The sequence below is a fragment of the Marinococcus tarijensis genome (assembly GCF_054971385.1).
On the sequence record NZ_JBQOJA010000022.1, the window covers coordinates 1 to 51371 of the forward strand.

50 protein-coding genes, 5 tRNA genes, 1 other RNA gene and 1 other annotated feature are annotated in these 51371 nt (G+C 47.4%); of the genes, 30 read left to right on the forward strand and 26 right to left on the reverse strand.

Annotated features, from left to right (window positions below; genetic code table 11):
- Window positions 1–2: 2 nt before the first annotated feature.
- The 15 genes from ACTTK7_RS12280 to ACTTK7_RS12350 form a co-directional block, all read right to left on the reverse strand.
- Window positions 3–75, reverse strand: a tRNA-Phe gene (locus ACTTK7_RS12280).
- Between the two features lie 172 nt (window positions 76–247).
- A tRNA-Asp gene (locus ACTTK7_RS12285) sits at window positions 248–323 on the reverse strand.
- A gap of 184 nt (window positions 324–507) precedes the next feature.
- Window positions 508–582: transfer RNA gene (locus ACTTK7_RS12290), tRNA-Glu, on the reverse strand.
- Between the two features lie 5 nt (window positions 583–587).
- Window positions 588–663, reverse strand: a tRNA-Lys gene (locus ACTTK7_RS12295).
- A 142-nt stretch (window positions 664–805) separates the two neighbouring features.
- Complete coding sequence (locus ACTTK7_RS12300) at window positions 806–2098, reverse strand: adenylosuccinate synthase (RefSeq protein ID WP_462868412.1); 1293 nt, start codon at window positions 2096–2098, stop codon at window positions 806–808.
- Between the two features lie 220 nt (window positions 2099–2318).
- The gene (gene dnaB / locus ACTTK7_RS12305) at window positions 2319–3683 is read right to left on the reverse strand and encodes a replicative DNA helicase (RefSeq protein WP_091615230.1); all 1365 of its coding nucleotides are present in this window, start codon (window positions 3681–3683) and stop codon (window positions 2319–2321) included.
- Window positions 3684–3778: 95 nt separating this feature from the next.
- Window positions 3779–4222: a 50S ribosomal protein L9 gene (gene rplI, locus ACTTK7_RS12310; protein ID WP_462868375.1), complete on the reverse strand. Its 444-nt coding sequence runs from the start codon at window positions 4220–4222 to the stop codon at window positions 3779–3781.
- Window positions 4219–6189 carry a DHH family phosphoesterase gene (locus ACTTK7_RS12315; RefSeq protein WP_462868376.1) on the reverse strand — a complete coding sequence of 657 codons (1971 nt, stop codon included), beginning with the start codon at window positions 6187–6189 and terminating at the stop codon, window positions 4219–4221. Before ACTTK7_RS12315 ends, rplI begins: the two co-directional genes overlap by 4 nt.
- Window positions 6190–6201: 12 nt before the next feature.
- Window positions 6202–7140: a YybS family protein gene (locus ACTTK7_RS12320; RefSeq protein ID WP_462868377.1), complete on the reverse strand. Its 939-nt coding sequence runs from the start codon at window positions 7138–7140 to the stop codon at window positions 6202–6204.
- 250 nt (window positions 7141–7390) lie between these two features.
- Complete coding sequence (locus tag ACTTK7_RS12325) at window positions 7391–7528, reverse strand: hypothetical protein (RefSeq protein ID WP_462868378.1); 138 nt, start codon at window positions 7526–7528, stop codon at window positions 7391–7393.
- Window positions 7529–7680: 152 nt separating this feature from the next.
- Window positions 7681–7917, reverse strand: coding sequence for a 30S ribosomal protein S18 (gene rpsR, locus ACTTK7_RS12330; RefSeq protein WP_022792963.1), 237 nt, complete (start codon window positions 7915–7917; stop codon window positions 7681–7683).
- Between the two features lie 44 nt (window positions 7918–7961).
- Window positions 7962–8450: a single-stranded DNA-binding protein gene (gene ssb / locus ACTTK7_RS12335; RefSeq protein WP_022792962.1), complete on the reverse strand. Its 489-nt coding sequence runs from the start codon at window positions 8448–8450 to the stop codon at window positions 7962–7964.
- 27 nt (window positions 8451–8477) lie between these two features.
- Window positions 8478–8765, reverse strand: a complete 288-nt coding sequence (gene rpsF, locus ACTTK7_RS12340) for a 30S ribosomal protein S6 (protein ID WP_022792961.1) — start codon at window positions 8763–8765, stop codon at window positions 8478–8480.
- A gap of 138 nt (window positions 8766–8903) precedes the next feature.
- The gene (gene ychF / locus ACTTK7_RS12345; protein WP_462868379.1) at window positions 8904–10004 is read right to left on the reverse strand and encodes a redox-regulated ATPase YchF; all 1101 of its coding nucleotides are present in this window, start codon (window positions 10002–10004) and stop codon (window positions 8904–8906) included.
- 154 nt (window positions 10005–10158) lie between these two features.
- Window positions 10159–10347: a DUF951 domain-containing protein gene (locus ACTTK7_RS12350; protein WP_462868380.1), complete on the reverse strand. Its 189-nt coding sequence runs from the start codon at window positions 10345–10347 to the stop codon at window positions 10159–10161.
- Between the two features lie 207 nt (window positions 10348–10554).
- On the opposite strand from ACTTK7_RS12350, the gene yyaC reads away from it, so the two are divergent.
- Window positions 10555–11277 carry a spore protease YyaC gene (gene yyaC / locus ACTTK7_RS12355; RefSeq protein WP_462868381.1) on the forward strand — a complete coding sequence of 241 codons (723 nt, stop codon included), beginning with the start codon at window positions 10555–10557 and terminating at the stop codon, window positions 11275–11277.
- Here the strand turns inward: yyaC and ACTTK7_RS12360 are convergent.
- Complete coding sequence (locus tag ACTTK7_RS12360) at window positions 11215–11925, reverse strand: DUF554 domain-containing protein (RefSeq protein ID WP_462868382.1); 711 nt, start codon at window positions 11923–11925, stop codon at window positions 11215–11217. The genes yyaC and ACTTK7_RS12360 overlap by 63 nt on opposite strands.
- Before the next feature lie 316 nt (window positions 11926–12241).
- Between ACTTK7_RS12360 and ACTTK7_RS12365 the strand changes: the two genes are divergently transcribed.
- On the forward strand, window positions 12242–12700 hold the full coding sequence (locus ACTTK7_RS12365) for a GNAT family N-acetyltransferase (protein ID WP_462868383.1): 459 nt from the start codon (window positions 12242–12244) through the stop codon (window positions 12698–12700).
- A gap of 75 nt (window positions 12701–12775) precedes the next feature.
- On the opposite strand, the gene ACTTK7_RS12370 is transcribed toward ACTTK7_RS12365, so the two are convergent.
- The 9 genes from ACTTK7_RS12370 to rpmH form a co-directional block, all read right to left on the reverse strand.
- Window positions 12776–13624 carry a ParB/RepB/Spo0J family partition protein gene (locus ACTTK7_RS12370; RefSeq protein WP_462868384.1) on the reverse strand — a complete coding sequence of 283 codons (849 nt, stop codon included), beginning with the start codon at window positions 13622–13624 and terminating at the stop codon, window positions 12776–12778.
- Window positions 13605–14378: a ParA family protein gene (locus ACTTK7_RS12375; RefSeq protein WP_022792953.1), complete on the reverse strand. Its 774-nt coding sequence runs from the start codon at window positions 14376–14378 to the stop codon at window positions 13605–13607. Before ACTTK7_RS12375 ends, ACTTK7_RS12370 begins: the two co-directional genes overlap by 20 nt.
- 40 nt (window positions 14379–14418) lie before the next feature.
- Window positions 14419–15261: a nucleoid occlusion protein gene (noc, locus tag ACTTK7_RS12380; RefSeq protein WP_462868386.1), complete on the reverse strand. Its 843-nt coding sequence runs from the start codon at window positions 15259–15261 to the stop codon at window positions 14419–14421.
- Between the two features lie 117 nt (window positions 15262–15378).
- Window positions 15379–16092 (reverse strand): 16S rRNA (guanine(527)-N(7))-methyltransferase RsmG, encoded by a 714-nt coding sequence (gene rsmG / locus ACTTK7_RS12385; RefSeq protein WP_462868387.1) that lies wholly within the window; start codon window positions 16090–16092, stop codon window positions 15379–15381.
- Between the two features lie 127 nt (window positions 16093–16219).
- Window positions 16220–18100, reverse strand: a complete 1881-nt coding sequence (gene mnmG / locus ACTTK7_RS12390; protein ID WP_462868388.1) for a tRNA uridine-5-carboxymethylaminomethyl(34) synthesis enzyme MnmG — start codon at window positions 18098–18100, stop codon at window positions 16220–16222.
- Between the two features lie 46 nt (window positions 18101–18146).
- Window positions 18147–19523 carry a tRNA uridine-5-carboxymethylaminomethyl(34) synthesis GTPase MnmE gene (gene mnmE / locus ACTTK7_RS12395; protein ID WP_462868389.1) on the reverse strand — a complete coding sequence of 459 codons (1377 nt, stop codon included), beginning with the start codon at window positions 19521–19523 and terminating at the stop codon, window positions 18147–18149.
- A 217-nt stretch (window positions 19524–19740) separates the two neighbouring features.
- The gene (jag, locus tag ACTTK7_RS12400; protein WP_462868390.1) at window positions 19741–20379 is read right to left on the reverse strand and encodes an RNA-binding cell elongation regulator Jag/EloR; all 639 of its coding nucleotides are present in this window, start codon (window positions 20377–20379) and stop codon (window positions 19741–19743) included.
- A gap of 175 nt (window positions 20380–20554) precedes the next feature.
- Window positions 20555–20917, reverse strand: coding sequence for a ribonuclease P protein component (gene rnpA / locus ACTTK7_RS12405; protein WP_462868391.1), 363 nt, complete (start codon window positions 20915–20917; stop codon window positions 20555–20557).
- A gap of 98 nt (window positions 20918–21015) precedes the next feature.
- Entirely contained in the window at window positions 21016–21153 is a 138-nt protein-coding gene (gene rpmH / locus ACTTK7_RS12410; RefSeq protein WP_079474470.1) for a 50S ribosomal protein L34, read from the reverse strand.
- A 625-nt stretch (window positions 21154–21778) separates the two neighbouring features.
- On the opposite strand from rpmH, the gene dnaA reads away from it, so the two are divergent.
- The 14 genes from dnaA (at window position 21779) to ACTTK7_RS12480 (ending at window position 39143) form a co-directional block, all read left to right on the forward strand.
- Window positions 21779–23119, forward strand: a complete 1341-nt coding sequence (gene dnaA / locus ACTTK7_RS12415; protein ID WP_462868392.1) for a chromosomal replication initiator protein DnaA — start codon at window positions 21779–21781, stop codon at window positions 23117–23119.
- A gap of 146 nt (window positions 23120–23265) precedes the next feature.
- Entirely contained in the window at window positions 23266–24408 is a 1143-nt protein-coding gene (gene dnaN, locus ACTTK7_RS12420) for a DNA polymerase III subunit beta (RefSeq protein WP_462868393.1), read from the forward strand.
- 202 nt (window positions 24409–24610) lie between these two features.
- Window positions 24611–24835 carry a S4 domain-containing protein YaaA gene (gene yaaA / locus ACTTK7_RS12425; protein ID WP_022792944.1) on the forward strand — a complete coding sequence of 75 codons (225 nt, stop codon included), beginning with the start codon at window positions 24611–24613 and terminating at the stop codon, window positions 24833–24835.
- Window positions 24836–24845: 10 nt separating this feature from the next.
- Window positions 24846–25964, forward strand: coding sequence for a DNA replication/repair protein RecF (recF, locus tag ACTTK7_RS12430; RefSeq protein ID WP_462868394.1), 1119 nt, complete (start codon window positions 24846–24848; stop codon window positions 25962–25964).
- A gap of 13 nt (window positions 25965–25977) precedes the next feature.
- Entirely contained in the window at window positions 25978–26262 is a 285-nt protein-coding gene (gene remB / locus ACTTK7_RS12435) for an extracellular matrix regulator RemB (RefSeq protein ID WP_462868395.1), read from the forward strand.
- Between the two features lie 82 nt (window positions 26263–26344).
- A complete protein-coding gene (gyrB, locus tag ACTTK7_RS12440; RefSeq protein WP_462868413.1) occupies window positions 26345–28261 on the forward strand; it encodes a DNA topoisomerase (ATP-hydrolyzing) subunit B in 1917 nt (638 codons plus the stop codon).
- Between the two features lie 119 nt (window positions 28262–28380).
- Complete coding sequence (gene gyrA / locus ACTTK7_RS12445; RefSeq protein WP_462868396.1) at window positions 28381–30849, forward strand: DNA gyrase subunit A; 2469 nt, start codon at window positions 28381–28383, stop codon at window positions 30847–30849.
- A gap of 155 nt (window positions 30850–31004) precedes the next feature.
- Window positions 31005–32033: an HD-GYP domain-containing protein gene (locus tag ACTTK7_RS12450; RefSeq protein WP_462868397.1), complete on the forward strand. Its 1029-nt coding sequence runs from the start codon at window positions 31005–31007 to the stop codon at window positions 32031–32033.
- Window positions 32034–32226: 193 nt separating this feature from the next.
- Complete coding sequence (gene guaB, locus ACTTK7_RS12455) at window positions 32227–33684, forward strand: IMP dehydrogenase (RefSeq protein ID WP_462868398.1); 1458 nt, start codon at window positions 32227–32229, stop codon at window positions 33682–33684.
- A 177-nt stretch (window positions 33685–33861) separates the two neighbouring features.
- Window positions 33862–35136 carry a D-alanyl-D-alanine carboxypeptidase family protein gene (locus ACTTK7_RS12460; protein ID WP_462868399.1) on the forward strand — a complete coding sequence of 425 codons (1275 nt, stop codon included), beginning with the start codon at window positions 33862–33864 and terminating at the stop codon, window positions 35134–35136.
- 144 nt (window positions 35137–35280) lie between these two features.
- Window positions 35281–36165: a pyridoxal 5'-phosphate synthase lyase subunit PdxS gene (pdxS, locus tag ACTTK7_RS12465; protein ID WP_022792936.1), complete on the forward strand. Its 885-nt coding sequence runs from the start codon at window positions 35281–35283 to the stop codon at window positions 36163–36165.
- A gap of 24 nt (window positions 36166–36189) precedes the next feature.
- Entirely contained in the window at window positions 36190–36780 is a 591-nt protein-coding gene (gene pdxT / locus ACTTK7_RS12470; protein ID WP_462868400.1) for a pyridoxal 5'-phosphate synthase glutaminase subunit PdxT, read from the forward strand.
- Between the two features lie 2 nt (window positions 36781–36782).
- Window positions 36783–37002: a binding site (T-box leader), on the forward strand.
- Between the two features lie 62 nt (window positions 37003–37064).
- On the forward strand, window positions 37065–38345 hold the full coding sequence (serS, locus tag ACTTK7_RS12475; protein WP_462868401.1) for a serine--tRNA ligase: 1281 nt from the start codon (window positions 37065–37067) through the stop codon (window positions 38343–38345).
- 339 nt (window positions 38346–38684) lie between these two features.
- Window positions 38685–39143, forward strand: a complete 459-nt coding sequence (locus ACTTK7_RS12480; RefSeq protein WP_022792933.1) for an Lrp/AsnC family transcriptional regulator — start codon at window positions 38685–38687, stop codon at window positions 39141–39143.
- A gap of 53 nt (window positions 39144–39196) precedes the next feature.
- On the opposite strand, the gene ACTTK7_RS12485 is transcribed toward ACTTK7_RS12480, so the two are convergent.
- The gene (locus tag ACTTK7_RS12485; RefSeq protein ID WP_462868402.1) at window positions 39197–39568 is read right to left on the reverse strand and encodes a DUF3899 domain-containing protein; all 372 of its coding nucleotides are present in this window, start codon (window positions 39566–39568) and stop codon (window positions 39197–39199) included.
- Window positions 39569–39839: 271 nt separating this feature from the next.
- Here ACTTK7_RS12485 and ACTTK7_RS12490 point away from each other — a divergent pair, with 271 nt between their 5' ends.
- The 14 genes from ACTTK7_RS12490 to ACTTK7_RS12555 all read left to right on the forward strand — a co-directional run bounded on the left by ACTTK7_RS12490 (window position 39840) and on the right by ACTTK7_RS12555 (window position 51270).
- Entirely contained in the window at window positions 39840–41537 is a 1698-nt protein-coding gene (locus ACTTK7_RS12490) for a peptide ABC transporter substrate-binding protein (RefSeq protein ID WP_462868403.1), read from the forward strand.
- Window positions 41538–41677: 140 nt separating this feature from the next.
- On the forward strand, window positions 41678–42604 hold the full coding sequence (gene opp3b / locus ACTTK7_RS12495) for an oligopeptide ABC transporter permease (protein ID WP_462868404.1): 927 nt from the start codon (window positions 41678–41680) through the stop codon (window positions 42602–42604).
- Between the two features lie 5 nt (window positions 42605–42609).
- Window positions 42610–43767, forward strand: a complete 1158-nt coding sequence (opp3C, locus tag ACTTK7_RS12500) for an oligopeptide ABC transporter permease (RefSeq protein WP_462868405.1) — start codon at window positions 42610–42612, stop codon at window positions 43765–43767.
- Between the two features lie 18 nt (window positions 43768–43785).
- Window positions 43786–44838: an ABC transporter ATP-binding protein gene (locus ACTTK7_RS12505; protein ID WP_462868406.1), complete on the forward strand. Its 1053-nt coding sequence runs from the start codon at window positions 43786–43788 to the stop codon at window positions 44836–44838.
- 2 nt (window positions 44839–44840) lie between these two features.
- Window positions 44841–45773, forward strand: coding sequence for an ABC transporter ATP-binding protein (locus ACTTK7_RS12510; protein ID WP_462868408.1), 933 nt, complete (start codon window positions 44841–44843; stop codon window positions 45771–45773).
- A gap of 125 nt (window positions 45774–45898) precedes the next feature.
- Window positions 45899–45991, forward strand: a tRNA-Ser gene (locus ACTTK7_RS12515).
- A gap of 83 nt (window positions 45992–46074) precedes the next feature.
- Window positions 46075–46560, forward strand: coding sequence for a tRNA adenosine(34) deaminase TadA (gene tadA / locus ACTTK7_RS12520; RefSeq protein ID WP_462868409.1), 486 nt, complete (start codon window positions 46075–46077; stop codon window positions 46558–46560).
- A gap of 86 nt (window positions 46561–46646) precedes the next feature.
- Window positions 46647–46817 (forward strand): YycC family protein, encoded by a 171-nt coding sequence (locus tag ACTTK7_RS12525; protein ID WP_322525327.1) that lies wholly within the window; start codon window positions 46647–46649, stop codon window positions 46815–46817.
- 87 nt (window positions 46818–46904) lie between these two features.
- An RNA gene (gene ffs, locus ACTTK7_RS12530) (signal recognition particle sRNA large type) lies at window positions 46905–47170 on the forward strand.
- A 152-nt stretch (window positions 47171–47322) separates the two neighbouring features.
- Window positions 47323–49074 carry a DNA polymerase III subunit gamma/tau gene (dnaX, locus tag ACTTK7_RS12535; RefSeq protein WP_462868410.1) on the forward strand — a complete coding sequence of 584 codons (1752 nt, stop codon included), beginning with the start codon at window positions 47323–47325 and terminating at the stop codon, window positions 49072–49074.
- Window positions 49075–49092: 18 nt separating this feature from the next.
- Window positions 49093–49404 carry a YbaB/EbfC family nucleoid-associated protein gene (locus ACTTK7_RS12540; protein WP_022792923.1) on the forward strand — a complete coding sequence of 104 codons (312 nt, stop codon included), beginning with the start codon at window positions 49093–49095 and terminating at the stop codon, window positions 49402–49404.
- A gap of 11 nt (window positions 49405–49415) precedes the next feature.
- Entirely contained in the window at window positions 49416–50012 is a 597-nt protein-coding gene (recR, locus tag ACTTK7_RS12545; protein WP_022792922.1) for a recombination mediator RecR, read from the forward strand.
- Window positions 50013–50022: 10 nt separating this feature from the next.
- Window positions 50023–50253: a YaaL family protein gene (locus ACTTK7_RS12550; RefSeq protein ID WP_022792921.1), complete on the forward strand. Its 231-nt coding sequence runs from the start codon at window positions 50023–50025 to the stop codon at window positions 50251–50253.
- 174 nt (window positions 50254–50427) lie between these two features.
- Window positions 50428–51270 carry an aldo/keto reductase gene (locus tag ACTTK7_RS12555; RefSeq protein ID WP_462868411.1) on the forward strand — a complete coding sequence of 281 codons (843 nt, stop codon included), beginning with the start codon at window positions 50428–50430 and terminating at the stop codon, window positions 51268–51270.
- The last annotated feature ends 101 nt before the right edge of the window (window positions 51271–51371 follow it).

A 51371-nucleotide genomic window follows, 5' to 3' on the forward strand; every position in this document is an offset into this window, starting at 1 on the left:
GGTGGCTCGAGACGGAATCGAACCGCCGACACGAGGATTTTCAGTCCACTGCTCTACCGACTGAGCTATCGAGCCATGCTAAAAGGAATACTTTTGCTTAATTGATGCTCTTGCTTTTAGAGCCATTGTCCTTACCCTCATCCTTTGCTTATTCGATGAAGCAATTCGGGACGGACAACTCGCAGAAGCTTTGCTTGTTGCTCTACCGACTGAGCTGCCTGGCCATGAGTAAATCAGGAAAATAAAATGGCGGGCCTGACGGGATTTGAACCCGCGATCTCCTGCGTGACAGGCAGGCATGTTAACCACTACACCACAGGCCCTTTTTAAAAAGAATACACTGCGAATCTTATCGTCTGCTGCTTTCGTTCGCTGCAGTCACGTACGCTTTGTACGCTCCTTTGCTCTCTCCCTGGCATCCTCAACCTTCTGGTGTCTTCTTTCCAAAAATGAGTAAGGGGAATACACTGCGAATCAGTTCTGTTCATTTTCTGCTTGATAAGAAAATGGTGACCCGTACGGGATTCGAACCCGTGTTACCGCCGTGAAAGGGCGGTGTCTTAACCACTTGACCAACGGGCCTTTCATGGTGAGCCATGGAGGATTCGAACCTCCGACCCTCTGATTAAAAGTCAGATGCTCTACCAACTGAGCTAATGGCTCCTGATACGAAGAAATTGCCGTTGTGGATAACGACAACATGAGTAATATTATCACGTCACAGATGCAATTTCAACTAGTTTTATTTGAAAAAAATGATTAGTTGAAAAAAGCATCCGCCTTTATGGCAGATGCTTAGTGGTTTTTATTGGATCGCCCATACACCACGGACCATATTTGTCTGATTCCGGTCCGGCCCTACCGAGAAAATGCTGATAGGAATGTTGGTCAGCTGGGAGATACGTTCAATGTAATGGCGGGCGTTTACCGGGAGATCGCCGAGCGACGAAGCACCGGTGATGTCTTCTGTCCAGCCTGGCAGTTCTTCATAAATCGGCTCACACTCCGCGAGCACCTTCAGGCTTGCAGGAAATTCTTCCATAATCTCTCCGCGGTATCTGTAGGCCTTGCATATTTTTAGTGTTTCAATACCAGTCAGCACATCAATGGAATTTAAGGATAAATCGGTAATACCACTCACTCTGCGTGCATGACGCACAACGACGCTGTCAAACCAGCCCACACGGCGGGGCCGGCCGGTAGTGGTTCCGTACTCGTTTCCGACTTCACGAATCTGCTCCCCGGTTTCGTCAGACAGCTCTGTCGGGAACGGGCCGTCGCCCACACGGGTCGTATATGCTTTGGAAACGCCCACCACATGCTGAATTTTGGAAGGTCCTACCCCTGAACCGATGGTCACGCCGCCAGCGATAGGGTTTGAGGAAGTGACAAATGGATATGTGCCCTGATCGATATCAAGCATAACGCCCTGCGCTCCTTCAAACAGCACCCGGCGTCCTTTATCGATCGCTTCATTCAGCTCCACCGACGTATCACAGACGTACTTCGCAAAAAACTGGCCGTATTCGTAGTATTCATCCAGGATGTCTTCAAGCTCAAAACCTTCTGCGTCATACATTCTTTCGAGCAGGCGGTTCTTTTCTTTCAAATTCCGCGAAAGCTTCTCACGGAATTCGTCTTTATCCAGAAGATCCGCAATACGGATGCCAACACGTGCAGCTTTGTCCATATAAGCCGGGCCAATGCCTTTACGGGTTGTTCCAATTTTATTTGTACCTTTGCTGTCTTCCTCCACAGCGTCGAGACGCAGATGGTACGGAAGAATAACATGGGCACGGTTGCTGATACGAAGGTTGCTTGTATCCACCCCGCGCTCATGCAGATACTCCAGTTCTTCGACAAGCGCTTTTGGATCAATCACCATTCCGTTTCCGATGACACACGTTTTATTATCATAAAAAATTCCGGAGGGGATCAAATGCAGCTTGTATTTAGTCCCTCCAAAGACAATCGTATGACCTGCGTTATTTCCACCCTGGTAACGGGCCACAACCTCTGCGTTTTCTGATAAGTAATCTGTTATTTTTCCTTTTCCTTCGTCTCCCCACTGAGTTCCCACAATTACTATTGACGACACAGCGTCCACCTCCACAATCTCTCCTGCCGGCACCTTAGGCATATTTTTCTTGCTTATTCGATAACGTTTACTTGGCTTCATCTAAAATTTTCATGTACGAATTTTATTATGGAGAAAATCCCTTAGATAGTCTATCAACCACGGCACATAAAGTCAATAAAACACGAACATTAAAAGTTTTATACGCTTAATTTGTTCGCTTATACAAAAAGCCCGGAGCCTAAGCTCCGGGCGGAATTTGATTATCATCATGCCGCCGGTCCAGATTAACGAATTTATTATATTCCTTAATAAAAGCGAGCTCGGCCGTACCAACCGGGCCGTTACGCTGCTTGGCAATAATAATTTCAATGATATTCTGGTTTTCGGATTCCTGGTCATAGTAATCATCCCGGTATAAAAACGACACAATATCTGCATCCTGCTCAATACTGCCGGATTCCCTTAAATCAGACATCATCGGCCGTTTGTCCTGCCTGGACTCCACCCCGCGGGAAAGCTGGGAGAGCGCAATTACCGGGACATTAAGTTCACGGGCGAGGGCTTTTAAATTACGGGAGATTTCCGAAACTTCCTGCTGGCGGCTCTCCCCACCTCTGCTGCTTCCCTGGATCAGCTGCAGATAGTCGATTAAAATCATTCCAATACCCCGCTCCTGCTTCAGACGAAGGCATTTCGCGCGTATATCGTTCACCCGGATGCCCGGGGAATCATCAATAAAAATGCCGGCCGAAGACAAGCTTCCCATCGCCATCGTCAACTTTTCCCAGTCCTCCTCCTGCAGCGCACCAGTACGGAGACGGTTAGCATCAATGTTTCCTTCCGCACAGAGCATCCGCTGTACAAGCTGGGCAGCCCCCATCTCCAGGCTGAAGATTGCCACATTTTCCTCGGTTTTTGTCGCAATGTTCTGGGCAATGTTTAAGGCAAAGGCTGTTTTCCCCATCGAAGGCCTGGCAGCCACAATCACTAAATCACTGCGCTGAAATCCCGCAGTCATATGGTCAAGTTCGGCAAAGCCGCTCGCGATTCCGGTCACATCATTTTCCCGGTTCTGCAGCATTTCAATATTGTCATATGTTTCAATGAGTACATCTTTAATGGAAACGAAAGCAGACGAACGACGCTCCTGCGATACTTCCATTATGGTTTTTTCAGCTTCGTTAAGTACTTCTTCTACATCATGTTCCCCGCTGTAGCCTTCATTCACTATGTTAGTTGCTGCCCGTATCAGCCGCCGCAGCAGGGACTTACTGTATACGCCCTGACTGTAATAACCAACGTTGGCCGCTGTCGGTACAGCATTTGCCAGATCGGTAAGATAAGAAAGACCGCCGATTTCTTCTAGCACCTGTTTTGCCTGCAGTTCTGTGCTGACCGTAATAAGATCAACCGGCTCTCCCCGTTCAGACAGTTCAATCATCGTATTAAAAATACGCTGATGCGACTGACGATAGAAATCCTCCGGCATCAAATGCTCTGTGGCAGTAATGAGTGCTTCACCCTCTAAAAAGACAGCACCTAAAACAGCCTGTTCTGCTTCAATATTCTGCGGGGGGACCCGTTCTGTGAAAATATCATTCATTGCTTTCACCTCTATAGAACGTGTTGAAAAAAGAGCCTGGTTCTTACCCTCTGTTTATGACGGGGAAACAGGCTCTTTATTCATCCACGCAGCTGTTACTCTTCCGTCACGTGTACGTTTACGACAGCTGTGACTTCAGGATGAATCTTGATTGGTACTTTGGTGTAGCCAAGTGAACGAATTGGCTGGTCGATTTCTATTTTACGTTTATCCACTTTCATATTCATGCTTTTCAGCTTTTCAGCAATCTGTTTTGTGGAAACCGCTCCGAACAGACGGCCGCCTTCTCCTGCTTTGGCAGTAAGCTCTACGTCTGTTTTTTCAAGCTGCTCCTTAAACTCCTTCGCCTGCTCAAGCTCTTCCTGCTCACGTTCTTTTTGCTTTTTCTGCGTAGCTTCCAGATCCCGCAGATTGCCTTTGCTCGCTTCCACGGCAAGGTTTTTCTTTAGCAAATAGTTTCTGGCGTACCCTTCAGATACGTCTGCAACTTCACCTTTTTTTCCCTGGCCTTTTACGTCTTGTTTCAGTATGACTTTCATTCGGATGTGCCCCCTTGCAAATATTCATCAATGGCCTGCTTCAGGCGTTTTTCCGCTTCTTCAATCGTAGTATCGGTCAGCTGCGTTGCCGCGTTCGTTAAATGACCGCCTCCGCCTAAAGCTTCCATTATTAACTGCACGTTCACTTCGCCAAGCGAACGGGCGCTTATACTAATTTTATCATCCTGACGCTTAGATATCACAAACGAACCTTTGATGTCATTCATCGTAAGCAGCGTGTCCGCTGCCTGGGCGATTAAAATCTGCCCGTACATTTCGTCTTCCGCAGCAGCAGCAACAGCCATGCCATCACGGTATACTTCCGCCCGTTCAATAAGGTGGGACCGCTCCACGTACTGGTCGAGATCTTCTTTTAACAGCATCTGCACCATAGTCGTATCGGCCCCGTGCATTTTTAAGAATGAGGCTGCATCGAACGTTCTCGACCCCGTCCGGATGGCGAAGCTTTTCGTATCCACAATAATGCCTGCAAGCATGGCCGTTGCTTCGAGCACATCCATGCTGAGCTTTTTCGGCTGATACTCCAGAAGCTCCGTTACAAGCTCGGCGGTGGATGAAGCGTACGGCTCCATGTATACAAGCACCGGATCTTCAATGAACTCTTCTCCCCGGCGGTGATGATCAAGAACAATCGTACGGTTCACGCGGTCAATCAGCCGCGGCTCAATAACCATGGATGGTTTGTGTGTATCCACGACGACGAGCAGCGTATGCTTTGTCACTTCGTCCATGGCTTCTGAAGGTGTAATAAACTGAGACCACAGGTATTCATGGTTTTCGATTTCCTCCATCAGCTTTTTCACGTCCGGATTAATTTCATTCGGGTCCACGACAACATACGCGTCTGTATTGTTTACTTCAGCGATCTTAAGCACGCCAATCGCAGCACCAATAGCGTCCATATCCGGATTTTTATGACCCATCACAATGACCTGGTCGCTTTCGAGAACAAAATCCCGCAGGGCGTGGGAAATAACCCTGGCGCGCACCCGGGTACGCTTTTCAACAGCGTTGGACTTCCCGCCGTAAAAGCGTACTTTCCCGTTCGCATCCTTGATGGCTACCTGGTCTCCGCCGCGTCCGAGTGCGAGATCGAGACTGGACTGGGCGAGCGAACCAAGCTCCTGCAAAGACGGCTCCCCCGCTCCGATACCGATACTCAGGGTGATGGTCACCTTCTCTTTACTCGTAATATCACGTACGTAATCGAGCAGTTCAAATTTCGTCTGCTCAAGATGATCGAGGGCATCCTGATTCATGATAGCCATAAACCGGTCCACAGCGATGCTGCGCAGTAAAATGTCATGATCCCCCGCCCACTCATTCAAAGCGGTAGTCACATGACTCATCAGCCGGCTTCGCGTCTGATCATCCATGCCCTGGGTAACCTCGGTGAAATTATCTAAATAAATAAATGCAATGACAGATTTCTCTTTTTGGTACATTGCCTGAATATCTGTTGTTTCAGTCATATCAAAGAAATACAGCAGCCGCTCTTCGCTGTGAATATACACGGTATAATGACGATTTCTCATTGTTAAGTGTATTTCGCTTTCCCCCTGCTTAATAGCTGCAGCCAGACGTTCAGATACAGTACTGATCGGCTTTCCCATAAATTCCTTCGGCAAATAGGAACGGATGAAGGGGTTCGCCCACTGCACTTGATAATTTTTATCATACAAAAGGATGCCGATAGGCATTTCGGTAACCGCTTCCTCCCCCGCCTTGTTCACACGGTGGGTCAGCGTAGATATATACCGTTCAAGCTCTTTTTCAAATGAGCGCTCCGCCTGGATAACATAAATAGCCAAAGCTCCGAGCAGGACAAACCCTACAGCCCCTATTTCCCATTGAAACCAGGTGAGAAAGGCAAGTGCTATTCCGGCTAGTATGAACAATCCGACGATATGATAGCCGTACCACCGCCGTATTAAAAACTTCGGCATGTAACTCAACCCCTACTTCGTGTCGGTTTGAATGCGTTGCTTCAAATTTAGACCTAAATCTATTATACCTAAAATGCGGGCCAAAAATAATGCTATTGTTGATAATAATATACTCCCGACGATAATGAGAACCCCGTAGTATTTCGGATAGGATTTAGCATGCAGAAAATAAAAGATCACGGTAAAGCCCTGAATCGCCACAGCCAGTTCCAAAAGAGGAAAAAGATTCATAACAACAATATACATAGCCGTTCCTTCTTCAAGCCCAATCAAAATAAATATGGAACCGGTCAAATAATACCATATGAGAGACCTCGGAAAATTCCAGTTTCGAAAAGCCGGAAACTGCTGGTAATCCATCCGGACACGCTTTAAGATAACATGGGCGAACACCTGGGTTATAAATGAAAGAATAATGCCTGTACCAATAAGGAGCACCGGACCGATGTATTGAATCAGTGTGACCATCTCTGCTAAGGCATCCAGGTTCGAGGTATTCTGATCAATACTCTCCATCATGCTTCTCGCCTGGGAAATAGAGTCATTCAGTGTTTGCTGGATTAATTGGATCGGATCAATGTTAAACAGAAGAACCGAACTTAAATAAAATAAAACCAGGCCGATGATATAAGCCACGGTCCCTGCAGCAAAAACGGCAAAAGCCGGCTTCTTTTGATGAATAAGCGCACCTGCTGCAATGCCCCCAAGACCGAAAATCAAAGCAGTCGGAAAACCAATACCGCCCGTAAACAAAGTCGCAAGCAGTGCACAGACGATAAACATAAAAATGCCCGGCTTCCATCCGTTTCTTGCCACAAAAATAATAAACGGAAGCGGCATCGCTATCGTTAATATACCGCCCACGACCGGTACAAAAATCAACAGCAGCACCAGCACCAGGAAAATAGCACTAAAGACGGCTGCTTCTGCGACACTTCTAGCATTTTTCACTTCACGTTCACCTCATTTACAAAGGCAGTCAAATAAATGTACAGCAGCCGCCCGATCGCTTTCACTCCCACATTATCCCAGTGCTGCCTTTATTTCTTCGTATTCATGGAAATTCCATTCGTTCATTTTAGCTTATTCCCTTTCAAAAAGAAAGACGAACAGCCGAATAGTCAAAGGCTGTTCATATCTAAAAAACGCTGACTTCCGTCAGCGCCTTATTTCGTTTATTTATCTGCGGCAGAACTTCTGTTTATTCCTCATTTGGCAGCTTGAAAGAAGAATCATTTGGTATTTCCGCTTCTATGTTTTCATCTTTGGCCTGAGTATTATCCTGCTTCAATTCTTCAAGCTGTTTATTAATTTTCGTAATATAAGACTGAATGTCCATATGAAAACCTCCTTTCCGGTATATAAAACGCTTTAACAATTACTCCATTTATACCCCGGGGAGGGAGGGGACTAAACATCCAGCCAGTCTCCACACAATAAAACACCCTTTCCCGGGCATAAGACCTGGAAAAGGGTGTTTAAATGTTTCCCTTACTGCTCGCGCACAAAAGGAAGCAATGCTACGTGACGGGAACGCTTGATAGCGCGGGTCAGCTTACGCTGATATTTCGCGCTCGTACCAGTTACGCGGCGTGGAAGAATCTTCCCTCTTTCTGAAATAAACTTCTTCAAGAGTTCAGTATCTTTGTAATCGATATGAGTAATTTTGTTTACTGTGAAGTAACAAACTTTCCGTCTTTTTCCTCTACGACGTGCTGCTGCTGCCATTGTTTATCCTCCTTTATAAAAGATTGTTTATGCTCTCAGGGGTTTTAGAATGGCAAATCGTCATCTGAAATGTCGATTGGCTGCCCGTTATCCGAAAACGGATCATCGTTTAAATTAGACGAGTCGCGATTTTGCTGGCCTGAACCTGAGCTCTGGCTGTTCTGCTGCTGAGAATAGCCGCCTCCCTGCGAAGAACCTCCGCCTCCGGACGCTCCGCGCGGTTCAAGGAACTGCACGCTCTCCGCCTGAACTTCTACTACCGTTACACGACGGCCTTCCTGGTTTTCATAGCTCCGGCTCTGCATACGTCCATCCACACCGGCCAGGCTGCCTTTTTTCAAGTAATTGGCCACATTTTCTGCCTGCTTCCGCCAAATGACGCAGTTAAGAAAGTCTGCTTCGCGTTCGCCCTGCTGGTTGGTAAATGGACGATTTACCGCAATGCGAAAGTTAGCGACTGCTACGCCGTTCGGGGTATAACGCAGATCAGGGTCCGCGGTCAGCCGACCGACTAACACGACACGATTTATCATTTAAACCCCTCCTGATTGTTAATGAAATTAGTCGTCGTTACGAACAACTAAGTGGCGGATTACGTTATCATCGATTTTAACCAGACGGTCAAATTCGTTGGTAGCGTCCGCGGTGCCTTTAATGTAGGTTACAACGTAATACCCGTCACGAAAATCGTTGATTTCGTATGCGAGACGTTTTTTTCCTACTTCGTCTACTTTTTCAATTTCAGCGCCGTTATCCGTTAAGATTTTGTTGTACCGTTCGATTGTGTTTTTGACACCATCTTCGTCAACATTCGGGCTGATAATGTAAAGTACCTCATAATTCCGCATGCTGCGTCACCTCCTTTTGGTCTTCGGCTCTTCTCCGGTGGAAAAGAACAAGGAGCAAAAAACGCTTATCCGTTTTTAACTCGCAAGTTAAAATTATATCAGCTTGAACTGCATTTTACAATATTCCCGAAAGAAAAATTAAACGTTAAAGCGGAAGTGAACGACGTCGCCGTCCTTAACGATATATTCCTTGCCTTCCAGTCTTACCTTGCCTGCTTCTTTGGCGCTGTTCATCGCACCTGCCTGCATCAGGTCCTCGTATCCGACAACCTCGGCACGGATAAAGCCTTTTTCAAAATCACTGTGAATTACCCCGGCTGCCTGGGGAGCTTTTGTATTTTTGCGAATCGTCCAGGCCCTTACCTCCGGCTCGCCTGCGGTGAAATACGTCTGCAGGCCAAGCAGGGAATAAGCCTCCCGGATCAGCTGGTCAAGCCCTGGCTCTTCAATGCCGAGATCCTGAAGAAATTCATTTTTTTCTTCTCCTTCAAGCTCCGCGAGCTCTTCTTCAATTTTCCCCGAGATAACTACAACGCCCGCACCTTCAGCGGCTGCGAATTCTTTGACACGGGAGACGTGCTCATTGTCTTCTTCCTCCATTAAGTCGTCTTCGCTGACGTTGGCGACGTATAATACCGGCTTCATTGTGAGAAGCTGGAAGCCTTTGACGATTTTCAGCTCTTCCTCAGTCCATTCCAGGCTGCGCACGGGCTGCTCTTCTTTCAGTGCTTCGACAATCTTTTCGAGTACCGCATGCTCCTGCATTGCGTCTTTATCCTTGGACTTAGCAAGCTTTGCTACTTTATCGATCCGTTTTTCTGCCGTTTCAAGATCTGCAAGAATTAGTTCCAGGTTAATTACTTCGATGTCATGGATCGGATCTATTTTTCCGGAAACGTGAGTGACGTCATCGCTGTCAAAGCAGCGTACCACGTGGGAAATAGCGTCCACTTCACGGATATGCGAAAGAAATTTATTTCCCAGGCCTTCTCCTTTGCTCGCTCCTTCTACAATCCCGGCGATGTCTGTAAATTCAAATGCGGTAGGAATTGTTTTTTTCGGCTGAAACATAGTTGTTAACTGTTCGAGCCTGCTGTCCGGAACCTCCACAATACCTACGTTCGGGTCGATAGTGCAGAACGGATAGTTGGCAGACTCCGCCCCAGCCTGGGTGATCGCGTTGAACAATGTTGACTTCCCAACGTTTGGAAGTCCGACTATACCTGTAGTTAAAGCCATTTATTATTTCCTTCTTTCTTTCAATTAATATTTCTCTAAACATAACAAAGAGGACAACCGCGGCTGTCCTGAAAAGCAACTCTTTATCGTTAGTATATTGCTTTGAGTATAGTATAATTTCACCTTTGCGACAATAAGAGCGGCTTTAAGGGAATTATTCGAGCACCTTTTTCACCTTTTTACTGAACTCTTTTCTTGGAAGCATAACGCTGTGCCCGCATCCTTCGCATTTAATCCGGATATCGGCGCCCATCCGGATAATTTTCCAGCGATTTACACCACACGGGTGCTGTTTTTTCATTTCCACAATACTATTGATATCAAAAGGCTGCTTTTCCACCATGAGTACCGTTTTCTCCTTTCTTCTCATCTCATCTGAACGATTCGGTACTTTTTATCCTATCGTAATCCGTCAAAAACCTCAATTAAACTATCATCTTCCTGCCCGGGGCGGCTTTTGCTTAAATACGACAGTTATTTTTCCCCAAACGCGGGTATAGTAGGCTAATACAATTTTTTTAGAGAGAATTCTGGAAAGGAGTTATCTGCTATGGGGAAAAAAGCTGTTTCACGTGAAGCCTACCGTACTCACTGCCACGTCAGCATGGATGAGCACGGAAGTGCTGGAGAGCTGGCGGACTGCCTGACCGGTCACATCCGGGAGCGTGTCACAGATGAAGATCTTATCCTCGTCTGTATTGGTACGGACCGCTCTACCGGAGACTCTCTCGGACCTTTAACCGGAAGCAAGCTTCTTGAAAAAAACCCGGAAAACTTTTATATATATGGCACTCTCCAGCACCCGGTCCATGCTGTTAATTTGGAAGAGACGCTCTCCATTATTGAAGCAGAGCACCCGCATGCTTTTATAATCGCTGTGGACGCCTGTCTTGGCTATCTTCAAAATGTAGGAAAAGTTACTTTAAATGAAGGGGGAGTAACTCCGGGAGCTGCCATGAAAAAAAAGCTCCCAATGGTTGGAGATATGCATATTAACGGCATAGTAAACGTCAGCGGAATGGTGGAATATTTTGTCCTGCAGAATACCCGCCTGTACACTATCGACACGATGGCTTCTTTAATAGCAGAAAGCTTTCTTCTCATCGACCAGTCTATATCGAAGCAGCATGTTTTTCAGGAGGGAGAAGCCGTCACCCCTCCGGTAGCTTTTCATAGTGACGACGACCATGCCCGTTTTCTCCGGGAGGCTTCATCCGCCGAACAGACGAATGATAAATACAAAAAAAGCCACCATTGGTATCGCCGGAAGTAAATTTGCAACCCGTATCTCCAAAAGTCCGGCTAGCTTTAATCCAATAGCAATAATCATCACGCCGCCAGTAGCCGTCATTTCATTAATAAAAGTGTCCATGGCCTCCTGTGGCACCAGCCTGTCAATTTGGACTGCAAAAAGAGCAATGGATCCCTGGTAAACAACGACCGGAATAAACGAAAATAACACACCGATTCCCATCGTCGTTGTAAAAATGAGCGCCGAAAACCCGTCGAGCATCGATTTTGTAAATAAAACATCGTGCTCCTGGCGCAAGCCGCTGTCCATTGCTCCAAGGACTGCCATCGCTCCCACCACGTATACCAGTGTGGCCGTTACAAAACCTTTGGCTACTGTACTCTCTTTACCCCTGCTTCCCATTCGTTTTTCCACCCACTGGCCAATTGATTCCAGAGCGTCTTCAATCCGCAGACGCTCTCCTGCCCAGGCTCCAGTCACCAGACTGCCTACAACAATTAAAAATTGCTCTGTCTGCAGGCCCATCTGGATCCCGAGAAGGACAACCGCAAGCGCGAGCGCCTGCATAATAGTAGTTTTCATTCTTTCTGGTATGCGATGAAACAACAGCCCCATCAACGATCCAATAATAATAGTCATTCCGTTGACCAATGTTCCAGTCAGCACCATAATTGTCCGCTCCCTTTTTTCCGTTTGTTTCTTTATCTCTCTATGTATAACCTTTTAAAGATTTTGAGGATGTGCTGATAAACAGCTGCCAAAAGCGGCGGTTATTTTTTATCTCCATTGTTCTTTCGGTTATTACTTGTGTGCTTTTCCGCTTTATCCCTATTTAAATGATAATTTTTTGCTCTTTTGTAAAAGATAAGATTTAAATATTTTACTACAAAATGAACTGGAGCAGCCTGGTCCTAAACGGCAAAGGTTCCACAGCTGATGCCTTTTATCATTCATTCCGCTCCTCTCATTTTAAGGAGAGATTATGATGATTGTTCTCTTGCCTAATCATAAGTACGATACCGCTAAAAGTATACTTGCATTGCAGCAGCAGTCCTACCATACAGAAGCTGTGCTTATAGAAAATTTTGATATTCCTGCTCTTAATGAAACCGTAGAAGCTATCCGTTCGTCAAAGGAAACCTTTATCGGCTACTTCGTGGAAGGAGAGCTTTGCGCTTTTATTGCTTATGAATACCAGGAGAAAAAGCTGCAAATTACACGACTCGTCGTTCACCCGGATTTTTTCCGGCGGGGCTTTGCCTCTTACCTGCTGAAATATCTATTAAACCAACATCTTGATACTTTAATCTACGCCTGCACCAGTGAAAGAAACCAGCCGGCGATCGACCTTTACCGTTCGTTCGGGTTTGACATCTCCCGCACATTCAGCCTTTCTGACGGCCACCCAATGGTGGTGCTTGAGCGTCATTCCTCCTATGCCTGATATTTTCAACGGCTTCTATCATTGGGTGCGCACAAATTACAAAGGCTCCCGGCTGATGATCCGGAAGCCCCTGCTCTATTCTTTTTCTTCACTCAGAAGCTGAAGAATCCGATCCAAATCCTCATCTGAAAAGAATTCGATCTCAATCTTTCCTTTATTCTTTCCCTGCTGAATAGAAACAGAGGTACCAAAATAAGATTGAAGCTCCTCCGCTTTTTGTTCAAGGAAGGGAGAGGCCGGCTGTTTTTGCTTTGTTTCACGTGGAACACCCTCGTTCATCTGCTGAACAAGTGCTTCCGTCTGCCTGACATTAAGCGCCTGTTTAACAATCTGTTCACTTACCTTCACTGCCAGCTCTTTCTTTTTCAACCCAAGAAGCGTTCTGGCGTGCCCCATGGAAATCTCCTTGGCCTCAACGAGCTTTTGCACTTCTGCCGGAAGCTGCAGAAGCCGGATATAGTTGGCAATGTGCGGTCTGCTCTTTCCGAGCCGCCTGGACAGTTCATCCTGCGTAATACTGAGAGAATCCACCAGACGTTGATACGCCTGGGCTTCTTCTAATGGATTCAAATCTTCCCTCTGCAGATTTTCAATTAACGCGACTTCCATCATCCGCTCATCGCTTAGATCCTTTACGATCGCTGGAATTTCTTTTAAGCCTGCTGCCGAAGCAGCACGAAAACGCCGCTCTCCGGTAACAATATCGTACCCTTTAATACTTTTGCGGACGAGAATTGGCTGCAGAACCCCAAACTCTGCCACAGAGTGCTTCAGCTCTTCAATCGCTTCCTGTTCAAATTGTTTTCTCGGCTGATAAGGGTTGGGCCGTAATTCCTGCACTGGTACGGCCGTGATTTGATCTTCGTTTCCGCCTGTTTCTTCCGGGAAAAAAGCGTTCAATCCTCTACCTAGACCTTTGGCCACCAGCAACCACTTCCTTTGCTAATTCTAAATAGACCTCGGCACCCTTAGACTTTGCGTCATACATAATAATTGGAAGACCGTGGCTTGGAGCTTCCCCAAGACGTATATTCCGGGGAATAATCGTTTCGAATACTTTTTCCTGAAAATATTTTTTCACTTCTTCTATAACCTGAAATCCAAGATTAGTCCTTGCGTCGAGCATTGTAAGCAGGACCCCTTCAATTTCCAGGTCATGATTTAAGTGCTTTTGCACAAGCCGGACCGTATTGAGAAGCTGGCTCAGCCCTTCCAGAGCATAGTACTCACACTGCACAGGAATTAAAATCGAGTCCGAAGCGGAAAGCGCGTTGATCGTTAAAAGTCCAAGAGAGGGCGGGCAATCGATTATTATGTAGTCGTACTGCGCGGCCACATCCTCCAACGCATTTTTCAGCCTTATTTCCCGGGAAATGGTGGAGACCAGTTCAATTTCTGCCCCGGACAGCTGTATAGTGGCAGGTACTACGTCCAGTTGTTCCAAAGCTGTACCCCGGACAATATCACGAATGTCTGTGTCTTCAACGAGGACATTATACACGCATTTTTCAACGTCCCCTTTTTCAATGCCGGCTCCGCTGGTGGCGTTGCCCTGCGGGTCAATGTCTACGAGAAGCACCCGCTGTCCCACATGTGCCAGACAGGCACTAATGTTCACTGCTGTTGTTGTTTTCCCAACGCCGCCTTTCTGGTTGGCGATAGCAACAGTTTTTGCCATCGATACACCTACTTTCCCCATTCCTTGCTGTTCTTCTTGTTCACTGCTTCGACTTTGGTATTCGAATGGTTACCTGATAATAACCATCATGGTCTTCTTCATCCGTATCGATTGCCATGCCGCTTTTTGTCACCATGTCTATCGACTCCCGGATCGTATTTAAGGCAATACGGGTGTCCCTGGATACGTGTTTTTTCGGCTGCTTTGTTTTTTTCGGCTTTGGATCAAGTAACGCAGCAATCTTGTCTTCTGTCTGTTTTACGTTCCAGTCCTTTTCAATGACTTCATCAACGATACGATCCTGGTGCTCTGCCTCCGGCAGCTTTAGAAGCGCCCTGGCATGCCGTTCAGTAATTTCTTTTTCGGAGAGCTTCTCCTGAACATATTCAGACAGATGTAAAAGACGAAGCTTATTAGCAATGGTGGACTGACTTTTACCCAGCCGCTGCGCCAGACTCGCCTGGGTAAGCTGGTTCATTTCCAGCAGCCGGGCATATGCAGCTGCCTCTTCAAGCGCTGTTAATGCTTCCCGCTGCAGGTTTTCAATGAGCGCAATTGAAGCCGTCTGTGTGTCACTAAATTCCTTCACCAGTGCCGGTATCTCTTTCCATCCAAGCTTCTGCGAAGCGCGCCAGCGCCTTTCGCCAGCAATAATTTCATAGCCGCCGGACTGTTTTCTGACTGTTATTGGCTGTAGAAGGCCGTGCGTCTGCAGCGACTGGGCTAATTCTGAAAGCTTTTCATCTGAAAAGATTGTACGCGGCTGAAAAGGATTCGCCATGATTTGATGAATAGGAATCATTTTGACTTCGTGTTCATTAATGCCGCTTTTTTCAGCCTGGTTGTCCCCCAGGCCGAACCATTTCTGAATAGACTGTTTCATACCCGTACATCACCTCACTTAAAAACTGCGCCCCTTGATGCTTCACTCGTAGAGTTCGTACATTTGCTATTTTCATTCTATCACGTTTCTAAAGGTTGTCGAATGAGCCGTGAGTGATTATAAAGGATTTTTTGCCGGGGTTCCTGGTTTTCTCGGATACGCTTTTGGGGTTTTTTTCTTTTTTTCGAATGTTAAAAGCACCCGCTCGCTCTGTTCTTCCGGAAGCTTCATTTTCGTTGGGGCTTTTGCTTCTGCTTCTAATTTTACAAGGGCATTTTTGGCCTCATGCAGTTCCTCTTCGCCACTTGCACCCTTCCACGCAATAAAAACGCCCCCGGGCTTTACAAACGGCAGACAGAGCTCGAGCAGCACCGGAAGCTTGGCCACGGCACGGGCACTGGCTGCGTCAAACTGATCCCGGTACGCCTTTTGGCGCGCGAGCTGCTCGGCCCGGTCATGGATGAGAGTCACTCCTTCAAGCCCGAGTTCGCTGACAACCTCTTCTAAAAAACCGATGCGTTTTTTTAAAGAATCGACAATTGTTACCTGAAGCCCCGGAAAGCAAATCTTAAGAGGCAGACTCGGGAAGCCGGCTCCTGAACCGACATCGATCAGGCTTCCATCTGTCTTAAACGCCGCTAGGCAAGCTCCGGTAAGGGAATCATAAAAATGTTTTTCATATACCTCCTGTTCTTCAGTAATACCTGTCAGATTCATGCGCTCATTCCATTCGACAAGCAGCTGATAGTACTGCTCGAACTGCTTTTTCTGCTTAGCATTCAAAGAAATATGTATGGCTTCCAGCCACTCGGGAAAATTTTCTTTACTCATTCTTGTCCTTCCTGCCCTTCACTCGATAATACGATCATGCCCGTGCCCCTGGCGTCTGACCCCAGAGAGACGGCGCAGCTTGAAAAAAGCCCCTGCTTTCGGTAAGCAGGGGCTTTGTCACGCACTGTTACGTTGTTGCCATACGGCCCTGTTCAATATACACAAGCAGTATAGATATATCGGACGGGTTTACACCGGATACCCGGGACGCCTGGCCGACAGAAAGCGGACGTACTTCTGAAAGCTTTTGTCTCGCTTCAATTGCAATACCGGAAATGGAATGGTAATCGATGCTTTCCGGAATTTTCTTTTCTTCCATCTTCTTCATCCGCTCGACCTGTTCAAGCTGTTTGGATATATATCCTTCGTATTTCACCTGGATTTCCACCTGCTCAGCTGCATCCGGCGCAATAGACGACGGAGCGTCGGCAAATGGAGCAACATCAGCATAACCGATTTCCGGCCGCTTCATCAGATGAGCCGCCGAAGCCGCTTCCTTCATCGCTGTAGAACCGCGGGAAATGAGCATGTTATTGATTTCTTCATTCGGCTTCAGAGTAAAGCTTTCCAATCGTTTTTTCTCGGCCTCGATCGATTCTTTTTTATGCACGAATCGCTCGTAGCGGGCCTCCGGAACCAGTCCGATCTCATGGCCGATTTCGGTTAAACGCAGGTCGGCGTTATCATGACGGAGAAGCAGACGGTATTCCGCCCTCGACGTTAACAGCCGGTATGGTTCATTGGTGCCTTTAGTGACCAGATCGTCAATCAATACCCCGATATAAGCATCCGAGCGGTCGAGAATGACGCCTTCTTTGCCCTGTGCTTTGCAGGCTGCGTTAATTCCCGCCATAATTCCCTGGCCAGCGGCTTCTTCGTATCCGGACGTGCCGTTAATCTGGCCGGCCGTAAAGAGACCTTCCACGGTTTTTGTTTCAAGGGTCGGCCATAGCTGCGTCGGAACAATGGCATCGTATTCGATCGCATATCCCGGGCGCATCATTTTTACATTTTCAAGCCCCGGAATTGTTTTGAGTATGCCAAACTGGATGTCCTCCGGAAGACTGGTTGAGAGTCCCTGCACGTATACTTCATCTGTATTTCTGCCTTCAGGCTCGAGGAAAATCTGGTGCTTTGGCTTGTCGTTAAAACGCACAATTTTGTCTTCAATTGAAGGGCAGTATCTCGGCCCGGTTCCTTCTATCATACCGGAATACATCGGAGAGCGCTGCAGGTTGTTCGTGATCAGCTCATGCGTTTCTGCACCAGTATAGGTGAGCCAGCATGGCAGCTGATCGGTAATGAATTCCACCGTTTCGTAGGAAAAGGCCCGCGGCTGCTCATCACCGGGCTGGATCTCTGTTTTACTGTAATCGATGGAATTACTGTTTACCCTCGGCGGCGTACCGGTTTTGAACCGGACCATATCAAGACCGAGCGCTTTAATGCTGTCCGACAAATTGATGGAAGGCTGCATGTTGTTCGGCCCGCTTTCATACGCGAGTTCTCCGAGAATAATTTTGCCGCGCAGATAAGTGCCTGTGGTCACTACGACCGATGAAGCATAGTAGCTCGCGCCAGTGTTAGTGACTACGCCCTTGCATACGTCATCTTCAACGATCAATTCCTCCACCAGGCCCTGGCGGATCGTTAAATTTTCTGTATTTTCGAGGGTCCGCTTCATTTCCTGCTGATAAAGATATTTATCAGCCTGGGCGCGGAGTGCCTGTACAGCCGGTCCCTTTCCTGTATTAAGCATACGCATCTGGATATGCGTTTTATCGATATTTTTAGCCATTTCTCCGCCGAGCGCATCAATTTCGCGAACGACAATCCCTTTTGCCGGCCCTCCTACAGACGGGTTGCACGGCATAAATGCTACGGCATCCAGGTTCAGCGTCAGCATCAATGTGCTGGCTCCCATGCGTGCAGAAGCAAGCCCTGCTTCTACGCCCGCATGTCCGGCACCGATAACAATCGTGTCATAATTTCCTCCGTTGTAACTCATTACGGTTCCTCCTTCTAGTATTAGCCTCCGCCTGCAGCAGACGTATCTATTTTCCGAGACAAAACTGGGCAAACAGCTGATCAATTAATCCGTCGTGCACGTTTTCTCCGACAATTTCACCGAGCTGTTCCCAGGCCCGGGTAATATCAATTTGTACCATGTCTACCGGAACTCCCATTTCCACGGCTTCCAAAGCGTCATTCACCGAACGTTTTGCCTGGTTCAATAACCCAATATGGCGGGCATTGGACAAATAATTCATGTCTGCTGCCTCTACTCCTTCATCAAAAAAGAGATGGGCAATGGCTTCTTCAAGACTGTCGATGCCTTCATCATTCAGAAAAGAAGCGGCAATAATCGGCCGGCCGGATGTATACTCCCGAAGTTCTTCCTCGTCCACCTGCTTGGGAAGATCCGTTTTATTCATTATAACAATAACATTCATGCCCTGAACTGCCTGAAATAATGCTCGGTCTTCATCGGACAGCGGCTCTGCGCTGTTGATGACAAGAAGGATCAGCTCCGCTTCCTGGAGCACCTGGCGGGAGCGCTCTACGCCGATCTTTTCCACAATGTCCTCCGTTTCACGTATGCCGGCAGTATCAATTAAACGAAGAGGCACGCCCCGGACGTTTACATACTCCTCGAGCACGTCTCTTGTAGTGCCGGGCACTTCCGTTACAATCGCTTTATTTTCATGTACCAGATTATTCATCAGGGAGGATTTTCCTACGTTCGGCCGGCCGATAATCGCTGTGCCGAGCCCTTCCCGCATAATTTTTCCCTGTCTCGCCGTTACGAGCAGCTGGTCGATCTCTTCACCGACAAATGCTACATTTTCCTTTAAAACTTTCGTCGTTACGACATCAGCATCAAATTCAGGGTAATCAATATTCACTTCCACATTGGCCACTGTTTCGAGAAGCTTTTGGCGAAGCTTACGGATCCGTTCGGAAAGTCTTCCTTCCACCTGTTTTAAAGCACTCTGCATAGCCCGGTCAGTTTTAGCCCTGATCAGGTCCATGACACCTTCTGCCTGTGTCAGATCAATACGACCATTTAAAAATGCCCTTTTTGTAAACTCTCCAGGCTCCGCCAGCCGCGCTCCCTGACTTAATACGTTATCAAGCACACGATTAACCGAAACCAGCCCTCCATGGCAGTTAATTTCTACGATATCCTCTCGTGTAAATGTTTTCGGGGCCCTGAGCACAGAAATCATGGATTCTTCAATGACAGAGCCGTCCGCCGGATCGATAATATGCCCGTAATGGATCGTATGAGTTTCCACATTATGAAGAGATTTTCTGCCCTTATATATATGATCTGCAATAGCAAGCGCCTCGTCTCCGCTCAGGCGGACAATTGCAATAGCCCCTTCTCCGCTCGGAGTGGAAATCGCGGCAATTGTATCTGTTTCCATTCATCAACCCTCCCTGGGTTTTTCTTCATCTATTGGACACACGAAAAGGACGACACCTTTATTCGGCATCGTTTTCGTCATTTCCTTGTATGCTTCTAACTAAATAGAATATCATATGAAAGCAGTTCGCAAAAGGTTTTTATCCACATGTGGATAACCTGTGTACAGATGACCTCTGTATTTAAAAAACCGCCTGGGCACCAGGCGGCAGTTCGTTCTATTTTTGCTTTTCTTTTGCAGCAGGGGTGATTATTACATGGCGTCTTGGTTCTTTCCCGGACGACGTTGTTTCAACATTTTTATGCTGGTGCAGAGTCTGATGAACAATTTTTCGCTCCGCTGCGTCCATGGGCTCAAGTTTAATTGTGCCGTTTTCCCGGATAGCTTTTCCCGCCATGCGCTCTGCAAACCGCTGCAGCGATTCTTTTCGTTTCCCCCGGTAATTTTCAGCGTCAATGATGATATGCTGTCTGGCGTCAGCGTACTTATTGGCGGCGGTGTTCGTAAGATGCTGGAGCGCGTCGAGGGTCTTGCCGCGTTTTCCAATCAGAAGGCCTAGAGAAGAGCCTTTGATCTCCATCATAGTATGCTTTCTTGAGATCTTTACTTCCACCTCTGCTTCTACATTCATAGCCCGGACCAGATCTTTTAAGTATGCAGCCGCTTCCTCTACAGGATCAATTCGAAGGACTACTTCTATGGAAGCCTGCTTCGCTCCAATACCAAGAAAGCCTTTTTTTGGTTGTTCAAGCACATGATATTCGATACGGTCTATGGTTGTTTCCCACTCCTGCATAGCTGTGTCCAAGGCTTCTTCTACTGTTTTCCCCGAAACCTTCATTGATTGGTTCACCATTACCCCGCCCTCCCCATTCCATTGCTGCACGTACATATATGTGTAAAACCATTCTCGTATTAATTTTGCATGGTTCCTGTAAATAATTTCTTCAGCACCAGCAGAAATCCCTTTATTTTAAAAGTACTTTCCTTTACCGGCTGCTGCCGGTTCAAAAGCGAAAACGACTTTTTGTTTACCTTTTCGGCTTTGCTTTCCCTGAGTTTAACAAACCGGCTTTTTTAAATACATGAGTCAAACTTTTTTTCGTTTCATGGTAATCCATATCCGCTACCGGCTTCCTCGCTATAACTACCAGATCGTAGCCCCCCGGGATCCGGGGTTCGAGCTCTGATAAAGCTTCGCGCAGATAACGCTTGATCCGGTTGCGCATGACGGCATTTCCCATTCGTTTACTGACAGTGAGGCCTGCCCGGTAATGAACCTGCTCCTCTTTTTTTAAGGTGTAAAGCACAAACTGCCGGTTGGCAACGGAAGTTCCGTGCGCAAAAATATAGCTGAACTCGTGATTTTTCTTTAAACGATTGTGCTTTTTCATTACCCGGCCCCCCTTTTTCTATAATAGCTGCCGGCATTTTTATTTTCTTTCCGGCTGAAGACAGAAAAAAAGACCACTGGATAGAATCCGTGGCCTTCTTATGCAGATAATACTTTTCTACCTTTACGACGACGATTTTTCAAAACCTGACGACCGTTCTTTGTTCCCATTCTCGCACGGAAACCGTGTACTTTTTTACGCTTCCGGTTGTTAGGGGTAAATGTTGGTTTTCCCATAGTGTATCGCACCTCCTCAAGGAGTAATAAACGTTCGAAAACATTCCCATAAATTATATAGAGAATCAGAAAAACTGTCAACCACCCCCTGGGCGGTACAGGACTCTGTTTTTCCTGCTTTTGTACACAGCAATTCTTCTTTACTATGTGGATAGACAAAAGCGAACAGGAAAAATGCCCACAGCGTTATGAACAACTTTTACACATAATCTAGTGCTGTGGATAGTTTCTATGCACAAGTTATTGAGTTTGTGGATAAACAAATATGTTCCCGTTGTTATTCATCTTTTTATTTGCTATTATGGATTAAGTTTCTGTTAATAACATTCCATTCAGAGTCACATTATCCACAGCTGTTGATAACTTTGTGGATAATTTTCCACAGCCATTGAACAATGTTATTCACAGCCCTGTGCATTATGTGTATTTCTTTTTTTTACATAATTTTATTATTATTGCACAATAATTTCATACCGCATATAATATGCATCTCCCGCATATTCACTTATTGGGTTTCTTTCTTTCACCATGATAAGATAGAAGCCTTTTCTGTCTTTCCAGTGATTTGAGTCTTTAGCTAAACCATTGTATACTGCTAAACCTGTACGAGAGGAGTGCGTCCTTATTGGAAAATATTACTGATTTATGGAACCAGACATTGGAACTAATGCAGGAAAAAGTAAGTAAACCAAGCTATGAAACATGGTTGAAAGCGACTGAGGCCTCGGATCTTCAAGGGGATACCGTTATTATTGAAGCACCGAACGAGTTTGCCCGTGACTGGCTGGAGAGCCGTTATACAAACCTGATTACTGACGCTTTAGAAGACATTACCGGATCCGCGCTGCAGGTGAAATTTGTAATACCGCAGGCTGAAGCGCCGGTTGAAAATGAACCAGCACCTCCAAAAGTGGCTCCGTCCGGTTCCAGCCAGGACCCTCCAAAGAGCATGCTGAATGATAAATACTCCTTCAATACTTTTGTGATCGGCTCCGGGAACCGTTTTGCCCATGCCGCATCGCTTGCAGTAGCTGAAGCACCTGCCAAAGCATACAATCCATTGTTTATTTACGGCGGCGTCGGCCTTGGAAAAACCCACTTGATGCATGCCATCGGTCATTATGTTATCGATCATAATCCCAATGCCAAAGTTATGTATTTGTCCTCCGAAAAGTTTACCAATGAATTCATCAATGCTATCCGGGACAACAAAGCGGTGCATTTCCGGAACAAATATCGAAACGTCGATGTGCTGCTTATCGACGATATTCAGTTTTTAGCGGGAAAAGAACAGACCCAGGAAGAGTTTTTCCACACCTTCAATGCGCTTCATGAAGAAAGCAAACAAATTGTCATCTCAAGCGACCGGCCGCCAAAGGAAATACCAACGCTTGAAGACCGGCTCCGCTCCCGGTTTGAATGGGGATTAATCACTGATATCACACCGCCGGATCTGGAAACAAGAATTGCTATTCTGCGTAAAAAAGCGAAAGCAGAAATGCTTGATATTCCAAACGAGGTGATGCTCTATATTGCCAACCAAATCGATACAAACATCCGTGAACTTGAGGGGGCACTCATCCGTGTCGTCGCTTATTCTTCGCTGATCAATCAGGACATGAATGCCGACCTCGCGGCTGAAGCTTTGAAAGACATCATTCCCACTGCGCAGCCAAAGACAGTCACTATTGAGCATATCCAGGAGAGGGTAGCGACCCAGTTTCAGATGCCTGTGCCGGAATTAAAAGCAAAAAAGCGTACAAAGAGCATTGCTTTCCCGCGTCAGATCGCCATGTATCTGTCCCGGGAAATGACGGATGCCTCTCTGCCGAAAATCGGCGAGGCTTTTGGCGGCAGAGACCACACAACCGTCATTCACGCCCACGAAAAAATATCGAATCTGATGTCGACAGATACAGAACTGCAAAAAACGGTCCAGGGGATCATCGATCAATTACGCACATAGGTGTGGATAACAAACCGAAGTTATACACAACCTATTCACAGGTATAACTGCCTGATTTAGCAGTTCAAATCTTATTTATCCACATTACTAACAAGCCCTACTACTATTACTACTTTAAAAACAATATATATAAAGGGAGATGACCTATGCATTTCACCGTCGATCGAGATCAATTTGTGCAACATGTACAAAACGTAAATAAAGCTGTCTCCTCCAGAACGACAATTCCGATACTGACCGGAATTAAAATCGTTGCAGCTGCCGATGGCGTAACGTTAACCGGCAGTGATTCTGATATATCCATCGAAACATTCATCCCTACAGAGGAAAACGATAATCAGTATGTTCAGGTGCAGGAGCAGGGGAGCATTGTACTCCAGGCCCGTTTTTTTGCAGAAATAGTAAAAAAGCTTCCGGGAGAAGAAATTGAAGTCGTCGTACAGGACCAGTTCGCGACTACGATCCGTTCCGGCTCTGTCGTATTTAACCTGAACGGTCTGGACCCAGAAGAATACCCACGGCTTCCAAAGCTCGATGATACAAATATGTTCCATCTGCCGCAGAGCTTACTCAAGGATATGATCCGCCAGACGGTTTTTGCCGTGTCGGCCCAGGAAACACGACCGGTGTTGACAGGTGTAAACCTTGAAAGTGAGAACGGAGAACTAATCTGTACTGCTACAGACAGCCACCGGCTCGCTCTCCGGAAAGCAAATCTCGAAGCAGGTTCGGATGCACCTGACCTGTCCAATATTGTCATTCCAGGCAAAAGCCTGAATGAGTTAAGCCGTCTGTTGAGCGATGATGATTCCACCGTGGAAATCATTATTACGGAAACCCAGGTAATGTTCCGTTTTCCGCATCTCCTGTTTTATTCCCGGCTTCTTGATGGGAAATATCCGGTCACAAAAAATATGATTCCTTCTGAAACGAAAACCGGGGTGGAGCTGTCTACGAAAGAATTACTGCAGTCACTTGACCGGGCACTGCTGCTTTCAAGAGAAACAAAAAACAACGTGATCAACTTAAAAACAATCGGGGACGGACGGGTAGAGATCAACTCCGTTTCCTCTGAAATTGGGAAAGTGACGGAAAACATCGATTGTGATAAAATAGACGGAGAAGAACTTCGCATTTCGTTTAACGGAAAAAATATCACAGATGCCCTGAAAGTAATCGACAGTGAAAAAATTCATATTCAATTTACCGGGGCAATGAGCCCATTTGTGGTGCGGCCAACAGACCATGATCAGATGCTGCATTTATTTTCGCCGGTACGCACGTATTAAAAGTTGAACAATTATACGGCCTTTTGTAAAAAAACAGGAGGCCGTTTTCTTATGTTATGCTGACAGGGAATATGAAACGAATAGTGCGATATACTGGCATTTTCCGCTTATTTTTAGTAAAATATAGAGTATGAATGAAATATGTTCGGAAACAGGCAGAAGTAATAATTATGCTTTAATATCCGGCGTCGGGAGGATCGATATGGGAGAGGCGATTAATATCACAACCGAATATATAACACTCGGCCAGTTCCTCAAAGAAGCTGGAATCATCGATACAGGTGGTATGGCAAAGTGGTTTCTCTCTGAATTCGCTGTAGAAGTGAATGGAGAAGAAGAAGCCCGCAGGGGAAGAAAGCTGTATCCAGGGGACGTAGTGGAAGTCGAAGAGAACGGAAGCTTCACTATCGGTACCGGCGAAGGATGAGCACAGGCCTGTGTATGTAAAAAACATTCGGCTCAAGCAGTATCGCAACTACGGTGATATTGCTTTGCAAATAGAGAACACTGTAAACGTCATTGTGGGGGAAAATGCCCAGGGAAAAACAAACCTGATGGAAGCTATTCATATGCTTGCTTTTGCAAAATCCCACCGGACTTCCAAAGACAAGGAGCTTATTGGCTGGAATCACGAATTTGCCCGCATTGAAGCTTCAGTAGAGCGGGAAGAGCGTCACGTTGATCTCGAAGTGATTCTTTCGGCTAAAGGAAAAAAAGTAAAAAAGAATGGCATCGAACAAAAAAAGCTAAGTGAATATATTGGCGCATGTAACGTCGTCATGTTCGCCCCGGAGGATTTAAACCTTGTAAAAGGCGGGCCGAATATGAGGCGGCGTTTTATTGATATGGAGATTGGACAGATCAGTCCGGTGTATCTTCATGATCTTTCCAGGTACCAGCGTGTTCTGAAGCAGCGCAACCAGCTGCTAAAGGGCATGTTTCCGGTGCCGGGCCGGGAGCAGGAGTTAACACTTGAGGTGATCGATGAACAATACATCGAAGCAGCCGTTAAAGTAATTCAGCGGCGCTACGGATTTTTACAGCAGCTCGAAGGCTGGGCTTCAGAGATCCACACAAGGATCACCCAGGGGCGGGAGCAGCTGGAGCTGCAGTATGACCCATCTGCAAACATTCATGCGGAAATGGAAGCCTCAGTGCTAGCTGAACAGCTTCGGGCAGAGCTTGAGCGCCGCAGAGAAAATGAAATCCGCCGGGGGTTGTCACTTGCAGGACCGCACCGGGATGAGATGAAGCTTCTGGTCAACGAAAGGGACGTACAAACATACGGCTCCCAGGGCCAGCAGCGGACCGCTGCCCTATCGTTAAAAATGGCAGAAATCGAGCTGATCCGTGCTTACGTAGGAGAATATCCCATCCTGCTGCTTGATGACGTACTCTCTGAACTCGATCAGCACCGCCAGTCTCATTTACTGGACGCGATCCAGGGGAAAGTACAGACCTTTGTGACAACGACAAGCATTGAAAGCATCAAACACGAGACAATCGAGCGGGCAACCGTATTTATCGCCCGCCAGGGACAATTGGAAAAACAGTAGGTGGTGAATCACATTGTTTATACATTTAGGCGACGGCACCGTAATACGTTCAAAAGACGTCATTGCAATTTTAGACAGCAGCAGCCAGGATTCTTCAAGTATCACAAGAAAGTTCCTGCAGGCAGTGGAAAATGACGATAAAGAACAAATTGCAGACTCCGAAGCAAAATCCGTCGTGGTTACAAAAGAGAAGGTTTATTTCTCCCCTATTTCTTCGTTAACGCTGAAGCGCAGATCGCAGATTATTTCAGAATATGATGAATATCATGAAGAAATACAGTCGGCGAAAGAGGACTGAGCGTACAAAGAGATGAAATCAGCGGCAGATATTTATGAACTACACGCGAGAATTGATCCCGCAGGAAGCGAAGGTGAACAGATTGTCGATGAACCAAAATTCATACGATGAAAATCAGATCCAGGTACTTGAAGGACTCGAAGCAGTCCGGAAACGTCCAGGCATGTATATTGGCTCTACAACGTCCAGGGGACTTCACCATCTAGTGTGGGAGATAGTTGATAACAGCATTGATGAAGCCATGGGCGGCTATTGCGACCAAATATATATTACGATTGAAAAAGATAACAGCATTACCGTAGAAGACAACGGACGTGGTGTGCCTGTTGGTATGCACGAAAAAATGGGACGTCCGGCCGTAGAGGTTATTATGACCGTGCTCCACGCCGGCGGTAAATTCGGCGGCGGCGGCTATAAGGTTTCGGGTGGTCTTCACGGCGTAGGAGCAAGCGTAGTGAACGCTCTTTCTGAAACGCTTGATATCGAAGTGCACCGGGAGGGCGAAATTTATCAGCAGGCTTACCGCCGTGGTATTCCGCAGCACGACCTCGAAAAAGTCGGCAAGACAGAGAAGCGGGGCACGAAGATCCGTTTCAAGCCGGATCCGGATATCTTTGAAGAAACGACCGAGTTTGAATTTGAAACGCTCACGACCCGTGTGCGTGAACTCGCCTTTCTTAACCGTGGGCTCCATATTACGTGTACTGATAAACGCACAGAAGAAGAGCAGGTGCAGACCTATCATTACGAGGGCGGCATTGCTTCCTTTGTGGAATACCTGAACCGCCAGAAGGACACTCTCCATAAAGAGCCGATTTTTCTGGAAGCGACCCGCAACGATATTCAGGTTGAAGTAGCTATGCAGTACAACAACGGCTATACAAGCAATGTGTATTCGTTTGCAAATAATATTAATACCCATGAAGGCGGCACCCACGAATCGGGCTTCCGGACGGCACTGACCAGGGTTATTAACGACTATGCCCGCAAAAACAGCCTGTTTAAAGAAAACGACCCGAACTTAATCGGGGACGATGTGCGTGAAGGCCTCGTTGCGATTATCAGCGTGAAAATTCCGGATCCGCAGTTTGAAGGGCAGACAAAAACAAAATTAGGAAACGGGGAAGCCCGTACTATTACAGATTCATTATTCTCGGAGCACTTTTCGAGATTTATGAGCGAAAACCCGGATACGGCAAGGACGATCGTAGAAAAAGGCCTGATGGCCTCAAGGGCCCGGGACGCTGCAAAAAAAGCAAGGGAATTAACCCGCCGTAAGAGCGCCCTCGAGGTCAGCTCCCTGCCGGGAAAACTGGCCGATTGTACCTCAAGGGACGCAGCAAGCAGTGAAGTATATATTGTCGAAGGCGACTCTGCCGGGGGATCAGCCAAACAGGGGCGGGACCGGCATTTCCAGGCCATTCTGCCGCTGCGCGGAAAAATCCTGAACGTGGAAAAAGCGCGTCTGGATAAAATCCTTGCCAACAATGAGATCAGAACTATTATTACAGCTCTTGGGACGGGCATCGGTAATGAATTCGACATTGAAAAGGCCCGCTATCACCGTATTATTATTATGACGGATGCCGATGTGGACGGAGCTCACATCCGCACTCTTCTGCTAACCTTCTTTTACCGTTATATGCGGCCGCTGCTTGAAAGAGGCTATATTTATATTGCCCAGCCGCCTCTGTACAAGGTCCAGCAGGGCAAACACGTTCGCTATCTCTTTTTCGAGCGTGAACTTCAGCCGGCACTGGCCGAACTGCCGGCACAGCCAAAACCAAATCTTCAGCGCTACAAAGGGCTTGGAGAAATGAATCCGACCCAGCTTTGGGAAACGACCATGGATCCGGACACCAGAACGACGATGCAGGTGACACTTGAAGAAGCAATGCTGGCTGATGAAGTGTTTGAAACACTGATGGGCGATCAGGTAGAGCCACGTCGTGACTTTATCCAGGAAAACGCGCATTACGTACAAAATCTCGACGTATAAGAGCCGGCACTAAGGTAAACAAAGAAACCCCCGCGAACGAATTAAAGCGGGGGTTTCTATCGAATATAGCAGAAACAGGCACTCAAGCCTGCTGGAATAGAAAGTAGGAGGTTACTGCAATGGCAGAAAACGAATCCAGAGTCACGGAGATTGGTATTGGCGAGGAGATGCGCACCTCGTTTTTAGATTATGCGATGAGTGTCATCGTCAGCCGGGCCCTCCCGGACGTTCGTGACGGAATGAAGCCGGTGCACCGGCGTATTTTATTTGCAATGAGTGAGCTCGGCATGACGCCGGAAAAGCCGTTCCGGAAGTCCGCCCGTATCGTTGGGGACGTTATCGGTAAATACCACCCGCACGGCGACTCCGCGGTTTATGAAACGATGGTGCGGATGGCCCAGGATTTCAGCTACCGTCATCCAATCGTTAACGGACACGGAAACTTCGGTTCCGTGGATGGAGACGGGGCAGCGGCAATGCGTTACACCGAAGCAAAAATGTCTAAAATATCGCTTGAAATGGTCCGCGATATTAATAAGGACACCATTGATTATCAGGAAAACTATGACGGCAACGAACGCGAGCCCGTGGTTCTGCCGGCCCGTTTCCCGAACCTGCTGGTCAATGGCACCTCCGGAATTGCCGTAGGTATGGCTACCAACATCCCGCCGCACCGTCTGGAGGAAGTTATTGACGGGGTGCTTGCTCTGAGTGAAGATCCTGATATTACAGTAGAAGAGCTGATGGACTATATTCCCGGGCCGGATTTTCCAACGGCTGCTTCCATTTTAGGCCGTTCCGGTATCCGGAAGGCGTATCAGACGGGCAAAGGCTCAATTATCATTCGTTCGCACGCCTACATTGAAGAGGATAAAAAGGGCAAGGAAACAATCATCGTAGACGAGCTGCCGTATCAGGTGAACAAAGCCCGGCTGGTGGAGCGGATTGCAGAGCTGGTGCGTGATAAAAAAATCGATGGCATTACTGATCTGCGCGACGAATCAGACCGGAACGGCATGCGGGTCGTCGTGGAAGTACGAAGAGATGCCAACGCCAACGTTATTTTAAATAACTTGTACAAGCAAACGGCCCTGCAGACGAGCTTTGGTATTAACATGCTGGCTCTTGTGAACGGCCAGCCGAAGGTGCTGAACCTTAAAGAATGCCTGTATCACTATCTTGAGCACCAAAAAGTAGTTATTAAACGCCGGACTGCTTTTGAGCTTCGAAAAGCAGAGGCCCGTGCCCACATCGTGGAAGGTTTGCGTGTGGCACTTGATCATCTGGACGCGGTGATTGAACTGATCCGGGGATCGGAAACCACAGAAATCGCAAAAAACGGTTTGATGGAAAACTATGATTTGAGTGAAGACCAGGCTCAGGCTATTCTCGACATGCGGCTGCAGCGCCTGACCGGCCTTGAACGAGACAAAATTGAACAGGAGTACCGGGAGCTGATGGAGCGCATCCGGGAGCTGAAGGAAATTTTGGCTAACGAGGAACGGGTGCTCGAAATTATCCGGGAAGAGCTTACCGAAGTGAAGGAAAAATTTGGTGACGACCGGAGGACCCGTCTTGAAGCCGGGGAGAATTCCATTGAAGATGAAGACCTTATTCCACGGCAGGACGTAGTGGTCACTATCTCTCATCAGGGCTACATTAAGCGTATGCCGATTGATACGTACCGGAGCCAGCGCCGCGGTGGCCGCGGTGTCCAGGGAATGGGTACAAATGAAGATGACTTTGTAGAGCATCTGCTGACGACCAATTCCCACCAGACCATTCTTTTCTTCACCAACAAAGGAAAGGTCTACCGTTTGAAGGCTTATGAAATTCCTGAATTAAGCCGTACGGCTAAAGGAATTCCGTTAATTAACCTGCTCCAGATCGATAAAGGGGAGTATATCAGCACCGTTATTCCGATCGAGGAATTCTCGGAAAACGCTTATCTTTTCTTCCTGACGAAAAAAGGAATTTCGAAAAGAACCGTTCTCTCTGCTTTTTCGAACATCCGTAAGGGCGGCCTGTTCGCCATTAACGTCCGGGAGGACGATGAACTTCACGGCGTGCGGCTGACCTCCGGGGAGGATTCCTTAATTATCGGCACAAAGCAGGGAATGTCTATTCACTTCGGCGAAGAGGACGTACGCTCGATGGGACGTACCGCTTCAGGAGTTAAGGCCATCTCACTTCGTTCTGACGATGAAGTAGTAGGCATGGATATTGCGGTAGAAAATGAAATGATTTTAATGGTAACAAACAAAGGGTACGGAAAGCTTACATCAATCGAGGAATTCAGCAGGCAGAACCGCGGCGGTAAAGGGTTGAAGGCGATTAAGCTCACAAGCCGAACGGGTGAGCTTGCAGCGATGCGCTCGGTACCGCTGGATATTGATCTGATGGTGATGACGATTCACGGGGTCGTTATCCGTATGCAGGTAGGCGATGTTTCCAGACTTGGCCGGTACGCCCAGGGCGTGCGCCTTATCCGTCTCGATAAAGGCGAAGCCGTGTCTACAGTCGCACCTGTAATTGAACACGAAGCCCCCGAAGAAGAGAATGTGCCAGCAGAATTAGAAGAAGAATAGCTTAAGTCCCGGCCGTATGTGAAACGGCCGGGCTTTTTTTGCGTGAAAATGGAATTTTATTCTAAAATTATCCATTAGAACAACGAAAGTAGTGGTATTTTTCAAGGAAAATAGTAAAATATAAGTATTATCTCAGGAAGAATGGAGGAGTCTCCATGCGAATACATATTAATCAGGCAGTACCTGGATGCGTGCTGGTGAACGATATCTATGCAGTGAATGAAATGCCGGTGGTCAGAAAACAAACGGCGCTGACAGACGATTTAGTTGATATCATCAAACAGTTTCTTGTTGAATATATCGAGGTAAAGCCGGTGCTCGTCAACGGTGATCCCTTTTCTCCCGATGAAGAGGCAGAAACAGCCAAAAATTCTCAGCATCAGGTATTTGAAGACGTGTATGATACAGCGGTGGAAGCTCATGAAGCCATGTGGCGTTCCTGGACAGCCGGAGCTCCCATCGAAATGAAAAAAGCACGGGCAGTTATTGCTCCCCTGCTCGAAAATATCGAAGATAACGCTTCTCTCATCTTTACAAGCTATCAGTTTGCAGAGCGGGAAAAGTATGAGAGCCATCAGGCGGTATCAGTGGCGCTGCTGGCTGCGCTGCTTGCCAAAAAGCACGGCTGCAGCCAGAAGGAATGGCTCGGAGCGGCACTCGCCGGTCTTTTGTGTGACGCTTCTCTGGCCAGAGTTTCTGTCGAAGAACGGCAAGGGGCAAAGAAGCATCCGATTCAAAGTTACCAGATGGCAAAGGCTACCGGGATGCTAAGCGATGAGGTATTGCTGGCTATTTTGCAGCACCATGAACGTGAAGACGGCAGCGGTTATCCACTCGGGATGCAAAACGGCAAAATTTATATACTGAGCAGTATTGTGGGAGCAGCGGACATGTACCACTCCATGGCAGGCGAAAAGCTGGAGAAGGAGGGGAAATCTGCTTTTCATGCGATGCGTGAGCTGGCAGTGCAATCGTTTGGAAAGCTTCCCCCCGCCGTAGTTGAAACGCTAACAGAGCAGTTCATTACTGCAATGACTGGAAAAAAAGTGCAGCTTGCCGACGGCAGCGCTGCTTCTATTGTGCACCTGGACCGCCGTGAGATAGAATATCCGCTGGTTCAGCTTGATAAAGACGGTCAGGTCGTCCAGCTAAATGAAAAGTCAGCCATTCACCATGTCATCTAGCATGGTGGATATATTTTTGAAATCCTTTACATAATTATTAGCTTCAGTTTATAAATTTTCGGAAAAATAAAACATATTCCTTTTACTTCTGAGACTGGCCCAAACGTGATAAGATATTAGAAATATATATAGTTACAGGCAGCAGGGCAGTGAGAAATCCTGTAAAATCACCCATTTTGAAGGAGGAAGATTCGTGCGAGCAGATAAGTTTTCCCAAGAAGGTCTAACGTTTGATGACGTTTTATTGTTACCGGCAAGATCTGATATTCATCCAAGGGATGTATCAGTACGGACATCGTTAACTGATAAGCTTCCTTTAAATATTCCTGTTGTAAGTGCTGGAATGGACACAGTGACGGAAGCAGATATGGCTATTGCGATGGCACGGGCCGGTGGTCTTGGCATAGTGCATAAAAACATGTCTATTGAAGCTCAGGCAGAAATGGTGGACCAGGTGAAGCGTTCGGAAAGCGGAGTTATTACGAACCCTTTCTTCCTTCATCCGGATCATCAGGTGTTCGATGCAGAACATCTGATGGGAAAATACCGTATTTCCGGCGTGCCCATCGTTGACGAGAACCAAAAGCTGGTGGGAATCATTACAAACCGCGACCTCCGTTTTATCGAAGATTATTCGATCGGAATCAAGGAGGTAATGACTGCCAACAATCTCGTTACAGCGCCGGTAGGAACCACGCTTGAGGAAGCGGAGGATGTCCTGCAGAAGCACAGGATTGAAAAGCTCCCGCTTGTAGAAAAGGATGGCACGCTGAAAGGCCTTATTACGATTAAAGATATCGAGAAGGTAATTGAATTCCCTCATTCAGCAAAGGATACCCAGGGAAGACTGCTCGTTGGAGCGGCTGTTGGAGTGAGCGCTGACACGGATAAACGTGTGGAAGCTCTCGTTAAAGCAGAAGCCGATGCTATTGTGATCGATACTGCCCACGGCCATTCCAAAGGCGTGCTCGACAAAATTGCTGAAATTCGCAACAGTTACCCTGATGTGGTGCTGATAGTTGGTAATGTGGCCACAGCTGAAGGAACAAGAGATTTAATCGAGGCAGGAGCCGACATTGTAAAAGTCGGCATAGGGCCTGGATCCATATGCACAACCCGCGTAGTAGCGGGCGTGGGCGTTCCGCAGATCACCGCTGTATACGAGTGTGCAGAGGAAGCTGACAAGCACAACGTGCCGATTATTGCCGACGGCGGAATTAAATATTCCGGCGATATCGCCAAAGCTCTGGCTTCCGGTGCTCATGCAGTTATGCTCGGCAGCCTGCTTGCCGGAGTGACAGAAAGTCCTGGAGAACGTGAAATTTATCAGGGCCGCCAGTTTAAAGTTTACCGCGGGATGGGCTCGATGAGCGCTATGGAGCAGGGAAGCAAGGACCGTTATTTCCAGGAAAACAGCCAAAAGCTTGTACCAGAAGGCATTGAGGGGCGTATTCCTTATAAAGGCCCGCTGAAGGACACGATTCATCAGCTGCTTGGCGGCTTGAGGGCCGGTATGGGCTATTGTGGCACCCCGACGATCTCATCCTTGCGTGAAGATGCCCGCTTCGTTCGGATTACCAATGCCGGCCTGCGGGAAAGTCACCCTCACGACGTGCAGATTACGAAAGAAGCACCAAACTACTCTTCCTAAGAACGAAGGACGGGGGCCGGCGGCTCCCGTCTTTTTTATGCCGAGAGATATTTCCCGGGAAATATCTTTAGAAGCTATCGAGTGCAGGGGGCTTTATAAAAGGAACAATGGCAGGTATGTTTTAAAATGGGGCTGTGGTAAAATATGCGATAGCAAAACACCACGGAGGTGCAGAGATTGAAGAGAAATAAGTTGAAAACAGCAGGTGTTTCCTGCGTGGCGGCTGCAGCCATCTGGACGTTTGGCAGCGTGCCGGCTCAAGCGGCAGAGCCTGAGATAGAAGCGAGCGCTTCTATTATGATAGATGCAGATACAGGCCAGGTAGTTTTTGAAGACAATACCGATGAACTGCTTTCTGCGGCCAGCATGTCCAAAATGATGACAGAATACATAGTAAATAAAGCAATCGAGGACGGCGACATCAGCTGGAACGACGAAGTAGCAATCAGCGATAAAGTCCGCGAACTTTCTCTTCAGACAAATTTATCAAACGTTCCTCTTCGCCAGGACGAAACCTATACGGTCGAAGAGCTCTACGAGGCTATGGCCATTTATTCCGCGAACGGTGCAACGATCGCTCTGGCAGAACATATTGAGGGCAGTGAGGCAGCCTTTGCCGACCGGATGAACCAGCAGGCCGGAGAGCTTGGCATGGAAAATTATGAATTCGTGAATGCGACCGGGCTGAATAATTCCACGATGATGGGCTATGCTCCGGAAGGCAGCGAAGAAAATGCAGAAAACATGATGTCGGCAAATGATACTGCCCTTTTGGCTTACCATCTTCTGGATGACTATCCGGAGGTGCTGGATGTGGCAGGAATGCCGAAAAAAACATTCAATGAAGATTCGGAAGAACCAATCACTATGATTAACTGGAATAAAATGCTTCCAGGACTCGAACAGGAATACGAAGGAGTGGATGGCCTGAAGACAGGTACTACTGACCTGGCTGGAAATGCATTTACCGGTACGATTGAACAGAATGGCAACAGATATATATCGGTAGTGATGAACGCAGAAACGAAGATGTCTCGTTTTACCGAAACGGCTAAGCTGTACGATTATGCTGAACGAGAGCTTGAAAGTCAGGCCCTCGTGGAAAAAGGCGCAGAAATTGACGGGGAGTCCTCCATTGAAATCGAAGGCGGGCAGAAAGAAAGTATAGACGTAACAGCCGGAAAACAGCTGGAGCTGATTTCACCGGGGGAAATAGAACCGGAATATGAAATTGCTGTCTCCAAAAATGAAGCCCCGATCGAAAAAGGGGAAGAAGTCGGGACAGTGGTTGTGACCAACAGCGAGGCCTCGTATGTGCAGAACGGGGCAGGCCGCACAGAAGTCCCCCTGACGGCAGGTGAAGCTGTAGAGAAGCGCGGATGGTTTGGAAATATTGTGCAAAGCGTCAGCAACCTGTTCAGCAGCATCCGGCAGGCAGCGGCTGGAAAATAAAAGCCGGCAGAAACGCTTTTGCCGCTGCAAACAAGATGCTTTATCCGGACATAGTATAGTGTTACAATAGGGCTACTGAGTGTTATTATCGCACCGCAAAAACCGGTGGCAACAGATAGAATAATGGAGCTGGAGGGCTGAAGTATGGCAGAGAGAGGAACAGACCGCGTTAAAAGAGGCATGGCGGAAATGCAAAAGGGCGGCGTTATTATGGACGTCGTTAACGGAGAACAGGCGAAAATCGCCGAAGAGGCAGGAGCAGTAGCTGTGATGGCACTGGAACGGGTGCCGTCAGACATCCGTGCTGCCGGCGGCGTAGCCCGCATGGCAGATCCTACCATTGTTCAGGAAGTGATGGACGCTGTATCGATTCCTGTAATGGCAAAGGCGCGTATCGGCCACATCGTGGAAGCACGGGTGCTCGAATCACTCGGCGCTGATTATATTGACGAAAGCGAAGTGCTTACACCGGCGGACGACGTGTATCACATGGATAAGTCAGAGTACACCGTGCCGTTTGTCTGCGGAGCCCGCGATCTTGGTGAAGCCACCCGCCGTATTGGTGAAGGAGCTTCCATGCTGCGCACAAAGGGGGAGCCGGGCACCGGAAACATTGTGGAAGCAGTACGCCATATGCGCTTGATCCAGTCTCAAATCCGCAAAGTGATTGGCCTGTCGAAGGACGAATTAATGACAGAGGCGAAGAATCTTGGGGCGCCGTACGAGCTGCTGCTTCAAATTCGCGACAGAGGCCGCCTTCCAGTCGTTAACTTTGCAGCGGGCGGCATAGCAACACCGGCGGACGCTGCTTTGATGATGCAGCTTGGCGCCGACGGCGTCTTCGTAGGCTCCGGCATATTTAAGTCCGAATATCCGGATAAATTTGCCCGGGCCATCGTAGAGGCTACGACGCATTATGAAGATTATGAGCTGATCGCAAAGCTGTCCAAAGGACTGGGGACTGCAATGACCGGCATGGATATTTCCCAGCTTGAAGGCTTTGACCGGATGCAGGACCGCAGCCAGTAATATAAATACAGGGGGTTTTTACTCATGATGAAAATCGGCGTTTTAGCTCTTCAAGGCGCTGTTCGTGAACATGCCAAAAGTTTAGAGGCCCCTGATACGGAAGTTGTTATCGTAAAACGGCCGGAACAGCTTGAAGAAATCGATGGTTTGGTCTTTCCGGGCGGCGAAAGCACGACGATGCGGCGGCTGGTGGAAAAATATCAATTTTTTGAGCCGCTGCAGTCATTTGCCAAAGCAGGAAAACCCATATTTGGCACATGTGCCGGCTTGATTTTAATGGCGACCGATGTGGTAGGCGAGCCGGAAGGCCATCTCGAACTGATGGATATGACGGTACAGCGTAATGCGTTTGGCCGCCAGCGTGAAAGCTTTGAAACCGAGCTTTCTATTCGCGGAGTCGCAGATGATGTCGAAGCAGTATTTATCCGGGCCCCGTTGATTACAGAAGTTGGGCAGAATGTCGAAGTGCTTGCAGAATATAAAGATGAAATCGTAGTGGCGCGGCAGGATCATCTGCTTTCCTGCTCCTTTCATCCGGAGCTGACGAACGACCGCAGATTTCATCAGTATTTCGTACAGATGGTACGAGAAGCACAGGCGGCAGTAAATGTGTAAAGACAATCGCGTTGATGGACAATAGTACTTTTGTATTTTTCTTCAGAGAGTCGGTGGCTGGTGTGAACCGATGAAAAGGCGAAAGGAATCCGGTCCGGAGTAAAACGGTGAACTTAAGTAGCTGTTTTCGGCTCGTCCCCGTTAACGGATGAGAGAACAAGCCGGCAGTAACGTTTACTGCAACAAGGGTGGCAACGCGGGAATTAAAGTCTCGTCCCTGATACACAGGGGCGGGGCTTTTTTATAATATATAAACAGCTACTATTATGAAGGAGGCATCACCTATGCTCGACCCTAAACGATTGCGAAATGATTTTGATGCAGTAAAAGAGCAGCTTTCAAAACGAAACGAAGATATCAGTGAACTGGATTCCTTTGAAGAACTCGACCGGGAACGCAGGGATCTGATTCAGGAGACAGAGGAGTTAAAGCAGCGGCGTAACACCGTATCCGATGAAATCGCAGCTAAAAAGAAGAATAAAGAAGACGCCGATGAACTGATTACGGAAATGCGGGACGTCTCAGGCAGGGTCAAGAAGCTCGATGAGCAAATCCGTGAAAAGGATGAGCGCCTGCAGCAGATTCTGCTTTCCATTCCAAACGTTCCACATGAAACGGTTCCGGTCGGCGAAAATGAATCGGATAACGAAGAGGTAAGGGCCTGGGGAGAAACACCGGTGTTTGATTTCACCCTGAAGCCACACTGGGACCTTGGTGTGGAGCTGAACATGCTTGACGCTGAACGGGCTGCAAAAGTAACCGGAAGCCGGTTCATGTTTTATAAGGGAGCCGGGGCCCGTCTTGAACGGGCATTGATCCAGTTTATGATGGACCTGCACAGCGATGAGCACGGCTATGAAGAATTGATTCCTCCATATATGGTGAACCGTGACAGCATGACTGGCACCGGCCAGCTGCCAAAATTTGAGGAGGATGCTTTTCAAATCCAGGAAGAGGATTATTTTCTTGTACCAACGGCAGAAGTGCCTGTCACAAATATGCACCGCGAAGAGATTCTCCCAGGAAAAGAACTTCCAAAAGCCTATACGGCGTTCAGTGCGTGCTTCCGTTCTGAAGCAGGATCTGCAGGACGCGACACCCGGGGCTTAATCCGCCAGCACCAGTTCAATAAAGTAGAGCTTGTACGCTTTACAGCACCGGAGGATTCCTATGAAGAGCTTGAAACGTTAACAGGCCATGCAGAGAAAGTATTGCAGCTGCTCGAGCTTCCGTATCGCGTCATGAACATGTGCACGGGGGATTTAGGCTTTACAGCAGCGAAAAAATATGACATTGAAGTATGGCTTCCAAGCTATGAAGACTATAAAGAAATTTCGTCCTGCAGTAATTTTGAGGATTTCCAGGCCAGGCGCGCAAACATCCGTTTCAAGCGGGACCGCGATGCGAAGACAGAATTTGTGCATACACTAAACGGTTCAGGACTGGCGCTGGGACGAACAGTGGCAGCGATCATGGAAAACCATCAGCAGGAGGACGGCAGCATTAAGATTCCTGAAATGCTGCGTGGTTATATGGGCAATAAAGCATATATTACAGCAAAATAAGCAGATGTCGATGAAACTCTGGACGCTTTAGGCGGCCAGAGTTTTTTATAGTTATGCAAAATACTTTCGGAGAAGCGATTGTAATGAAAGCGATTACAATGTAGTATTGGAAGTGCCTTCGGGCTGTTTTCGAATTATACAGCGTTATATAATCTTACAAAAAAATTCATAAAATTCTTTCACGAATATTGCAATAATAAGAACAATTACTTATAATTACGTTAATCCACCCGGGAAATTGTTACGAAATTACTAACGTAAACTGTGGTTATCTCGGTGATTCGTAATAAAGGATGCAGGGCCATCAAGGTGAGAATGGGAAAAAGAGAAGGGATGCCAATGAGCGTTTCATTAGATCAGGTAGATATGTCGATACTCGGGTATCTGCAGGCTAACGGCAAGGAATCATATAGTGAAATTGCCCGCTGCCTGGGAGTGAGTGAGGGGACTGTTCGTTCAAGAATTAACAAAATGCTCCGGCATAATGTCTTTGAATTTATCATACATACCAATCCGAACAAAATCGGCCTCGATGTACAGACGATTATCGGGCTGAGTACAAAGCTTGGAATGCAGGACGAAATTGCGAGTAAGCTTCAGCGCTTTTCCGAAGTAAGGTTTGTCGGTGCTTTCTCTGGTAATCATGATTTAATTTTACAGGCTTATTTTAGAAATAACGAGGATTTAGTGAATTTTGTTAACAGAGATTTAGCACAAATTGACGGAATTTTGAACGCCGATGTGAACGTTGAACTAAAACAGTATAAGGATTCATTTTCTTATTTAACTCCTGAATAAAAATAGACCATTAAAGGTGGTGGTACTACGGGCACAGGTGGAGCGGGAACAGTTTAATTTGCTGTGTAGTATACAGCAAGCAGCAAAAGATCCAGGCCAATCAGTGATATTGTTTGAATGAAAAGCATACGGAAAAAAGAAGCCTGAACGACCTCGGAGGGCGCAAGCCGTTGTTCCCATCCCTGAGTCGAAGGTCTGGAGGGGGCGAGGCGGTGAGCCACTTTTCGAAAGCTGTGAGTAATGGCATCAAAAAATCCTCCACGCATTACAAACGCTGTAATGAAAATGATTAGATAAAACAGACCTACATAAAACACATAATTGATCATATTCAGCAGCCCGAAGGCTGGAGAAAAAATGAAAAAAAGCAGGCCGGCAGCTGTTAAATTAACGGCAAAGACGGAGAGATTCAGCTTCCAATGCATAGACGGCACTCCTTCGGGAAATTTATAACGCCCATTATTATAGCACAACTGCTGCCTGCCACTGAACGAAACACTCCATTTACGAATAATTGCCCTGTGAGCAAAAACATTAATGCTTTTCGTATAGACAAAGCGAATAAATTTTCATTTTCGCAAAAAATTAAAAAATTAATGAAAATATTCGCAACATCTTGTATACTTTGTAAATACAGAGAAAACAGAAATTTTACACAATAAAACATCAGAAGTTTTGGGGAGGTCAACATATCTTATGAAAAAGACAAAAATGACAGTATTAGCTTCTGCACTAATCTCGAGTACAGTACTTGCAGCGTGTTCCGGCGGGGGCGGAGAATCTGGCGGCGACGGCGGCAACAGCGGTGGTGACGGAGGCGGCGAAGGCCAGGCAAGTGGTGAGCAGGTTATCGATATCTCGCAGTCGGGTGATATTCCTTCCATGGATCCGTCTCTTACTACAGATGAGTTTGGAATACAGTGGACAGGAGAAACTTATGAAGGTCTGTACCGTCTTGGCGAGAATGCGGAAATTACTGACGGTGTTGCGACAGGAGAACCGGAGATTAGTGAAGACGGTGCGACATGGACGTTTAACCTTCGGGAAGACTCCACTTGGACGAACGGAGACCCTGTAACAGCTGAAGATTTCGTTTATTCCTGGCAGCGTGCCGTGGATCCGGAGACAGCTTCTGAATACGGTCCTTATATGATGGGTGGCGTCATTGAAAATGCCACAGCCATCAGTGAAGGCGAAATGGACCCTAGTGAACTTGGGGTAGAGGCGGTAGACGAGCATACGCTGGAAGTTACTCTCGAAAAGCAGACACCATATTTCGACTCCTTAACAACATTCCCGACCTTCTATCCATTGAATGAAGAATTTGTGGAAGAACAGGGCGATGATTACGCACTCAATCCTGATAATATGCTCACAAACGGACCATTTACGATGGAAGAGTGGAACACCGGAGACAGCATGAAATATGTGAAAAACGAAGATTACTGGGACGCAGACACTGTGCAGCTGGAGGAAATTAACGTGCAGGTCGTTAAAGAACCGTCCACGGGGACTAACCTGTATGAAACTGGTGAATTAGACCGAACTGGATTAACTGCAGAATTCGTGGATGAGTACAGCACTGACCAGGACTACCAGGCAGTAGAACAGCCAACTTCCTGGTACGTTAAAATGAACCAGGAAAATGAAATTCTTGCGAACGAAAATACTCGTAAAGCTATCCAGATGGCTGTGAACAAAGAGGACTTAACAGAAACTATTCTTAATAATGGTTCAATGCCTTTAGGAGGCTTGATGCCGGGGAACTTTGTTTTCAGCCCTGAAGGAGAAGAAGATTTCCGTGAAGTAAACGGCAACCTTTCGGCAACCGATAAAGAACAAGCCCAAGAGCTTTGGCAGCAGGGTCTTGAAGAAATTGGGGCCGACAGTGCAGAATTGGGCTACCTCACAGGTGATACAGAATCAGCTCAGAATATTAGCGCTTACCTTAAAGAACAACTAGAGGGTACACTTGATGGGCTTACTGTAAATGTGCAGCAGGTACCATTCCAGGAGCGTCTCGACCGTGATACAAACATGGACTATGATCTGTTAATGTCCGGTTGGGGTCCTGACTATGTGGATCCAAACACATTCATGAACCTATTTGTCACAGACAGCGGCAATAACCATACTGGCTATTCCAGTGAAGAGTACGATTCTCTGATCGAAGAAGCAAACAACGAATTGGCTGATCAGCCGCAGGAGCGTTGGGACAACTTCCTGGAAGCAGAACAGCTTCTAATTGAGGAAGATGCAGTAATTGCTCCAATGTACCAGGAGGCTCAGGCATATCTCTGGAACCCGGCACTTCAGGGTGTTATCGTTAACTCTGCCGGCCCAGACTTTGAATATAAATGGGCTTACATGAACGAAGAGGCAACAGAAGAATAAAAACTAAATAAAATAATATTTTCAGGGGGCAAGAGAGTATATCCATAATAATTGGCTTATACTCTCTTTTCCCTTGTGTCTAAATTTAAAAGGGTCACACCATGAATAAACATCACGACATTTACAAGGAGGAAATATGTATGGCGCGTTATATTGCCACTAGAATCGTATACATGGCGATTACTTTATTTATTATCGCCAGTATTACATTCTTTTTAATGAAATTAATGCCTGGCACGCCGTTAAGCTCGGCTGATCGGCTGTCGGAATCCCAACAGCAGATTGTGCTGGAGCAGTACGGATTGGATAAACCAGTGCCTCTTCAATATGTAGATTATATGCTGGGGCTTGTGCAGGGGAACTTAGGTATCTCTTTTCAGTTCGACAACCGGGAAGTAACCGAAATCCTTGGAAACCGGATTGGACCTTCTCTGCAGCTGGGCATTCAGTCTCTTTTTATTGGCTCGGTTTTAGGAGCTTTTTTAGGACTGATTGCGGCCATTTTTCATAACGGTATTTTAGACTTTGGTTCTACCCTGCTGGCGGTTATTGGAACTTCGATTCCATCCTTTATTTTTGCAGGACTGCTTCAATACTTTTTAGGCGTGCAATGGCAGGTGTTTCCAGTTGCTACGTGGGGCACACTCGCCCATACTATTATGCCGACGATCGCATTATTGATATTTCCTATGGCCATCTGCGCGAGGTTTATGCGTACAGAAATGCTGGAGGTTCTAAACAAAGATTATATCACTACGGCAAGAGCCAAAGGTGTCGGCTGGTCAGCAGTTATTTTCAAGCATGGACTGCGTAACGCCCTGATCCCTTTAATTACGATTTTAGGGCCGCTTGCAGTAAGTCTTTTAACAGGAACCCTCGTTATCGAGCAGATTTTTGCGGTACCTGGAATTGGAGAACAGTTTGTTACAGCTGTAACGACGAACGATTATCCAATGATTATGGGCACAACGCTGTTTTTTAGTTTCTTATTCGTTCTTATTATATTAATCATCGATATTCTTTACGGCATCATTGATCCTAGAATCCGCCTGGATGGAGGGAAGTAAAAGTTATGCAGCACGAAAACGATAAAGAGAAAAAATACGACAAAGAACTATTCTCTCCAGCTGATGTACGGGAAGATGATATGGAGCAAATTAACCGCCCGAGCCGGACATTCTGGCAGGATGCCTTCCGGGCACTGCGTAAAAATGTGGCAGCGATGATTTCTTTAGTAGCATTATTACTCATCGTATTTTTTGCTATCTTTGGTCCAATGATGAATGAATATACGCCAAGAGAACAGGATTTGTCACGATCGAATTTACCACCGAAAGTTCCTGTGCTTGAAAATATCGGTTGGCTGGGCATGGACGGCCAGGAGACATATGTTTTTGAAAATATTACAGCCGAACAGGCTCAAACAAACGCAGAGAGCCGATTTGGCAACGAAGATTATGTTCAATATGAAACCTTAAGCGAAGGCGACGGCTCTGTAGGATCTGCCCAGGTGCAGGTTAGTGTGGACAGCTATGCGGCAGCCGGAGTAGAAGAAAACAATTTTTGGTTCGGCACGGACCGCTTAGGAAGAGACCAGTGGACAAGAACGTGGGACGGAACGAGGGTTTCTCTTTTTATTGCCCTTATTGCGACTTTGCTTGATTTGTTTATCGGTGTCGCCTACGGCGGTATTTCCGGTTTCTTTGGCGGCAAGACGGATAACATTCTGCAAAGAATACTCGAAATCCTCTCTGGTATACCGAACCTTGTGATTTTAATTCTCATGATTGTCGTCCTTGACCCGGGTATTATTTCCATATCGCTTGCGATTGCGATTACCGGTTGGATCGGCATGTCGCGTATTGTCCGGGGCGAAATCCTAAAGCTGAAAAACGAAGAATTTGTGCTCGCTTCCCAGACCCTTGGGCTCTCAAATTCCAAAGTAATCACCAAGCACCTTGTGCCTAATACCATGGGCTTGATTATCATTAACACAATGTTTACGATTCCGAATGCAATTTTCTTTGAAGCTTTTCTAAGTTTCATCGGCTTAGGGCTGCAGCCTCCGAACGCTTCACTCGGGGTGTTGATTAATAACGGCTTTGATGCCCTGCAGACTACGCCGCACGTATTAATATTCCCGGCCGTCGTGCTGTCGGTGTTAATGATTGCCTTTAACATTCTGGCTGACGGTATGCGTGATGCGTTTGATCCGAAGATGCGCGATTAGAATGTGGGAGGAACGAACATGAGTAATAAAACCATTTTAGATGTAAAGAATTTAAGTGTTTCCTTTAAAACACCGAACGGCGAGGTCCAGGCTGTAAGAGATGTCAGCTTTTCAGTCGGAAAAGGGGAGACTCTGGCGATCGTAGGCGAATCCGGATCAGGCAAATCGGTAACGACAAAGGCGCTGATGGGTCTGCTGCCGGCTCCAAAAGGGTACATTAAAAACGGCAATATTCTATACGGAGACGAGGATTTTGCCAAGCTGAGCGATAAACAGATGACCAAATACCGGGGCAAGGATTTTGCGATGATTTTTCAGGATCCGATGACGTCCCTGAATCCGACGATGAAGGTAGGAACGCAGGTGATGGAAGGCCTGCGGATGCACCGCGGCATGAACAAAGAGGAAGCGAAAACAGAAGCGGTGCGGCTGCTGGAGCTGGTCCGGATTCCGGACGCGAAGGCAAGAATGGATCAATATCCTCACCAGTTTTCTGGCGGTATGCGCCAGCGGGTGGTCATTGCTATTGCACTTGCCTGCGACCCGAAGGTATTGATCGCAGACGAGCCGACAACAGCGCTCGACGTAACAATTCAGGCGCAGATTCTCGATATTATGAAAGATATTCAGGAAGAGTTTGAAACATCGATCATTTTCATTACGCATGACCTGGGTGTTGTGGCAAATGTGGCGGACCGGGTGGCAGTTATGTATGCTGGTAAAATTGTAGAAATCGGTTCTGTTGATGAACTTTTCTATAATCCGAAGCATCCGTATACATGGGGACTCCTCGGCTCCATGCCGACGGTGGATCAGCGCGAGGAAGAGTTGTTTGCCATCCCGGGAACGCCTCCGGATCTGCTGCATCCGCCCAAGGGAGACGCCTTTGCTCCGCGGAACCGGTACGCGTTGAAAATTGATTACGAAGAGCAGCCGCCGATGTTTCAGGTCTCTGAAACGCATTACGCAGCAACGTGGCTGCTGCACGAAAATTCACCGGACGTACAACCACCCGCCTCAGTACAGCAGCGCATTGACGAGATGGACGGGAAATGGGAGGCAGGACAGTAGATATGAGTGATGAGAAATTACTGGAAATCAAAAATCTGAGTCAGCACTTTAAAACAGGCAGAAAAAGTGTCGTGCGGGCAGTCGATGGCTTGAATTTTGATATATACAAAGGGGAAACGTTCGGACTTGTCGGAGAATCGGGCTGCGGAAAGTCAACAACCGGGCGCTCGATTATCCGCCTGTATGAAGCAACGAGCGGTGAGGTTTTGTTCAAGGGAGAAAATGTGCAGGGAAAAAAATCCAAGGCGGAGCTGAAAAAGTTTAACCGCCAGATGCAGATGATTTTCCAGGATCCATATTCCTCGTTGAATCCGCGGATGAAGGTCATTGATATCATCGCGGAAGGCATTGACATTCACGGGTTGGCAAAGGATAAAGAGGAGCGGCGTCAGCGTGTGTATGATCTGCTCGAAACGGTCGGGCTGAGCCGGGAGCACGCGGAGCGCTATCCACACGAATTCAGCGGCGGTCAGCGCCAGCGGATCGGGATTGCGCGTGCACTGGCTGTGAAGCCGGAGTTTATTATTGCTGACGAGCCTATATCGGCTCTCGATGTGTCGATTCAGGCACAGGTCGTCAACTTAATGAAAAAGCTTCAGCGGGAAGAGGATTTAACGTACTTGTTTATTGCTCACGATCTTTCCATGGTAAAATATATCAGCGACCGCATCGGTGTCATGTACTTCGGCCGGCTGGTGGAGCTTGCTTCGAGTGAAGAGCTGTACAAAAACCCGCTGCATCCGTATACGAAATCACTTCTATCCGCGATTCCACAGCCGGATCCGGTACACGAGCGCACAAGACGCCGGCTTGCTTATAACCCGGAGGATCATGACCAGAGCGAAGAGCCTGAATTCCGGGAAGTAACAAAGGATCACTACGTGCTGTGTACAAGTAAAGAATTTGAAGAGATGAATCAGCAGGCACCGGTATAAATTATATTTCCCCGTTCTGTAAGCCTTAGAGGAACGGGGAAATTTTCTTTCTGTATGGGTTGATCAACGGTGGGGCCTGTGCTATGATTATCGTTGTCAGTCACCAAGCTACATATTTTCAGCACGGAGGAGTACCCAAGTCTGGCTGAAGGGAGCGGTCTTGAAAACCGCCAGGGGCTTTGCGGCCCGCGGGGGTTCGAATCCCTCCTCCTCCGCCATTAATTTACCAGTGATAACTGCCCCAATAGGCAGTTTTTTTTAACGCCACTATCCGTTACGAGTGAAAAGAGGGCAGACGGTAATGGATCTACATACATATTGGATGCAGAAAGCCATCCGCGAAGCAGAGCAGGCAGAAGCAGCTGGAGAAGTGCCGATCGGTGCGGTCATCGTTTATCAGAATGAAGTGATCGGTCGTGGGCGGAACAGGCGAGAAGAAGATCAGCAGGCGGCCGCTCATGCTGAGATGATTGCCATTCAGGAAGCCTGTACATTTTTAAACAGCTGGCGGCTTGAGGAATGTACACTTTACGTTACGCTTGAACCGTGTCCGATGTGCGCAGGGGCTATTGTACAGTCCCGCGTCCCTTCCGTTGTTTTTGGAGCGTACGACCCAAAGGCAGGCTGCGCCGGAACGCTGATGAACCTGCTTCAGGAGGAACGCTTTAATCACCGCTGTGACGTCATTCCTGAAGTTGAAAGCGCCGCCTGTGCAAATCTTCTCACGTCATTTTTCCGGCGAATGAGAGATAAGAAAAAGAATAAAAAGAAAGAAAACGGGGAATAGCTCTACAGTCATTTAATTCTATTTGGAATATAGAAATGTGCCATGCTATATTTAACAAAATTATTGAATAAACAGGAGGTTTTCCAGTGCGTTCAAATCAATTTACCGTGGAAACGGCGCAAAAGCTTTCCGAAAAGCTGAATGTTCCGGCTGAGCAGATCATGCATACACCGCCTCATCTGATTAAAGAAAAAATTGCCGAATGGGAAGAAAAAGAAGTCGGTAAAAGCTCCTGTAAATCCATGTCTGCCGATTAAACTTCATCGGTTGCATATTACCGAAAAAATAGATATACTTATTAATGCGCTTCGATAAGAAGTGCCTAAATATAGTGAACCCATTTGCCGTGCTAAGTGGGGAGGTAGCGGTGCCCTGTACTTGCAATCCGCTATAGCAAGACCGAATCCCTTTCCGAGGCTTTATTTTTGTAGGGTCTGCCCTGCGTAAGTGGTGTTGACGTCCAGGTTCTGCGCAACGGAAACCCGCGAACCCTGTCAGGTCCGGAAGGAAGCAGCAGTAAGCGGACTCTTCCGTGTGCCGCAGAGCTGCCTGGACCGAGCAAACTGCGCAGGTAACGCTTATGAAAATATTGTCGAAGAAAGGTGCACGGCTCTATAAACATATCAGCTAAACGATTCCGTTTCAGGGGTCGTTTTATTTTTATATTTGCATGCCTCCTCAGGTCGTTTGAGTTTTGAAAATACCTTTATAAATAGGTATAATGAATAGAGGAAGAAACGGAAAAGAAGGGGGGAAACATGGTTGGGCCATCAAGCTTTATACCGGATGTGGCGGCCGCAGCTGCTTGAAGACGTAGTAGGCCAGGAACATATTACAAAAACGCTTCAAAACGCCCTCGTGCAGGAAAAATTCTCCCATGCTTACTTATTCAGCGGTCCAAGAGGAACAGGAAAAACGAGTGCCGCTAAGATCTTCGCCAAAGCAATTAACTGTGTGCAGGCTCCGACAGCTGAACCATGTAACGAATGTGATGCCTGCAGAGGCATTATGGACGGTTCAGTCGTTGATGTGATAGAAATTGACGCTGCCTCCAATAACGGGGTAGATGAAATTCGTTATATCCGTGAAAACGTGATCGCAGCTCCGAGGGACATCCGTTATAAAGTGTATATTATCGATGAGGTGCACATGCTGTCGACCGGGGCTTTCAATGCGCTGCTGAAAACGTTGGAAGAGCCTCCGAAGCATGCTGTTTTTATTTTGGCGACCACGGAGCCGCACAAAATTCCGCTTACGATTGTTTCCCGCTGCCAGCGTTTTGATTTTAAGCGTATTCAGCCGGAGACGCTGGTCGAACGCATGAAATATATACTCGGGGAGCAGCAGGATTCGGCGGAGGAACAGGCGCTTTACCTGATTGCCCGGGCGGCGGAAGGTGGAATGAGGGATGCCCTCAGCCTGCTTGACCAGGCAATGTCGTTTGCTGAAGAGGCGGTACAGGCAGAAGACGTACTGGCGATCACCGGTGCCGTTTCGCAGCAGTTTCTGACGGATACCGTGCGCGCATTGAAGGAGCAGAATACAGCTGAAGCGGTTCAGGCAGCCGACCGTCTGGTAAAGGAAGGCAAAGACCCGGTTCGTTTTATGGAAGACATCATCTACTATCTCCGGGATATGCTGCTGCACCAGGCGGCTCCGGGAATGCAGGAGCTGTTGGACCGGGCTACGCTTGATCAGGAATTTGAATCCCTGTCTTCTGATGTCCCCGCAGAATGGATTTACCAGATGATTGATCAGTTAAATAAAATTCACCAGGATATGCGTTGGTCGAGCCATCCTAAAATCTTTCTGGAGGTGGCGCTGATTCAGTCCTGCCACCTCTCCTCCGGCAGTACCGCCCCGGTGGCAGAAAGCAGTACTTCGGATGACAGAACGGAGCGTCTCGAAAACCGTATTGCGTCGCTTGAACAAGTATTGAAAGAAAAACCGGCGCCCCAAACAGCTCCGGTTCAGGAAGCGCCGGAAGCCGAAGAACCTAAGCGGGAGCCGTCCAGGCGCGCTTCCCAAAAAGGTGCTTCTTCTTCCCCGTCCCAGGGTAAAGTCAGAGAGATTCTAAAAACAGCGACGAAGCAGGATCTGCAGGACCTGGCCAATCAATGGAACAATGTGATGAATGCAATGCGGGCGAAAAGCGTGCCCGGACATGCCTGGCTGAACAACTCCAAACCGGTGATTGTGAATGAAACAGCGGTGCTTTTGGCCTTTAAAAACGAAATGCACCGCAACATGATTGAAACAAAGTTCCGGCAGGAAGTTATCGACGCCCTTCGGGAAATTACAGGGAAAGAACTGGAGCCATACACGATCCTTTCAAATGAATGGGAAAGGGTTAAGGAAGAGTATAAGCAGCATCAGCAGGAAAATGGAACAGAAGCAGCAGAGAGCGAAGCAGCCGAAGCTCCGGAGGATTCTCAGGAAGAGGCGCCGGATCCGTTGGTGGAAGAAGCAGTGAAGCGCTTTGGCTCTGAGTTTGTCGAAGTCGTGGATCACTAATATGAGGAGGAATTTATAATGAAAAACCAGGCAAATATGATGAAGCAGATGCAGAAAATGCAGAAGGATATGCAGAAGGCTCAGGAAGAACTGAAGGAAAAATCGGTAGAAGCAACAGCCGGCGGCGGAGCTGTAAAAGTAGTGGCTTCCGGGGATAAACAGATTTTAGACATTGAAATTGACGAAGATGTTGTTGATCCGGACGATGTTGAAATGCTTCAGGACCTTATGCTTGCAGCAATGAACGAAGCACTGAAGAAAGTGGATGAGCTTGTTGAGCAGGACATGGGGAAATTTACTAAAGGAATGAACATTCCCGGAATGTTCTAGGAGGAGATCAGGTGCAGTATCCGACACCTATTTCGCAATTAATCGACAGCTTTATGAAGCTGCCTGGCATCGGCCCGAAAACGGCCGGCCGGCTGGCTTTTTATGTATTAGATATGAAAGAAGACGATGTGCTCGAATTTGCCAAAGCGCTTGTTAATGCAAAACGGGAACTTACGTATTGTTCGGTCTGCCACCACATTACTGATACGGACCCGTGCTATATCTGCCAGGACAAGCAGCGTGACCGCTCTATCGTGTGTGTCGTGCAGGACGTCAAAGACGTTATAGCGATGGAAAAAATGCGGGAGTTCTCGGGGCTGTACCACGTGCTGCACGGAGCGATTTCCCCCATGGACGGCATTGGGCCGGAGGACATTAACGTGCCGGACCTGTTAACCCGGCTGCAGGATGAGCAGATTCAGGAAGTGATCATTGCGACGAACCCGACTATTGAGGGAGAAGCTACAGCTATGTATATTTCGAAGCTGCTTAAGCCGACCGGTATGAAGGTGACAAGAATTGCTCACGGTCTGCCGATCGGCGGGGATCTGGAATACGCTGATGAAGTAACGTTATCAAAAGCCATTGAAGGACGTCGCGAACTGTAGGGGGATCTGCATGCCACTGAAAAAAAAGCTGAAAAAACAGGAGCTCGAACGGCTGAAGGACCATATCTATGCTGCGAAGGAAAAAATGGAGCAGTATCAGCAGCTGTTGAATAAAAGCGTAGAGCCGTCGGAAGAGCTTACGATCCAGTTCAAAATTCATCAGGCCAAATATGTTTTTTTACTCAAGGAAGCAAGGCATCAGAGATATGAAGTAAAAACAAGCCCCTTTGCTTTGGATTAATACAATAAAGCCGCTTTAGGCTTCTGGTGCGCCCGGAGCCTGAAGCGGCTTTTTATGTATAAATATAATTGTTTCCAGCGTAGGGCAGGTTAATAAATACCTTGAAAAGGGAAGAGAAATACCGAATAAAAGCATGACCATATTTTAAGCTTCCAGGGAAAGGATGAGTCATTGATGAATAACTCCATTCCGGAAATCCGCCTGAACGATGGCCTGACGCTTCCAGTCATCGGTTTTGGGACAGCGGCGGTGATTGGAAACGAAGGGGCCAATGCTGTGGACCGGGCGATTCATGCAGGTTACCGCCTGATCGACACGGCGTACAATTATGAAAACGAAGGCACTGTAGGAGAAGCCGTACGGCGCAGCTCTGTCCCCAGGCAGGAGCTGCGGGTTACATCCAAGCTGCCGGGGCGCTACCACGAATATGAAAAGGCTGTGCCGGCGATACAGGAATCGCTGTACCGCGCAGGGCTGGATTACTATGACCTGTATCTGATTCATTGGCCGAATCCGGAGCAGGGCCATTATGTCGAAGCTTGGCAGGCATTGATTGAAGCGAAAAAATGGGGACTGGTCCGCTCCATTGGAGTGTGCAATTTTCTTCCGGAACATCTGGAGCATCTTGAAAAAGAGACAGGCGTGAAGCCGAGCATCAATCAAATTGAACTGCATCCGTATTTTAACCAGGAAGAGTCAAGAAAATGGCACGAAAAGCATGATATTCAGACCGAATCATGGAGTCCGCTGGCAAAGGCAAGCGACGTGCTGCAGGATGAGACACTCCGTAAAATAGCAAATAATCACAATAAAACGGTCTCTCAGATTATTCTTCGGTGGCACTACCAGCTGGGCACGATACCGATACCAAAATCGATGTCGCCCCGCAGACAGATTGAAAACCTTTCGATCTTTTCCTTTGCGCTCGACGAACGGGAGATGGAAATGCTTGCCTCACTGACCCAACCGGATGGACGCATAAATGATCAGGATCCGGCCGTGTATGAAGAGTTTTAAATCTTCACTGGATAACATAAAAAAGGGGCTGTCCCAAAAATAGGACAGCCCCCCTTTTCTATGCGCAAACAAAGAAAGAGATCATCCTTGAATGATATGGT

Bases quoted from the DNA above. Each gene is read 5' to 3' on its own strand.
- noc (WP_462868386.1), bottom strand. From the start codon at position 15,261: ATGAAACAGTCTATTCAGAAATGGTTCGGCCTGGGGGACAACCAGGCT.
- opp3b (WP_462868404.1), top strand. From the start codon at position 41,678: ATGGCGCGTTATATTGCCACTAGAATCGTATACATGGCGATTACTTTA.
- ACTTK7_RS12505 (WP_462868406.1), top strand. From the start codon at position 43,786: ATGAGTAATAAAACCATTTTAGATGTAAAGAATTTAAGTGTTTCCTTT.
- rpsR (WP_022792963.1), bottom strand. From the start codon at position 7,917: ATGGCAGCAGCAGCACGTCGTAGAGGAAAAAGACGGAAAGTTTGTTAC.
- ACTTK7_RS12555 (WP_462868411.1), top strand. From the start codon at position 50,428: ATGAATAACTCCATTCCGGAAATCCGCCTGAACGATGGCCTGACGCTT.
- ACTTK7_RS12485 (WP_462868402.1), bottom strand. From the start codon at position 39,568: ATGCATTGGAAGCTGAATCTCTCCGTCTTTGCCGTTAATTTAACAGCT.
- ACTTK7_RS12510 (WP_462868408.1), top strand. From the start codon at position 44,841: ATGAGTGATGAGAAATTACTGGAAATCAAAAATCTGAGTCAGCACTTT.
- ACTTK7_RS12325 (WP_462868378.1), bottom strand. From the start codon at position 7,528: ATGGACATTCAGTCTTATATTACGAAAATTAATAAACAGCTTGAAGAA.
- rsmG (WP_462868387.1), bottom strand. From the start codon at position 16,092: ATGAGTAAAGAAAATTTTCCCGAGTGGCTGGAAGCCATACATATTTCT.
- dnaB (WP_091615230.1), bottom strand. From the start codon at position 3,683: ATGAATGATATTTTCACAGAACGGGTCCCCCCGCAGAATATTGAAGCA.
- rpsF (WP_022792961.1), bottom strand. From the start codon at position 8,765: ATGCGGAATTATGAGGTACTTTACATTATCAGCCCGAATGTTGACGAA.
- pdxS (WP_022792936.1), top strand. From the start codon at position 35,281: ATGGCAGAGAGAGGAACAGACCGCGTTAAAAGAGGCATGGCGGAAATG.
- ACTTK7_RS12315 (WP_462868376.1), bottom strand. From the start codon at position 6,189: ATGCCGAAGTTTTTAATACGGCGGTGGTACGGCTATCATATCGTCGGA.
- ACTTK7_RS12480 (WP_022792933.1), top strand. From the start codon at position 38,685: ATGAGCGTTTCATTAGATCAGGTAGATATGTCGATACTCGGGTATCTG.
- rpmH (WP_079474470.1), bottom strand. From the start codon at position 21,153: ATGGGAAAACCAACATTTACCCCTAACAACCGGAAGCGTAAAAAAGTA.
- yyaC (WP_462868381.1), top strand. From the start codon at position 10,555: ATGGGGAAAAAAGCTGTTTCACGTGAAGCCTACCGTACTCACTGCCAC.
- jag (WP_462868390.1), bottom strand. From the start codon at position 20,379: ATGGTGAACCAATCAATGAAGGTTTCGGGGAAAACAGTAGAAGAAGCC.
- tadA (WP_462868409.1), top strand. From the start codon at position 46,075: ATGGATCTACATACATATTGGATGCAGAAAGCCATCCGCGAAGCAGAG.
- opp3C (WP_462868405.1), top strand. From the start codon at position 42,610: ATGCAGCACGAAAACGATAAAGAGAAAAAATACGACAAAGAACTATTC.
- ACTTK7_RS12490 (WP_462868403.1), top strand. From the start codon at position 39,840: ATGAAAAAGACAAAAATGACAGTATTAGCTTCTGCACTAATCTCGAGT.
- ACTTK7_RS12365 (WP_462868383.1), top strand. From the start codon at position 12,242: ATGATTGTTCTCTTGCCTAATCATAAGTACGATACCGCTAAAAGTATA.
- pdxT (WP_462868400.1), top strand. From the start codon at position 36,190: ATGATGAAAATCGGCGTTTTAGCTCTTCAAGGCGCTGTTCGTGAACAT.
- ssb (WP_022792962.1), bottom strand. From the start codon at position 8,450: ATGATAAATCGTGTCGTGTTAGTCGGTCGGCTGACCGCGGACCCTGAT.
- ACTTK7_RS12540 (WP_022792923.1), top strand. From the start codon at position 49,093: ATGAAAAACCAGGCAAATATGATGAAGCAGATGCAGAAAATGCAGAAG.
- ACTTK7_RS12360 (WP_462868382.1), bottom strand. From the start codon at position 11,925: ATGGTGCTGACTGGAACATTGGTCAACGGAATGACTATTATTATTGGA.
- mnmE (WP_462868389.1), bottom strand. From the start codon at position 19,523: ATGGAAACAGATACAATTGCCGCGATTTCCACTCCGAGCGGAGAAGGG.
- ACTTK7_RS12550 (WP_022792921.1), top strand. From the start codon at position 50,023: ATGCCACTGAAAAAAAAGCTGAAAAAACAGGAGCTCGAACGGCTGAAG.
- dnaN (WP_462868393.1), top strand. From the start codon at position 23,266: ATGCATTTCACCGTCGATCGAGATCAATTTGTGCAACATGTACAAAAC.
- ACTTK7_RS12350 (WP_462868380.1), bottom strand. From the start codon at position 10,347: ATGGTGGAAAAGCAGCCTTTTGATATCAATAGTATTGTGGAAATGAAA.
- ychF (WP_462868379.1), bottom strand. From the start codon at position 10,004: ATGGCTTTAACTACAGGTATAGTCGGACTTCCAAACGTTGGGAAGTCA.
- rnpA (WP_462868391.1), bottom strand. From the start codon at position 20,917: ATGAAAAAGCACAATCGTTTAAAGAAAAATCACGAGTTCAGCTATATT.
- ACTTK7_RS12375 (WP_022792953.1), bottom strand. From the start codon at position 14,378: ATGGCAAAAACTGTTGCTATCGCCAACCAGAAAGGCGGCGTTGGGAAA.
- rplI (WP_462868375.1), bottom strand. From the start codon at position 4,222: ATGAAAGTCATACTGAAACAAGACGTAAAAGGCCAGGGAAAAAAAGGT.
- mnmG (WP_462868388.1), bottom strand. From the start codon at position 18,100: ATGAGTTACAACGGAGGAAATTATGACACGATTGTTATCGGTGCCGGA.
- gyrA (WP_462868396.1), top strand. From the start codon at position 28,381: ATGGCAGAAAACGAATCCAGAGTCACGGAGATTGGTATTGGCGAGGAG.
- yaaA (WP_022792944.1), top strand. From the start codon at position 24,611: ATGGGAGAGGCGATTAATATCACAACCGAATATATAACACTCGGCCAG.
- serS (WP_462868401.1), top strand. From the start codon at position 37,065: ATGCTCGACCCTAAACGATTGCGAAATGATTTTGATGCAGTAAAAGAG.
- ACTTK7_RS12450 (WP_462868397.1), top strand. From the start codon at position 31,005: ATGCGAATACATATTAATCAGGCAGTACCTGGATGCGTGCTGGTGAAC.